48 protein-coding genes (2 of these 48 only partly in view) are annotated in these 57,671 nt (G+C 41.0%); 27 read left to right on the top strand and 21 right to left on the bottom strand.

Annotated elements, in window-relative coordinates; genetic code table 11:
• The 3 genes from tuf to NIES592_RS04895 form a co-directional block, all read left to right on the top strand.
• Positions 1–46, top strand: the final stretch of a protein-coding gene (tuf, locus tag NIES592_RS04885; RefSeq protein ID WP_009456046.1) for an elongation factor Tu. Its footprint begins 1,184 nt before the window's first position; the window shows 46 of its 1,230 coding nt (coding positions 1,185–1,230); its start codon lies off the left edge, out of view; the stop codon is at positions 44–46.
• Between the two features lie 223 nt (positions 47–269).
• Entirely contained in the window at positions 270–587 is a 318-nt protein-coding gene (gene rpsJ / locus NIES592_RS04890) for a 30S ribosomal protein S10 (protein WP_008232935.1), read from the top strand.
• 356 nt (positions 588–943) lie between these two features.
• Entirely contained in the window at positions 944–1,594 is a 651-nt protein-coding gene (locus NIES592_RS04895) for an LON peptidase substrate-binding domain-containing protein (protein ID WP_009456047.1), read from the top strand.
• Positions 1,595–1,660: 66 nt separating this feature from the next.
• Here the strand turns inward: NIES592_RS04895 and pheA are convergent, their stop codons facing one another.
• Positions 1,661–2,527: a prephenate dehydratase gene (pheA, locus tag NIES592_RS04900; RefSeq protein ID WP_062243021.1), complete on the bottom strand. Its 867-nt coding sequence runs from the start codon at positions 2,525–2,527 to the stop codon at positions 1,661–1,663.
• Positions 2,528–3,157: 630 nt separating this feature from the next.
• On the opposite strand from pheA, the gene NIES592_RS04905 reads away from it, so the two are divergent.
• Positions 3,158–3,751 carry a DUF1997 domain-containing protein gene (locus NIES592_RS04905; protein ID WP_062243024.1) on the top strand — a complete coding sequence of 198 codons (594 nt, stop codon included), beginning with the start codon at positions 3,158–3,160 and terminating at the stop codon, positions 3,749–3,751.
• A gap of 103 nt (positions 3,752–3,854) precedes the next feature.
• Here NIES592_RS04905 and NIES592_RS04910 read toward each other — a convergent pair whose 3' ends face one another.
• The 4 genes from NIES592_RS04910 to NIES592_RS04925 form a co-directional block, all read right to left on the bottom strand.
• A complete protein-coding gene (locus NIES592_RS04910; RefSeq protein WP_062243027.1) occupies positions 3,855–4,517 on the bottom strand; it encodes a ribonuclease HII in 663 nt (220 codons plus the stop codon).
• A 24-nt stretch (positions 4,518–4,541) separates the two neighbouring features.
• Positions 4,542–6,581 carry an Rne/Rng family ribonuclease gene (locus tag NIES592_RS04915; RefSeq protein ID WP_073555089.1) on the bottom strand — a complete coding sequence of 680 codons (2,040 nt, stop codon included), beginning with the start codon at positions 6,579–6,581 and terminating at the stop codon, positions 4,542–4,544.
• Positions 6,582–7,143: 562 nt separating this feature from the next.
• Entirely contained in the window at positions 7,144–9,846 is a 2,703-nt protein-coding gene (locus NIES592_RS04920) for a TIGR03960 family B12-binding radical SAM protein (protein WP_073555090.1), read from the bottom strand.
• Between the two features lie 438 nt (positions 9,847–10,284).
• Complete coding sequence (locus NIES592_RS04925) at positions 10,285–10,587, bottom strand: STAS domain-containing protein (RefSeq protein WP_062243037.1); 303 nt, start codon at positions 10,585–10,587, stop codon at positions 10,285–10,287.
• Between the two features lie 443 nt (positions 10,588–11,030).
• On the opposite strand from NIES592_RS04925, the gene NIES592_RS04930 reads away from it, so the two are divergent.
• Positions 11,031–11,225 (top strand): hypothetical protein, encoded by a 195-nt coding sequence (locus tag NIES592_RS04930; protein ID WP_062243040.1) that lies wholly within the window; start codon positions 11,031–11,033, stop codon positions 11,223–11,225.
• A 461-nt stretch (positions 11,226–11,686) separates the two neighbouring features.
• Here NIES592_RS04930 and NIES592_RS04935 read toward each other — a convergent pair whose 3' ends face one another.
• Positions 11,687–12,043, bottom strand: coding sequence for a hypothetical protein (locus NIES592_RS04935; protein WP_073555091.1), 357 nt, complete (start codon positions 12,041–12,043; stop codon positions 11,687–11,689).
• Positions 12,044–12,307: 264 nt separating this feature from the next.
• Between NIES592_RS04935 and clpS the strand changes: the two genes are divergently transcribed.
• Together clpS and NIES592_RS04945 are read left to right on the top strand one after the other, a co-directional pair.
• The gene (gene clpS / locus NIES592_RS04940) at positions 12,308–12,589 is read left to right on the top strand and encodes an ATP-dependent Clp protease adapter ClpS (RefSeq protein ID WP_009456056.1); all 282 of its coding nucleotides are present in this window, start codon (positions 12,308–12,310) and stop codon (positions 12,587–12,589) included.
• Positions 12,590–12,707: 118 nt separating this feature from the next.
• On the top strand, positions 12,708–13,556 hold the full coding sequence (locus NIES592_RS04945; RefSeq protein WP_073555092.1) for a CPBP family intramembrane glutamic endopeptidase: 849 nt from the start codon (positions 12,708–12,710) through the stop codon (positions 13,554–13,556).
• An 80-nt stretch (positions 13,557–13,636) separates the two neighbouring features.
• Here the strand turns inward: NIES592_RS04945 and NIES592_RS04950 are convergent, their stop codons facing one another.
• The 4 genes from NIES592_RS04950 to NIES592_RS04965 all read right to left on the bottom strand — a co-directional run bounded on the left by NIES592_RS04950 (position 13,637) and on the right by NIES592_RS04965 (position 21,579).
• Entirely contained in the window at positions 13,637–15,661 is a 2,025-nt protein-coding gene (locus NIES592_RS04950; RefSeq protein WP_073555093.1) for a WG repeat-containing protein, read from the bottom strand.
• 100 nt (positions 15,662–15,761) lie between these two features.
• A complete protein-coding gene (locus tag NIES592_RS04955) occupies positions 15,762–16,400 on the bottom strand; it encodes a pentapeptide repeat-containing protein (RefSeq protein ID WP_062243053.1) in 639 nt (212 codons plus the stop codon).
• Between the two features lie 122 nt (positions 16,401–16,522).
• Complete coding sequence (locus tag NIES592_RS04960) at positions 16,523–17,926, bottom strand: DICT sensory domain-containing protein (protein WP_073555094.1); 1,404 nt, start codon at positions 17,924–17,926, stop codon at positions 16,523–16,525.
• Between the two features lie 131 nt (positions 17,927–18,057).
• Complete coding sequence (locus NIES592_RS04965) at positions 18,058–21,579, bottom strand: eIF2A-related protein (RefSeq protein WP_073555311.1); 3,522 nt, start codon at positions 21,577–21,579, stop codon at positions 18,058–18,060.
• A 546-nt stretch (positions 21,580–22,125) separates the two neighbouring features.
• On the opposite strand from NIES592_RS04965, the gene NIES592_RS04970 reads away from it, so the two are divergent.
• Positions 22,126–22,449, top strand: coding sequence for a hypothetical protein (locus tag NIES592_RS04970; RefSeq protein WP_073555095.1), 324 nt, complete (start codon positions 22,126–22,128; stop codon positions 22,447–22,449).
• 33 nt (positions 22,450–22,482) lie between these two features.
• Positions 22,483–23,277 (top strand): hypothetical protein, encoded by a 795-nt coding sequence (locus NIES592_RS04975; RefSeq protein WP_073555096.1) that lies wholly within the window; start codon positions 22,483–22,485, stop codon positions 23,275–23,277.
• 152 nt (positions 23,278–23,429) lie between these two features.
• Here the strand turns inward: NIES592_RS04975 and NIES592_RS04980 are convergent, their stop codons facing one another.
• Positions 23,430–25,010: a photosystem II high light acclimation radical SAM protein gene (locus NIES592_RS04980; protein WP_073555312.1), complete on the bottom strand. Its 1,581-nt coding sequence runs from the start codon at positions 25,008–25,010 to the stop codon at positions 23,430–23,432.
• Positions 25,011–25,637: 627 nt separating this feature from the next.
• Here NIES592_RS04980 and NIES592_RS04985 point away from each other — a divergent pair.
• The 4 genes from NIES592_RS04985 (at position 25,638) to NIES592_RS05000 (ending at position 28,934) form a co-directional block, all read left to right on the top strand.
• Positions 25,638–26,030, top strand: coding sequence for a DUF1830 domain-containing protein (locus tag NIES592_RS04985; RefSeq protein WP_009456061.1), 393 nt, complete (start codon positions 25,638–25,640; stop codon positions 26,028–26,030).
• A gap of 224 nt (positions 26,031–26,254) precedes the next feature.
• On the top strand, positions 26,255–26,692 hold the full coding sequence (locus NIES592_RS04990; RefSeq protein WP_073555097.1) for a DUF4079 domain-containing protein: 438 nt from the start codon (positions 26,255–26,257) through the stop codon (positions 26,690–26,692).
• A 695-nt stretch (positions 26,693–27,387) separates the two neighbouring features.
• On the top strand, positions 27,388–27,954 hold the full coding sequence (locus tag NIES592_RS04995; protein WP_073555098.1) for a hypothetical protein: 567 nt from the start codon (positions 27,388–27,390) through the stop codon (positions 27,952–27,954).
• Positions 27,955–28,166: 212 nt separating this feature from the next.
• A complete protein-coding gene (locus tag NIES592_RS05000; protein ID WP_062250379.1) occupies positions 28,167–28,934 on the top strand; it encodes an ABC transporter ATP-binding protein in 768 nt (255 codons plus the stop codon).
• Positions 28,935–29,010: 76 nt separating this feature from the next.
• Here the strand turns inward: NIES592_RS05000 and NIES592_RS05005 are convergent, their stop codons facing one another.
• Complete coding sequence (locus NIES592_RS05005; protein WP_009456070.1) at positions 29,011–29,778, bottom strand: response regulator transcription factor; 768 nt, start codon at positions 29,776–29,778, stop codon at positions 29,011–29,013.
• A 559-nt stretch (positions 29,779–30,337) separates the two neighbouring features.
• Between NIES592_RS05005 and NIES592_RS05010 the strand changes: the two genes are divergently transcribed.
• Entirely contained in the window at positions 30,338–30,589 is a 252-nt protein-coding gene (locus NIES592_RS05010; RefSeq protein WP_009456072.1) for a DUF6761 family protein, read from the top strand.
• Between the two features lie 212 nt (positions 30,590–30,801).
• Here NIES592_RS05010 and grxD read toward each other — a convergent pair whose 3' ends face one another.
• The 3 genes from grxD to NIES592_RS05025 form a co-directional block, all read right to left on the bottom strand.
• Entirely contained in the window at positions 30,802–31,125 is a 324-nt protein-coding gene (gene grxD, locus NIES592_RS05015; RefSeq protein ID WP_009456074.1) for a Grx4 family monothiol glutaredoxin, read from the bottom strand.
• Between the two features lie 171 nt (positions 31,126–31,296).
• Positions 31,297–31,548: a BolA family protein gene (locus tag NIES592_RS05020; RefSeq protein WP_062243069.1), complete on the bottom strand. Its 252-nt coding sequence runs from the start codon at positions 31,546–31,548 to the stop codon at positions 31,297–31,299.
• 195 nt (positions 31,549–31,743) lie between these two features.
• Positions 31,744–32,355, bottom strand: a complete 612-nt coding sequence (locus NIES592_RS05025; RefSeq protein WP_062243071.1) for a hypothetical protein — start codon at positions 32,353–32,355, stop codon at positions 31,744–31,746.
• 298 nt (positions 32,356–32,653) lie between these two features.
• Here NIES592_RS05025 and NIES592_RS05035 point away from each other — a divergent pair, with 298 nt between their 5' ends.
• Positions 32,654–34,756, top strand: a complete 2,103-nt coding sequence (locus NIES592_RS05035) for a S8 family serine peptidase (protein WP_073555099.1) — start codon at positions 32,654–32,656, stop codon at positions 34,754–34,756.
• 65 nt (positions 34,757–34,821) lie between these two features.
• Here the strand turns inward: NIES592_RS05035 and NIES592_RS05040 are convergent, their stop codons facing one another.
• From NIES592_RS05040 to grxC, 3 genes are all read right to left on the bottom strand, one after another.
• The gene (locus NIES592_RS05040) at positions 34,822–35,595 is read right to left on the bottom strand and encodes a lysophospholipid acyltransferase family protein (RefSeq protein WP_073555313.1); all 774 of its coding nucleotides are present in this window, start codon (positions 35,593–35,595) and stop codon (positions 34,822–34,824) included.
• Between the two features lie 117 nt (positions 35,596–35,712).
• Positions 35,713–36,198, bottom strand: coding sequence for a tRNA adenosine(34) deaminase TadA (tadA, locus tag NIES592_RS05045; protein WP_082720467.1), 486 nt, complete (start codon positions 36,196–36,198; stop codon positions 35,713–35,715).
• Between the two features lie 180 nt (positions 36,199–36,378).
• Positions 36,379–36,693: a glutaredoxin 3 gene (gene grxC / locus NIES592_RS05050; RefSeq protein ID WP_062243082.1), complete on the bottom strand. Its 315-nt coding sequence runs from the start codon at positions 36,691–36,693 to the stop codon at positions 36,379–36,381.
• A 530-nt stretch (positions 36,694–37,223) separates the two neighbouring features.
• Between grxC and glpX the strand changes: the two genes are divergently transcribed.
• From glpX to NIES592_RS05085, 7 genes are all read left to right on the top strand, one after another.
• Positions 37,224–38,261 carry a class II fructose-bisphosphatase gene (glpX, locus tag NIES592_RS05055; protein ID WP_009456466.1) on the top strand — a complete coding sequence of 346 codons (1,038 nt, stop codon included), beginning with the start codon at positions 37,224–37,226 and terminating at the stop codon, positions 38,259–38,261.
• Positions 38,262–38,360: 99 nt separating this feature from the next.
• Positions 38,361–39,647 (top strand): glutamyl-tRNA reductase, encoded by a 1,287-nt coding sequence (locus NIES592_RS05060; protein ID WP_073555100.1) that lies wholly within the window; start codon positions 38,361–38,363, stop codon positions 39,645–39,647.
• 118 nt (positions 39,648–39,765) lie between these two features.
• A complete protein-coding gene (locus NIES592_RS05065) occupies positions 39,766–42,714 on the top strand; it encodes a UPF0182 family protein (RefSeq protein WP_073555101.1) in 2,949 nt (982 codons plus the stop codon).
• Between the two features lie 399 nt (positions 42,715–43,113).
• Positions 43,114–43,335 (top strand): hypothetical protein, encoded by a 222-nt coding sequence (locus tag NIES592_RS05070; RefSeq protein WP_062243092.1) that lies wholly within the window; start codon positions 43,114–43,116, stop codon positions 43,333–43,335.
• Positions 43,336–43,899: 564 nt separating this feature from the next.
• Entirely contained in the window at positions 43,900–45,027 is a 1,128-nt protein-coding gene (locus NIES592_RS05075; protein ID WP_073555102.1) for an ABC transporter ATP-binding protein, read from the top strand.
• 15 nt (positions 45,028–45,042) lie between these two features.
• A complete protein-coding gene (locus tag NIES592_RS05080; RefSeq protein ID WP_073555103.1) occupies positions 45,043–46,128 on the top strand; it encodes a polyamine ABC transporter substrate-binding protein in 1,086 nt (361 codons plus the stop codon).
• Positions 46,129–46,292: 164 nt separating this feature from the next.
• Complete coding sequence (locus NIES592_RS05085; RefSeq protein WP_073555314.1) at positions 46,293–47,207, top strand: ABC transporter permease; 915 nt, start codon at positions 46,293–46,295, stop codon at positions 47,205–47,207.
• 93 nt (positions 47,208–47,300) lie between these two features.
• Here the strand turns inward: NIES592_RS05085 and NIES592_RS05090 are convergent, their stop codons facing one another.
• Positions 47,301–47,735, bottom strand: coding sequence for a hypothetical protein (locus NIES592_RS05090; RefSeq protein ID WP_073555104.1), 435 nt, complete (start codon positions 47,733–47,735; stop codon positions 47,301–47,303).
• A 372-nt stretch (positions 47,736–48,107) separates the two neighbouring features.
• Here NIES592_RS05090 and NIES592_RS05095 point away from each other — a divergent pair, with 372 nt between their 5' ends.
• The 4 genes from NIES592_RS05095 (at position 48,108) to NIES592_RS05110 (ending at position 52,591) form a co-directional block, all read left to right on the top strand.
• A complete protein-coding gene (locus tag NIES592_RS05095) occupies positions 48,108–48,452 on the top strand; it encodes a hypothetical protein (protein WP_062243104.1) in 345 nt (114 codons plus the stop codon).
• 56 nt (positions 48,453–48,508) lie between these two features.
• Complete coding sequence (locus tag NIES592_RS05100; RefSeq protein ID WP_073555105.1) at positions 48,509–50,668, top strand: pentapeptide repeat-containing protein; 2,160 nt, start codon at positions 48,509–48,511, stop codon at positions 50,666–50,668.
• Between the two features lie 128 nt (positions 50,669–50,796).
• Entirely contained in the window at positions 50,797–51,288 is a 492-nt protein-coding gene (locus NIES592_RS05105) for a hypothetical protein (protein WP_062243110.1), read from the top strand.
• Between the two features lie 256 nt (positions 51,289–51,544).
• The gene (locus NIES592_RS05110; protein ID WP_062243113.1) at positions 51,545–52,591 is read left to right on the top strand and encodes a S1C family serine protease; all 1,047 of its coding nucleotides are present in this window, start codon (positions 51,545–51,547) and stop codon (positions 52,589–52,591) included.
• Positions 52,592–52,802: 211 nt separating this feature from the next.
• Here the strand turns inward: NIES592_RS05110 and NIES592_RS05115 are convergent, their stop codons facing one another.
• Positions 52,803–53,507 carry a 5'-methylthioadenosine/S-adenosylhomocysteine nucleosidase family protein gene (locus NIES592_RS05115; protein WP_073555106.1) on the bottom strand — a complete coding sequence of 235 codons (705 nt, stop codon included), beginning with the start codon at positions 53,505–53,507 and terminating at the stop codon, positions 52,803–52,805.
• A gap of 284 nt (positions 53,508–53,791) precedes the next feature.
• Here NIES592_RS05115 and NIES592_RS05125 point away from each other — a divergent pair, with 284 nt between their 5' ends.
• Complete coding sequence (locus tag NIES592_RS05125; RefSeq protein WP_073555315.1) at positions 53,792–56,482, top strand: efflux RND transporter permease subunit; 2,691 nt, start codon at positions 53,792–53,794, stop codon at positions 56,480–56,482.
• A gap of 572 nt (positions 56,483–57,054) precedes the next feature.
• On the opposite strand, the gene NIES592_RS05135 is transcribed toward NIES592_RS05125, so the two are convergent.
• Positions 57,055–57,671, bottom strand: partial view of a bifunctional lysylphosphatidylglycerol flippase/synthetase MprF gene (locus NIES592_RS05135; protein WP_073555109.1) — the 3' portion only. Its footprint extends 1,051 nt past the window's final position; only the last 617 of its 1,668 coding nucleotides appear in the window; its start codon lies off the right edge, out of view — the gene reads right to left on this strand; its stop codon occupies positions 57,055–57,057.

The raw sequence follows: 57,671 nt of genomic DNA on the forward strand, positions 1-57,671 counted from the left end.
TGGTCGTACCATCGGTGCTGGCGTCGTTTCCAAGATTATCAAATAGCATCTGTTGATCTTGATTAAACAAGGAGCAGAGCTGGTATAATACCTCTCTGCTCCTTTATATTCCCCCAATAAAATTTTGGATTTTGGATTTTAGATTCAATCCAAAATCTGTATTGAAAAGCTTTGAAGTTCTCTCCGCGACGCTGCGCGAACGCCGGAAGCCCTAGCTCAAACTTTTCGCAAAATCTAAAATCTCTAGAACAGAACCAGGACAACCGAAAATGGCTACTTTGCAGCAGCAAAAGATTAGAATTCGCTTACAGGCATTTGACCGTCGCTTACTAGACACATCTTGCGAGAAGATAGTAGATACTGCAAACCGTACCAATGCCACAGCGATAGGACCTATTCCCTTACCCACAAAACGCCGGATCTACTGTGTGCTGCGATCGCCACACGTGGATAAAGATTCACGAGAACACTTTGAAACCCGCACCCATCGCCGCATTATTGATATTTATCAGCCTTCTTCTAAAACTATTGATGCTTTGATGAAACTGGATTTGCCTTCAGGTGTGGATATTGAAGTAAAACTCTAAATTGGTTGGTAGTTGATAGTTGTTTGTTGGTTGGATGTCCCAAATCGAATTAACCCCCTTAATCCCCCCGAAACGGGGAAATCTTACTCGCTCCCCATCGGGGAAGGTTGAGGAGGGGTGATTTTTATTTTTGCAAGAAGTCTATTGTTTTCATCCAAACAACAACCAACAAGCAACAATGAACAAATAAATGTGTGAATATTTACCTTGCCCTGAAAGATATATCTTCAGGGCTTTTTATTAGCCGGGAAACAGATGATAGAATGTAGACATAGTACGGCAAAAGCAAAAAATAAAAGAATATTTTAAAGAGAATCATCAGATAAAACTTATACCAAAGTCGTAACAAGGTAAAAATGACATCCTCTTCTAAAATTGCCGTTCGTGAGCTACCTCTGTTCCCTTTGTCAGAAGTAGTTTTGTTTCCCACAAAGCAGTTGCCCCTGCACATCTTTGAATTTCGCTACAGAATTATGATGAACACAATTCTGGAAAGCGATCGCAGGTTTGGTGTACTAATGGTCGATCCGGTTAAAGGCATGATCGCAAATGTCGGTTGTTGTGCTGAAATTATTCATTTTCAGCGACTACAAGATGACCGAATGAAAATGATCACTTTGGGACAACAAAGGTTTCGCGTTTTAGAGTATGTGCGCGAAAAGCCTTACCCCGTAGGTTTAGTGGAATGGATTGAAGATCACCCACCTACAAAAGATTTGCGTCCTTTGGCTAACGAACTGAGTCAGTTATTACGAGATGTTGTACGTCTGTCAGCCAAGTTAACTGAACAACAGATCGAACTACCAGAAGATTTACCTGATTTACCTTTAGAATTATCTTACTGGGTAGCAAGTAATCTCTTGGGTGTACCTTTAGAACAGCAAGCGTTACTAGAAATGCAAGACACTGTTGCTCGTTTAGAACGGGAAACAGAAATTTTGACTTCTACTCGTAATCACTTAGCAGCTCGTACTGTTCTCAAAGACACTTTTAATCAGAAGTTGTAAAAGTTGGTAGTTGATTGTTGGTTGTTGTTTGGAACATCCAATCAACAAACAACCAACAACAAACAACTAACCCATAGGCAAAACACCATAACTGCCAAAAATTTTTAGTATTTCTGTGTATTGAGTTAATTCTTGTAAGGCAGATTGCATTTGTAGTTGAGATGTGTCTGCTTCTGCGTCGATAAAAAATAAGTATTCGCCTAGCGATCGCTTTGTCGGACGAGACTCAATTCGACTCAGGTTAATACCTAATTCGGCAAATACTTGTAGTGGCTTCACTAAGGCTCCCGGTACATTAGCACCAACGCTAAAAGCTAGGGAAGTGTGGCTAATCTTGAGAGAAGATTTTTGATAGCTATTAGGCATATCAGCCTGACTTACTACCCAAAAGCGAGTACAGTTTTCTGGGTAATCATTGATGCCATTGACTAGTACGGGTAAATTGTAAAGTTGTGCTGCTCGCTCAGAGGAGATAGCCGCTGCTGTCAAATCTTGCTGGAGTGTTTGCAATGCTTCGGTTGTAGAATTAGCAGGAATTATCTGTACACTTGGAAGAAATTCCTCCAACCATTTTTGGCATTGTGCTAAAGCTTGCGGGTGAGAATAAACTGTTTTGATGCTCTCTAGGCCATGAGCGCAGGAAATTAAGGTATGAATAATTGGTATCACCAAAGCCAACTGAATTTGTAAATTGTCCAGTTGCCATAGGGTGTCCATAGTCATAGTCACACTACCTTCAATCGAATTTTCTACAGGTACGACAGCCTGGTGTACCTGAGATTGGGCAACAGCTCGCAGCGTTTGGGCAATGCTAGGATAAGGACATAAGATAGCCTTCAGTCCTTGATTTTTACTTAACCAATTGACATACAAAAGTGCTGCTTGCTCTGCGTAAGTGCCAGGGGGACCTAAATGTGCGATCGATAAAGTCATGAGGTTTTGTTTAAAATGTAAGTCTTTTTAGAGTCGAAGAAGGTAGGGATACTAGAGAAAGTTAGTTAGGGAATAAAGACTTCTATCCCAAATCCAAACTGCTAAAGTTACTCTGCATGAAGTCTGCACTTCAGATTTGGTAGATACTTTTTCAATTTCTGTTGAGAATAAAAACTTGAATGGTAAAAATTACACCTAATACTTGATAGAATACACTTTATAACATATAATCACTTAGCAGCAAATAGAATAACAAAGTAATTAAAATATAAATTTATAATTGTAGACGTCCGCAGATCGACTTCAAGGTAGAGTAGCCGGAGGGAACTACCCGAAGGGCTTTTGGCAGGGTACAAAGATAAACACAGATCACACTGATAATCTGCACTGATAATCTATCTGCGTGAATAGTATTGTATTGTGCTTGTTAAGCAAATCAAATTCTGGAAAATTACCAAAAAACTTATATTGCTTCTTCAGTTCATATTAGGTGTGATTTATAATTTATAGTATATAACTCTTCAGTCAATACAGATGAAAAAAAATTTAGTCTGCTCGCCCTGATTTTTTATCAAAAACTCCAAGAATTAAAAAATAATAGAATTATAAAACAATTATTTTCATGAACGCATGTCTACCAAATTTACCGCTTCCCAGTCGGTAGAAATTGCTGTTCCACAACAGCCCATTCCCATTCAGCACTACTTGCGTCAGCCTCAACGTCTGGTCTATGCATTAGTAGACACCAATCGAATTCAGCCGTTAGCTGATGATATATTTCGTTTAAAAATGCGTCCCCTTGCTTTTATGTCACTCAGTATTCAGCCCACCGTAGACATGAAAGTTTGGGCAGAATCTAATGGTAAAATTCATTTGCGATCGCAAGGTTGTGAAATCCTTGGTATTGAGTATATTAACCAGCGCTTCAATCTAAGTTTGAAAGGGCATTTATCACCATATCAATTCAGCACTGGCACTCATTTACGAGGCAGAGCGGATTTAGAAGTCGAGGTAGAGTTACCACCACCGTTTTCCTATACTCCTAAGCCAATTTTAGAAACCACTGGCAACGGTTTATTGAAAAGTGTACTTTTAACGATTAAGCAAAGACTATTACATCAATTAATAGCTGATTATCGTCGCTGGGTAATGCTACAAACCCAAGAAGGAAAGCTGATTAGCGATGATCAAACTCCAGAGTTACCGATTTTTAATCTTGAGTAATCATCGTCGAGACTGGTAGGAGGAAGGAAGACAAGGAAGACACGGAGGAGAAATTGCTTCCTTGTCTCCGTGTCACCACGTCTTTTTCCCTCTCCCTTGTCCATTAAATTCGGCAAGGACGAAAAGACTTGCGGTGTAAAGGTGAAGGCCCATGTTCTTGCAGTGCTAGTAAATGCTTTGGACTTCCATAACCCTTATTTTGCTCTAAGTCATACATGGGATATTTAGAGGCAAGCCGCACGATTAACTCGTCTCGCCACACCTTAGCAATAATACTAGCAGCAGCAATAGCCAGCGATCGCTCGTCTCCCTTGACAATCGTTTGTTGCAGGAGTGGCAAATCGTTAATTGATTGCTTACCATCAATCAAGCAGAGTGTAGGCTGCACCTTTAGCTTCAGCACTGCTCGCTTCATCGCTAAAAGTGTAGCCTGCAAAATATTTATTTGGTCAATTTCAACAACTGAAGCAAAGCCTATTTTATAGTCAATAGCAACCGACCGGATATGCTGAGCTAGCTGACTTCTGCGAGAGCTAGACAGCTTTTTACTATCCTTGATTTTTGCTGCCATCAGTGCAGACAAAGCATCATTTGGTAATATCACTGCTGCTGCGACCACAGGCCCAAACAAACAGCCCCGCCCTACTTCATCCACACCTGCAACTGGCCCACAGATGTCTGAAAACGCGGAGAATTCTAGCCAACTTGCTTGCTTTTGAAGTGTTGGCGAATCAACAGAAGCTTTATCTGGCTTGAGCTTGGCCATATTTAAGGTTTTGAACTTTTAGCTTTAGCTTTGCCCTGTTGATGAATCTGTCTCCAAAGCAGAAGAACGACGGCGACGACGACGGATAGCAGTACTGGTAGTAGCTTCTGTTTCATCTGCCATCATAGGCAAGTCAGGTGTCTCTGTCGTTACTGGTGGTGATGATTCTGTTTGTACCGGAGCCTCTATGGTACTAGTTGCCGTTTGAGCAATTACTTCCGGGGTTGTTTCTGGGGGCATAGTAGCAGCTTGACCAGGCAGAGTGACGTTAATAATCACAGACTTGGGATTTCTCACTTCCCGGTTCAACTTCACTAATGGTGAAACTCCCATCAAAGCATACACATCTTGTTCCGGTGGTGTCATTTCCACGGTGACAATCTCCGGTGGTTCTACCACTGGTTTGACTATCTCTGGTCTTGAGACTTTAGCTCGTTCTCCTCTTTCCACCCAACCTGATTTATTAATATTAGGTATTGGTAAATCAGAAGTCTCTACTAAGTCTCTGTCTGCATCAATGTCCATATCTGGCTCATTTACCAGTGATAACGGGTTGCCATTGATGCGTGGTTCTTCTTTACCGTTGCCACCATTTAGACCAATGCGACGACGACGACGCCTTTTGCTATCACTAATTTCTTGATAGCTGGGATGGTTGCTAAGATTCAATCCACCTAAATCGCTATCGTGTTCGTATGCTTCCCCGAATCCTTCGTAAATTTCTCGTGGTTCACTCAAGCGAGGAGATGGTAAACGGGGTTCTCTTTGAGGCAAAGATACAAAGCGTTCTGGTAATTCAGATGGTGATGCGATGGAACGGGTTTCTGTTTCTCCGGGTAAATGCACAATATGCCCTAAACCACCACAGGTTTGACAAGGTTCGCTAAACAATTCGTAAATGTTTTGACCTTGACGTTTGCGGGTGAGTTCTACTAGACCAAGTTCCGTTAATTGAGCAATCTGAGGACGGGCTTTGTCTGCTTTCAGGGCTTTGTTAAAGTGTTCCAGGACGTGCTGTTGGTCACGTCGTGTTTCCATATCAATGAAATCAACGACGATCACACCAGCAATATTCCGTAAACGTAGCTGGCGGGCTATTTCTGTAGCAGCTTCGCAGTTTGTCCACAACACTGTTTCCCTAGCTGTTGCCGATCGCGTAAATGAACCAGAGTTGACATCGATCACTGTTAATGCTTCGGTGGGCTGGATGATAATGTAGCCACCAGAAGGCAGGTCTACTCTGGGTTTCAGGGCTTCTTTGATCGCTGCGTTGATCCGGAAGTATTCTAAAATTGCTGTGCGATCGCGGTGGTGGTCGATTAACAATCCTTGTGGTACTTGTCCACCACTCCAGTTTTGCAAATACTGCTTCACCCGTTTTAAGCCAGTACTGGAGTCTACGACTATGCGGTTGACATCCGCACCGTACATATCTCGCAATACACGCTGGATAAAGTCATCATCCCGGTTGAGCAGTGCAGGGGCGCGGGTAGAAACTGCTTCTTGCTGAATAGCTTCCCATTGTTTTTGTAGGTTTTCTAAATCCTCAATGATTGCTTCTTCTGGTTTGCCTTCTGCTTCGGTGCGAACCAACAAACCCATCCCCGCAGGTTTAATTAAAATTGCTAATGCCCGTAAGCGGTTACGCTCATTTTCATTTTTGATTCGGCGGGATAAATTTACACCCCGTCCGTAGGGCATGAGTACGACGTAACGTCCGGGTAAGGTAATGTTACCTGTAAGCCTTGGCCCCTTTGTTCCTGTTGGTTCCTTCATTACTTGCACCAATACTTTTTGTTGTGGTGCTAGTAATTCCGTGATGGCTGCTGCTGTACGCTTCAGCCGTAATGGGCCTAAGTCTGTAACGTGAATAAACCCGTTGCGTTCTGGGTCGCCGATGTTTACGAAAGCGGCATCTATCCCAGGTAATACATTTTCCACTACTCCTAAGTAGATATCACCAATCTGGTGATGACCTGTAGCAACAACTAATTCTTGTATTTGATCTTCAGAAAATACGGCAGCTATTTGATGCTGCTCCGCGATAATAATTTGTTTTGGCATTCAATTTCCTCAAAAATTGGCAGCAAAAATAGACTTGGGGGTATGTTGTCCCTGTTGCCCCTACAAGCCCAAACAGGCGCTGCTGTTGTAAAAACTGCGAACTAAAGCCCACACTTAAAGAGCTATCGACTGGGAAAATGCGTTTACACGCCCGGTTCTTCCAGAACGGCTGCATATTATTTAAGCAATTTAATCACCCGTCCGTGGTTAATTTTTAATGCAATGCACTCATTCTCTAAGAATTAGGCATTCAGCATGTGTGTTAAAAATCATAAAGTTGAGAGAAGCCGACGAAGCCTTTTATGTAGTCACTGATTCACAAGGTAGCCATCAAGAGAGAGTGTTCTTGAATCTGCCTGGTGGTGGTCTGGGATAAAATCCTAGATGTTGCTCTCTAAATCTTTGCTTTCAAACCCTGAGTACCAGGATTGTGAACCAAATAACTCAATGCAGCGCCAGAAAATTCTCTTCATATCATTCTAACGCAACCTTGTTAAAAATCAATTCCCTATATCCAAAATTGAGGGGCAACTAAGTAGCAAGTTACCCCTTAAAGTGTTAATTAGTCGCGCAAAAGCAAACGCTGGCGATGGATTTGCAGTAGTTGTAATTCTTGACCTGATACTTGTTCCAGCATAAACAGAACTTGTTCAGGACGCAACAGCGTGCCATCTGGACAACAACTACCCAGATAACGCAAACTCAATGCTGATTGTGTAACAACATCAGTAGTTTCCACCAATTCCATCTCAAATAAGCGATCGCGCAGATTTACTAACTGAGTTTTGCCTGACTTGGTTGTTTGCTCGTACCAAAGCTCGCTTTTGTGTTTAATTGTATCCAGCCAATCTTGCCATTGTGTTGCTGTTGATGATTCTGGGACAGCGATTGTAAGTACATACTCCGCAGTTTCTAGCCCTTGGGTAGCAGCAGGAGCTTTTAAATCCAACTCCACCACATCATATATAGGTATGTCACTGGGTAGTACCTCTACCAATCTCTGGCGAAAAGTAGCCACATCCAGTCGCTGGGTTAACTCAAAATCCGCAATTTCACCACTACTGGTAGCTCCCAAAGGCAAAGCTGAAGCCACAGAAATCCGTGGTGATGGATGATACCCACCAGTAAAGGCAATTGGCAATCCGGCTCGCCGCATGGCTCGATCAAACAAGCGCATGATATCGAGGTGGCTAACAAGAGCCATATCGCCCTGTTTACCAAACCATACCCGTAGTCTTTGAACTCTTGTAGTATTAGGTACAAACTGTCCCGCAAATTCTGGAATTGGTAGTGGGGGAATGACAATGTTATGACCAAAGTCTGGGCCGCAGACACCACAGTGAGAACAACCATCAAAAGAGCAATCAGGAACGATCACAGCTTCTAAGGCACGTTTTAAGTCTTCTTGTAGCCACTTTTTGTCGATACCCGTATCTATGTGATCCCAAGGTAGGGGTTTGTCGAGGGAGGCTTCTGTGATAGGGTGGTGGGGTTTCTGTGATGGAGCGGTGGGGTGGTGGGGAGATGGGGAGAAAGATTTCACCCCATCTCCGAATCCCCCCATCTCCATGACATTCCACTCGCCATTCTCAACTTGGCGGTATTTCCAACTGAGACCAGCTTCAGCGATCGCAACTCCCCAAGCATTATATGCACGCTCGATGCTGTCGTACCAGGAATCCATACCTGCACCTAATTCCCAGGCTCGACGTAAAACTTTACCAAGAGAGCGATCGCCTCTACCGATAAAGTCTTCCATTGCCGACAGCCGCACATCTGTAAAGTTTACCTTCACGCCTTTCATGCGGCGGAATTCTTGTTGCAGCAATTTTTGCTTACGTTCAAACTCAGCAGTAGCAACTGAGTGCCACTGAAATGGCGTATGGGGCTTGGGTGTAAAGTTAGAAATTGTTAAATTGAACGCCAGTGGTTTTCTACCTTTGGCTCGACATTCCCGTTGTAACCAACTGACTGTCTCCGCAATACCCAATACATCTGCATCGGTCTCCCCAGGTAAACCGATCATGAAATATAACTTAATTTTATCCCAGCCTTTTTCCCAAGCTGTTTTTACACCTCGTAATAACTCTTCATTCGTCAAACCTTTGTTGATAATATCTCGCATTCTTTGCGTACCAGCCTCTGGGGCAAAGGTTAGACCACTTTGTCGCATTCCACCCAGGATATTAGCGATATTTTCATCAAATCTGTCTACCCTCTGGCTGGGTAAAGAAAGAGAAATATTATCATTTTTGAGGCGATTTTTGATTTCCATGCCCACTGCTGGGAGGGACAAATAATCAGAACAACTCAAAGAGAGCAAAGAAAACTCATTATACCCAGTTTCCCGCATTCCCTTCTCAATTGCTGCCACCACCTTTTCTGGTTCCACATCCCGTGCTGGACGGGTGAGCATTCCTGGTTGACAGAAGCGACAACCACGAGTACAACCACGTCGAATTTCAATCGTCAAGCGGTCATGGACTGTTTCAACGTAAGGAACCAACCCAATTGAATAAGCAGGGATTGGCGTAGCAACTCGTCGCAAAATCCGTTTGGGTACATCTGGGCGGTTGGGATGTACAGAACCATCCGCAGCCATATCGTAAAACTGGGGAACGTATACACCCGGTATCTGTGCCAAGTCTAGCAAAAGTTCTTGCCGACTTAACCCTGCTTGTTTACCTTCTTCTAAAACTAAACCAATTTCTGGCAGAAGTTCTTCACCGTCTCCTAAGGCGAAAAAGTCAAAGAAATCGGCGTAGGGTTCGGGGTTGGATGTCGCCGTCTGTCCACCAGCAAAAATCAAAGGATAACAAGAGGGTTGGGGAATATTGCCATGTCCCCTTGTCTCTTCATTTCTTTCTTTCCAGGTCAAGGGAATCTCAGCCAAATCCAACATTTCTAAAATGTTGGTGGCTCCGAGTTCATAACTGAGGCTAAAACCCAAAATATCAAATTCTGTGAGCGATCGCTTTGACTCAACGGCAAATAATGGCGTTTTAGTTGCCCGCAATTTGGCAGCTAAGTCTGAATTTGGTAGGTAAGCGCGATCGCATAATTGACGTGGTTGGGCATTCAAGATGTTATAGAGAATGATATGCCCTAAATTAGAGGCTCCTACTTCGTATACTTCAGGATAAGTCAATACCCAACGTATCACTGCCGTTTCCCACGGCTTGCGTATTGCCAGACGCTCATTACCCAGGTAACGACCTGGTTTGATGATATCTGAGGTGATTAGTTTTTCAACTGCAATAGCCACTGTGCTATTCTTTTAGCTATTTTTAATAAATTTCTTTGACACAACTTGGATATAGATTAAATCATTTAAGATTTGCTGAACAGCATTCTGCTAAAGAATTTTAATCCGTCTTAAAAAGCTTTGAGATTTCCTCCGGGACGCTGCCCGCAGATGCAAAGCATCTACAAACTTTTCGCAAAATCCGTCTTGAAAAGCTTTCAGCCTCGCTATCGCTTTCGGACTTACGCTAACGCTGGAAGCCACTACCCTTACGGGAAGACCCTGTGCGTCTACGTGTCTACAAACTTTTCGCAAAATCTAAAATCCAAAATTGGTATTACTCACCTCCAACCATAGCATTGATTAGGTAGTTTCAGAATGTTAATTAGTGTTTACAAAATTTTTCATGGCAATAAACTCAAAAGACAGTGAGAATAAACCTAAAATACTACTTTAGCTTCAAAATATGTCAAAAACTTTATCGAGTTGGGTAAGTTCAAATACAATTCTGATAGATGGGGAAACCGAGCAAAGGCTAAATTGTCTACCTAAGTCTTGAGCAAACTTGAGTGCAGATACTAACGCCATTAAGCCAGCACTATCTAATGCTTCTACTTGCTCCAAATCTACCAGCAATCTATTGCTTGTATTTTGTGCCAGTGCTTTTATTAAATCTTGTTGAAATTCCAGAGCATTAGCAGCATTTAAACTACCCTCAGGACGAATGACCGTAATTGTTGGATTCTTAAGCACCGCTTGCATAGTGTCATCCTAAATGTAATGTAAAGTTTTTGAATAGTGGAAGATAGATGTATTTGACCATATACTCTTTCTGCTTACATCGACCATTCGTATTACTTCTCTTTGCGGAATCTTTATTGGTCTAATATTTCTGTTTAAAGATTGTCAAATCCCGGATAAAATGTATTTAAGTATACTTTTGTTAAAATAAAGATTAAATATTATTGCTTGCCATGTCTCTCAGTTTTCAATCAATTATTACTAAAGTTGGTGGATGCCAACATTAAAGCAATGTTAAAAGTTATGCCTGTACCTCAACCATGTGATAGACGCAGGAAGTGATCGCTAATCAAATCACTTCTAAGGTGTGATTCAGATCACTGCTAACCTACGTACCAGATCACATTTTATACAAAATTGTAGCTGAGATAATAACTACTATAAAGTTGGTTGGTTAATTACGTATGAAAACCAGATATGTTATTCGTCAACTAGTAGAAAGAGCGCTTCTGATTAAAAAATTAACTCCTGAAATAGAAAATGAAATTAACTCAGAACTAACAGAAATGGGTTACATCTCTGACATTGATTATGAAGCATTGGAATTGTTAATGGCAGAAATGGATGCTGGTCGTATCCAATTAGTGCCAAATATCTAAAGAATACTTGCTACTACAGTACTTTATGTTACTAATATACCTAAAAATTAACTGCAAATAATTAAACTTAGGAATTTGGTGACACAAGTCTTAGTAACAGCAACGTTTGCTGATATTTTGTTTCAAAAATTTTTCAATATTGAAAATTAATTACAGGGCACGCTTTGTTTGCAGAAAAAGGAAAAAGGGCTTTGGATTTCCTTTTGTGGTGTAAGCAGTTTAAAAGCGTGTACATAAACTTAACAACTATTTATTTTTTAGCGTCGCTAAAACTTTTCTCAAAGGAGATTATAAACTCTTCATCAAAGCTTTGATTATTTAGAAATCATGTCCAATGTGAATTAATATACCTAAGACATTATATTTTCATAGAGACATGGGAAATTTTGCGTATTTATTTAGAATTTAGATATAACCTGAAAAGCTTTGAGTAAGTATCATTTTTATCCCACACAACGCTACTAGCCTGTACATCCTTTCTTATGGGCTTGCCAAACTTTATGAATAAACTGATGAAGTAGCTGTTTAGCAGGTGAGTCTAGTTCAGGTTTTGGTTCTTTTGCGAATACCTGACTCAATATATCAATGACTTCTGTATCTAAAGCTGGTCTAAATAAAGTTATAGGCCAAAGTAGGTCAGACGCTTCACGTAAATCATTAATGATTGGTGGTTCCGAAGATTTGACCAATAACAGCAAAGGACGTACCCAGCACAACTGACGGGAAATCACAACTTGAATCACTTCCGCATATAGTTTGCTATCATCATGCTCTAAAGATACTATTTGCCCTAGTTGAAAATTAGGTGTAATCTCCATATTCACATAGCTTCAGCAGTGGCAATCATTGTGCTGCTGCTCTTTTAATTTTAAAAGCTATCATAGGCAATAGCAATTTGCGGACAAGGGAAAGGGGAAAATACCAACGACTAACAACTAACCATTAACCATCAACAACCAGCTAATTACTACCAACAACCTTTTTAGTGCTATACAATAGTTTAAGTAACTGTAAAGCTAATTCTAGTAAACAACCTTTAAACAAAAATTTGTTGTAGTAAATTACCAAAAGAGCAAACTACCGTGTCAGTCGAAACCCAACAGAAGCGTTCAACATCCAGAAAACTAGCGCCTCAGTATCGCGTTTTGCTCCATAACGACGACTACAACACTATGGAGTATGTGGTACAGGTTCTATTAACCACGGTGCCCAGCCTGACTCAACCTCAGGCTGTTAGCATTATGATGGAAGCCCATAGTAACGGTCTTGCTTTAGTGATTACCTGCGCTCAGGAACCTGCTGAGTTTTATTGTGAGACATTAAAAAATCATGGTTTGACCAGCACAATTGAACCAGAAGAATGAATCAGTTAATAGTTAATAGTTATTAGTGGTCAGTTTGATCACTAAGAAATTTTAAAACCAAGTTGGTTTCTCAGTGAGATAAACTAACTTAAATTCCTAAAACTATATCCAACTTGGTATGAAAATAAACCTTGCTTCTATAGCCCAGCGTTCTGTATTCATCAGGCTGGGTTATTTTGTTTTCGCTTTATTAGTACTGTGGTCGCCTTTTGCCATACCAATATATTTACTAGTTCATGACAAAAATTTGGTAAATATTATTACCATGGCACTACTGTATATAGAATTTATTGTTCTACTAAGAATATGGAGTAAGCAAGTTTACAAACAACCTCACATTTTTCAGCACTACGGTTTACAATTTACGCGATTAAACGGCGTAGATTTACTGAAGGGTTTGGCTATTGGATTTATTAGCATTTTGATTTTATTTGGTTTAGAAGGTTTGCTAGGTTTATTGGTATGGCAACAACCCAAAGTTTTTTTACTAAAAGTAGTATTAGAAGGTTCCCTCACAGGTTTAAGTGTTGGGTTTGCTGAAGAATTGTTATTTCGAGGCTGGTTGCTGGATGAGTTGCAGCGAGATTATTCTCCTCGTGTAGCACTTTGGGCAAATGCAATGATTTTTGGGGTATCGCATTTTATTAAGCCAGTCCAAGCAATTATTCACACATTGCCACAACTCCCTGCTTTGGTGCTGCTGGGGTTGACTCAGGTATGGGGAAAGCGCTGGCGTAGGGGACGTTTGGGTTTACCTATTGGTTTGCATGGTGGTTTAGTTTGGGGTTATTACATCATTAATGTTGGGGGATTGATTGAATACACCAATCGGGTTCCTGATTGGGTGACTGGGGTAGATAAGAATCCTTTGATGGGGGTGATGGGGTTAGTGTTGATGGGCGTTTTGGCGTTTTGGATGAGGGGACAAGCATCCAGAGTAGCTATAGATGGATCTAAGAATGCATAATTGCGAATAGATCGATGATTTATTGATGATACAAGCCGACAAATTTGCCAGTGGGGTGAATCTAAAATTTTCTGACGTAATTACTGAACTGTTAAGGGATTGCGAATATAGCCATCTTTTTCACTATCAATCCATGCCAACCCTTCAGAAAAGGTTCCAGCACTGTTAAATTGTGGTTGAATTACGAAGTTACCATTTTTGTTAATATAGCCCCACTTATTGTCAAATTTAACCGGAGCTAGTTCTTCAAAAAAGTTGTAAGCTTCAGTAAATAGTGGTTGGATCACGACTGTGCCACGCTTGTCAATGTAGCCCCATTTACCATTCGTCTTTATCCCTGCTAAGCCTTCAGAAAAATTATAAGCATGATCAAATTGCGGTTGAATTATGATTTTACCTGTCTTGTCGATGTAACCCCATTTGTCACCAATCTTGACTCTCGCCAGTCCTTCGGCAAAGCGATAACCATCATCAAATTGTGGCTGAATTACGATTTTACCTGTCTTGTCGATGTAACCCCATTTGTCACCAATCTTGACCTCCGCATGTCCTTCAGAAAAGTTCCCAACACCATCAAACTGTATCTGGGTAATGAGGTTACCGCTTTTGTCAATAAAACCCCATTTACCACGATTCTTGACGGGTGCTAGCCCTTCTTTAAAATCGCCAGCACCAGTGAATTTTCTCTCAATGACAAAATTCCCTGTTTTATCAATAAAACCACAAGTACTGACAACACATGCCCTTGCTAGCCCCTCAGAAAAATTATTTGCATTGTCTTTAGTAAATTGCTGAGGGATGACAAAGTTTCCGGTCTTATCGATATAGCCCCAGTTTTGTCCCGCAATCCATGCTTTTGCTAGTCCTTCAGAGAATTTACTCACGTCGTCAAACTGCGGTTGAATTACTATTTTGCCACTCTTGTCAATATAGCCCCACTTACCGTCTACCTTTACCTCTGCAAGCCCTTCAGAAAAACTACCAACACTATCAAATTGTGCTTGAATGGCAAAATTGACATTTTCTGAAGAGGTAGGGGAAGTTGATGCTGTGGTTGATGTATCTGCTGGTGTAGGAGAACTAGCTATTAGTGACGGAGTTGAAGTTGTTACCGGTGGTGGAGATGGAGAACGACTTAGTAGAGCGACAATAGAAATAACTCCTATTCCCAATCCACCTAGTCCAATTAAACTTCCCCATAGTAATGGTTTGGGAATTTGTGAAACTATAGCAGTTAGTGTAGAAGATACAAAAGGTTGTGAATGTGGTTGTGAATGTGGTGTTATTGCATTTAGCGCTTGTAATGCCTCAGATGCAGACTGGTAGCGTTGGCTAAAGTGATAGCGTACCATTGTGGTTAAAATATTGGCTAGCTTATCGCTCACCTGTACATAATTGCGCCAAATCAATTCACCTGTTGTATTATCCATCAGTAACTGTTGCGGCATCAAGCCTGTGAGAGCTTGGATACCAATCATACCCACCGCATAGATATCGCTGCATAATTTGGGGTCACGATTAGCTTGTTCACTTGGCATATAGCCAGCAGTACCGATCGCAATGGTAGATCTGACCTGACCTTGAGTATTCAATGCTAAACTGCCAATCTCTTTAACTGCCCCAAAATCAATCAGAACAATCTTTCCATCACTTCGACGCCGCATTAAATTTTGGGGTTTAATATCTCGGTGGATGATATTGCGCTGATGGACGATCGCCAATACTTCTAAGATTTCCTGCAACAGTCTGACAACTTCATTTTCACTAAAACGCCTACCAGGAGTCAGTTCTTTGCTCAAATCATGCCCATCAACAAATTCCTGAACTAAATAAAATTCGCCATTTTCTTCAAAGTGAGCAAACAGCCTTGGTATTCGATCATTTTGCCCTAATTGGTACAAAACTTGTGCTTCTGTTTCAAACAATCTTCTGGCAATAGGTAAAACAGATGGATCGGGACTGGTTGGTTTTAGGTGTTTGACCACACATTGGGCATAAGTGGGTAAATCCATATCTTTTGCTAAATATGTGTCAGCAAATCCACCACTCCCCAGTTGTTGGACTATCTGGTAGTGATTACGCAGGATTGTTCCATTGACCAGCATAAGGTTGAACCAGTAGGGCTAAAGCTAATGTGATTGTATTAATCAACATCAATGCTCAACCGTTTGATTACTGAAAAAATAATATTTTAGTTACTTTTGTTTAAGAAGTAACCTCAGCCATTGTCCCCACTAAGCAAGCCCGATCTAAATTCACTCCACTTAAATTTGCCCCTTCTAACTCTGCACACAGTAAATTTGCACCCGTCAAATTTGCCCCTGCTAGATTTGCCTCTCTCAAGTCTGCTTCTTCTAAATTTGCTTCACTCAATAACGCCCCTTGTAAATCTGTACGACTTAAGTCTGCACCTTTGAGATTAGCTCCTGTAAGGTTGGCACCTCGCAAGTCAGCACCCCGCAAGTCAACCCCTTGTAAGTTGACATTCATCAAATTTGCACCACTGAGAAAAGCACCAGCAAAAGATACTTCACTCAGTCTCGCCCCCATTAAATTAGCACCACGTAAATTGCTACCCCGTAAGTCAGCGCCTGTCAAATCTGCTTGCATTAAATTCGCACCCATTAAATTAGCGCGCAAATCAGTTGCTTGTAGGTTTGCTCCCATTAAATTTGCACCTTCCAAATGGGCGCCTTCAAGTTTAGAAGCAGTAAAATTTGTACCTACAAGAGTAGCACCAGCAAAATTGATGCGGTTTAAATCCAAGTTTGATAAATCTTCGTCTTCTAAGTTGGCTCCTGCTAAGTGCTTGGTTTTTCCTGATTTAATAGCTTCGATGTTCATGTGGTTGTTAAAAAATTTATTTAACAGTTAATTGGAGGTTTGGGTGAAGTCGTAATTTTGGAAACGCAGAGGGACGCTGAGGAAAGCGCAGAGGTACGCTGAGTTTTTATGGGTATAATTTGCTAGGAATTAATATGTGAATTTTGGTTTGTTTCTACACTATTTTTGGTTTCACTCTCTAGTCGAGAATCCAATAACCACATACCTGTACTGACTTTGGGTGTAATTATGGGTAACTCTAGTCCTTGTTGTAAGCCCATAACTAATAGTGTCAAGGCATCTATCAGTTTTGGATCGAACCGTCGCGATTGTTGTCTGCATTCTTCTAAAGCTTGATTGATGATTTCTTCACGGCTTAACTGAGATGATTGTTTTTGATGCACTCGCCATTGAAATTCAACTATGAGCGCCAAAATTCTCGATTCTAGAGGAATTTGATCGCCAGCTAGTCCCGCAGGTTCACCAGTTCCATCCCACCACTCGCTTTGGTGAGTGATAATTTGTGCTACTGCTCGTAGCCTGGGCATGGTTCGCAGTACCTGCACGCCTGGTACAAGAGGACAAGTTAAGGGACAACTGGGTGCATCTTCTTGGTAAGAGGTAGTGATACCAGAAGTGAGTACACTTTCTACTCTTTGCAGTGGCTCTATACGGTGTAGTAATCCGGCTAAGCGCAATCTTTTGATTTGCCATGCAGGTAAATCTAAAAGTTGCCCCATTGTTTCTGCTAACGCTACAACTTCTGCTGCTGCCATGGGATTGGTTATATCAGCAGCATCTATAATTTGTGCCATCCGCAAAAATGCCTGGATTTCATTAGAAACTAGGTTATTATCTAGGGCTTGGTGGCGGATGGTGGTGGGAACGGATATGTTTACTTGCTCGGTTTGGAGGTAATCAACTACGCGGGAAACTACTGCACTTAATTCTTCTGGTGTAGCTAAGCTAGGTTGAATAGCTTTTTGATCAGCAGTGAGTTTTGCTGCTAATTGTGGATTGTAGCGTTGGATGTGAGCGATCGCTAATGTGGCTGTTTCTTTGACTAACTCTGGTTCAAATGTCCACAAGCCGTAAAATTTTCTTTCTAAATCTGACCCAGGCAATCCAGAACTACCATAATCAGCAGCAGATAATTCTTGACAAATTACCATTGCTGTGTATTTAGGTGATAAAATAATCAAGTGCCATTCTTGGGCTACCGGATCAGCCGGATCTAAAGCAACTAAGTTGACATTAGGTAACTGACTCGTGGAATGTTCTGCCCAGCCAGTATCTGGGGCTGCCATGATGGCTATTTGACACGATTTTTTGGCGATGTCTGCGTATCGTTCTGCCTCTTGGAGATACCATTTTCCTCGTTCAAAGGCGGTAATTACCAAGGGTGAGGTGACATCATTCAGTATATGGTCTTCTAGAGCATGGCAGAGGGCGACTAGGGTATTTTTATAGTACACCCCGAATCTAATCGGTCTTTTGCTATGGCGATGAGCTATTTCCAGCTGTTGGAGTATGGAGCCTTCTAACATGAGGTTTGATTAAACGAACCGCGAGTGATGCCTCTGGGCAATGAGGGAAAATAAGGGCTTATGACACTTTAGTTTACAGTTTGATACTGAATTATGCTATCTAATTAGAGTCCTAATATTCTGTAAAAAACTTAAGCTAAAGCACCCAAAGCTATCAGGGTAGATTTTTGTGCTGTAGTTAAACCATAAGCTCCTGTAATATTCATGCCTTCATATAATCTAGGAGTTTTTAAAGTTTTTAGGCACTCACCTGTTTTGATATCCCAGACTTTTATTGTCTCATCTTGGGAGCCAGTGGCGAGTATCTTGCCTTGAGGACTGAAGGCAACTGATTGCACGGGTTGAGCGTGTCCATAATAAATGCCTACACATTCACCTGTATTAATATCCCATAATCTTACTGACTGGTCTGCACTACCACTGGCTAAGATTTTTCCACAAGGGCTGAAGGCAAGGGAATTTACCCAGCTAGTATGCCCTTCACAAATGTAGAGACATTCACCTGTGTTGATATCCCATAGTCTCACGGTCTGATCGGCACTACCACTAGCCAGAATACAACCAGTCGGACTCTGGACGACACAGAAGACATAATTGCTATGCCCTTTTAATGTCCTCATTTCTATGTCATTGCTAATATGCCAAAGTTTGACTGAGGCGTCTATACTCCCACTGGCTAATGTTTTACCGTCCCTACTAAATGCGACTGTAAATACTCCTTCGCTATGTCCTTGGAAAGTTCTCACCTCTACATTACTACTCACATCCCAAAGCTTTATAGAGTTATCAAAACTGCCACTTGCTATGTTTTTGCTGTCAGGACTAAATGTGACTGAATGTACCCAGTCAGTATGACCTTGATAAGTTTTTAAATATTCTCCTGTGCTAGCGTCCCAAAGTTTAACAGTGGAGTCAAAACTGCCACTTGCCAGGGTTTTTCCGTCATAACTAAATGCTACGGAAAAGACTTGAGAAGTATGACCAGACAAAGTACTTAGGCATTTACCAGTTATGATATCCCACAATCTTACTGTTTTATCGGCATTGCCACTGGCTAATTTTTCACCATCTGGACTAAAAGACACAGAGTATATATTGTTACTATAACCTTTACAAGTTCTGAGGCAAATTCCAGTGTTGGTATCCCATAACTTTACTGTTTGGTCTGTACTCCCACTGGCTACGATATTCCCTTCTGCATGAAATGCTACTGAGGGAACAGTATTAGTGTGTCCAGTATAAGTTTTCAGACAGATACCAGTACTGACATCCCATAGCTTCACTGTTTTGTCGGCACTACCACTAACTAAAGTACTACCATTGGGACTAAATGCAACTGAAAATATTCCGCGAGTATGTCCGGTGAAAGTTTTAATTTCTTGAGCAGTACGAATATTCCAAAGTTTAATGGAACAGTCTAAACTACCACTAGCTAATGTTTTACCATCACAGCTAAAGGCTAATGACAATATGCTGTGATTGTGTACAAGAAAAGTTTTAATTTCTGTGCCACCGTGAACATCCCAAAGTTTAATGGAACAGTCTAAACTACCACTGGCTAATATTTTCCCTTCAGGACTAAAAGCAACAGAAAGTACTTGATTACTATGTCCATAAAAAGTATCGATGCAAGCCGTTGTACTCACATCCCAGAGTTTGACTAGACCATCTAGTCCTGCACTGGCGACAACTTTACCATCTGGACTAAAAGTAACAGAAGATATTCCATGATTATGTCCCGTGTAAGTTCTAATTTCTTTGCCGCTGCTAACATCCCAAATTTTTAATAAAGAGTCAAAACTGCCACTGGCAAGAATATTTCCTTGAGGACTAAAAGCAACGGAAAAGACTTGGTTGGTATGTCCTCTTAAGGTCAGAAGATGCTTTCCTGTTTGCACTTGCCACAAGTAAACATTACCATTGGCATCACCTGTCGCTAACAATTTACCATCTGGACTTAAGGCTAAAGATAACACAGCAACCAAAATCTCAGAAAAAACAGATTTTGTTAAATCTGAATTAGTAAAATTGACATTATGCAATTTTATTCCTTGAAGATTAGCTTGCCAAACCCGAAGCTGAGAAAAGTTGTAACCACTTAAATCTATGTCTAACTGACGTAGCAAATTGATGAGATTGCCACTAATATATCCGGTTTCTCTTAAAGATTCACTCCTTAATGTCGCGAGAATTTTTTGACAGTGATTTTCTATATTTTTGGCAGAGCCAAAACTGGCAAGCAATTTCTCAATTACTGGTAGTAGTATCAAGCAAATTTGACTATCTTTAATATAATCTTTAGCAGTAGCTAAAACCAAAGCATGAGTAGTAAATAATTCCAGTTGCCCGGAAAGTATTTCTGTATAAACTTTCTCGATCAATTGAGCGGTTACGTACTCCATGACAACAGGTTGCTGGGTGAAATAAGCAGCATTTTTTTCAATTAATGACCGCCTTTGCAAACAAGCGATCGCCTGCATAATTTCACTCTGGGGAATGTTGGCAATAAAATTATCTTGTAGTTCTAACAATATAATTGGCTCTCTATTGATAGCAAGCCAGTACATAATATCTTGTTCTAATTTACTCAAACGCTGAAATTGTCTATCTAATAAATCGCGAATATCGTCAAAGACGAATGTACCTTGATTTAAAAATTTTAAAAATTCGGAAATATTACTATCAAAACAATCCCGAATCGCGGAAGCTACAATCTTTAATGCTAAGGGATTTCCTGCATAATGGGAAATCAAAACTTGCCATTCTGTTTCTAAACCAGTAAAAGACCCTTTAGTAGAGAAAATTTCGCGAACAGCACTCAAAGGTAAACCAGTTAGTTGTAAGCTGTGGACAGGTAAATTTTCGCCTTCGGATGTCGCAAATCCTCGCGGTTTTTCACGAGAGGTCAGGATTAAGCAACTGTTGTGGCTTGTATCTGCAATACATTGCAGCATCTGACCATAGCCGGAGTACCCTTGACGATAACCTCCAGTGCGATCGCCACTTTGGAGTACCGCCTCAATATTATCTAAAACAAGCAAACAGCGCCTAGTACGTAGGTAATTCATCAACCGCAAGATTTTTCCATCCAAGCTGCTTGGTAATTGTGTTTCTTGTTGGTTGGAGAAAAAATGAATTACTTCTGCTAAAATCTCTTCTACCAAAGGAGCGTTACGAAGACTTCGCCAAATAATAAAATCAAATTCATTTTGAAGTTGCTGTACTAATTTGGCAGCAAGAGCAGTTTTACCGATTCCACCCATGCCTAACAATAACAGCAAACGGCAGTTATCTTGAACAATCCATTGTTTGAGGGTATGCAATTCCTCTGTACGACCAAAGAAAATCGATACATCGGGTGCTTCTCCCCAATCCTGCTGTCCGTTGCGTTCAACAATTTCGTTCCAGTTCAATCCTAAAACTTGACAGTAAGCTTTAAAAGCTCCAGCATTAATAGGCACTTTTCCTGCTAAAAAACGCTTCCAAGTTCCTTCAGAAATTCCCTCAGCAAGAAAACCCTCTGCTTCCGAATCTGTTCCTAAAACTTTACTTGCTTGCTGAAGCCATCTAGGGTTGTCGATTGTCCAGCCTTTTTCAATTCTTGCTTGTTTAATTTTCGCTCTTCCATACACAGATGCTTTGAGAGTAGACATAATTATTGCAAAAGAATACTTTTGCGATCGCATATCTATTTAGAAATCAAGTTTTTATTTGCTATTTACGTAAAATTTCAATTGTCAAGATCAGTTCTTATAACTGCTGCTGATCCGAAACCGATCTTGTGACATTTAGGTAAAGTAAGCCACCTTAAAAATGTAGAAAGTCAAGTTGGTGTAGCCAAAGCCGATTAGCTACAGGAGCTTTCTCACCTTTACTAACAAATGCATTTACAGCAGATTTCAACTCTTTGTGAGGTACAGAATATCCCACCCGCAAGCCGTGTATACACAAGTTGGATTTACCCCCCTTAATCCCCCCGATATTCGGGGGGAAACAAAAGATCCAGTTCCCTCTCCTTTACAAGGGGAGGGTTAGGGTGGGGTAAAACCAGGATTCATAAGCTATTTCAGACTTGTGTGTACACCGTAGCCCCGCAAGCGGGAAGGGTTAGAGAGGAGTGCAAACACGGGTGAGACAGAACCTTGTAAAGCAAATCTTTCTGATTCAAAACCCAATGATTCTATTCAGTCAGTTAAACCATGAAATTTCCAAAACAGTCCATTCCTTTTGTCGTAGCTACTGTTTTAGCTGTCTCCGCTTCCGCAGCCTACTCTCAAACTCAGGTGATTCAAACGCCTAATACTGGAAATACAGTCCCAGTAAACCCTATTGGATCTAATGATTTGTCTTCCCAGCCAAGTCAATCATATCCAAGAGAACTTTGCGACTTTCCTTATTTTTGTCTTCCATATCCTTCTAAAGAACCCTATGCAGTATGCAAACCTTATGCTGTCCAAGGTTCAAATGGACCTCTGTTATTCTATCGCTGCTACTATGCTGTACCCAAACTCCACACTCAGTAAACTTTGAATCGCTTAAGAACACGGATTCAGACCATGAAGCGAAGAATTAGAATCTTGGCAATTTTTATTGTCACTGTTGCTATTTTTGTAGTCACAAATTTAGCAGTAAGTAATGTGTATGTTCCCATAGCACAAGCACGGGATGCTGTAGAGGATGTTCCAGAGACTCAAAATCCTACACCTGAACCCGGTGTTTTGCGTAACCTTCCCAGTGATGCTGTAGAACAAAAAATAGATACAAACCAAACTATTACTCAACCACCATCAACTCAGGCACAAAGTGGAGATTTGGCTTGTAATAACGATAACTTTACTTCTTCAATAGCAGGTGGATTTTTATCAAATAATCCATTTATCAGGACAGACAAAACACCTAATAATTATTCTGCTTTCAAAACAGACTGTCTTAATCCTGCTGCTAGTGGACAGTGTTGGGGACAACCCCGTTATCGTTACTACGCTAGATGGAACAATATTAAAGAATGGCGGGGGAAAATTTGTGCTAAGTCAGTACAAAATACTTACAACAATCATGTAGTCTCTTATCAAAGTTCATCTGATTCATCTTGCCCAATTGGAGGACAAAATTATTGTCAGATATACTACGGTCCTATTATTAGTTTCCAAGTAAAGGGACATAATGAATCGGAAAATCAGTGGAGATCGATAGAGAAAGATGGAAAATTAGCCTCCTATGAAATTCCCGCAAACGAAAGGAGGTGGTATCACTGGGCATGGAAGACATCCCAACCTAGCGACTTCCGTCTAGCAGTTAGATATGCTAAACCTTACGATGAATTTGATTTTATGATGGATAAGAAGATGTAGAGTAGAGACAGGCAAAAGATTTTTTCAAAGGGAACCCACGTTTTTAAACATGGGAGCGAATTAGGTTAATTACGAACACAGATGCACACAGATGAACACCGATTTTATCGGTGTTCATCTGTGTTAGTTTTATTAAAAATAGACTTTTGCTATCAAACACCCACCAATTGTTTTGGTTTTGTTTCGATGGGTGCAGAAAGTGCTTCTTCTAGTTCAGCACACCCTAGTCTTTCCTCTAATATTTTCATAACTTCGCGTCCAAAGTCGTTGGGGTTTTGTTGCCAAGCTTGTAAGCAGACTTCGCCAAAGAAGGAACCAAGGGGTTCGGGGTTCCACAGCATCTTTTGGACAGTCCAAGGTGTGATGTTCATCGGATCGTACCCTGGTTTGAGAATATTTTCTTTGAAAGCATATTCTTCTAGGCGGGTGTGGGGTTGCAATCCGATAAAGAAGATGGCAGGTTCGACTTTATCTGCACCAAAAATCCGTTCTAGTTCGCGGTGGTAGGCAATAGTTTGACGAATTGTTTCTGGACGTTCGTCAATCACATTAAAAGAATAATTCACTGAAACTAAGTCGTTAAACCCAGCGGCTTTTAAATCCCGACAGTTTTGTAAAACAGTACGGAGATTGTAGCCCATCCGCATTTTCCGCACCAATTCTTGGGAACCGCTGGTGATACCGATTTCAAAGTAGTTCATTCCGGTTTTCACCATCAATTCACATAACTCGGGTGTGAGGTTATCAGCCCGAATATATGCTGCCCAGTGAATGTCTGTCATTCCCGAATCGACGATTTTTTGTAAGAGTTCAACCGCATCATCGATAAATTTGCGGGCGGGGATAAATTGGGCATCGGTAAACCAGAAATTGCGAACACCGCGGTCATATAATTGTCGCATTTCGGCAACGACTTCATCGGCGGGATTAATGCGTACTTGCTTACCTTCAACAACGGTGTAAACACAATAGCAACAGTTGTGAGGACAGCCGCGTTTGGTTTGGACACCAATGTAAAAGTCTCCGTCTTGCAGGTAATATTTAAACTCTGGCCAGATTGTTTCGATATATTCGTAGTTACAAGCGGTTTTCTCTAATGGTGTGGGTTGTTCATGAATGAGGCGATCGCGTGGTTTTTCTTCGCCAACAACATAACACCTTTCATCCCGAAATTCTTGTCCGCTCAGTAGTTTTGTCAGCAAAGTTTCGCCTTCACCCACAGAGACAATAGTCCCTTTTGGTAAGCTTTTGCCTAGTTGTTCGTAAAAGACGCTGACTGCACCACCACCGACAATTACACGAGCATTAGGGTGATAACGTTGAGCGCGTTTGATACCCCGCTTTAGTAAGCCTAGATTCCGCCACAGTTCGCCGTAGTATCCTGATGCAATCCGCAGCAAACCCATTGCTCCCTGTAGCTTGAGAAATGGATTGCGGGAGTAGAAAAACTCAAAGGTATACTGTAGTGGATTACCGCCACGTCCACCTACTGGTGCATAAATTTGAATATCCCGCCATGAGAATACTAGCAGTGTCGGCTGAAATTCATCGATACAGCGATCTAGGGCTTTAGCATAATCTAGAGGTGGCACTGTTCCTAAATCAAAGATCCGCTGTTCAATGTTAGGAAACTGTTTGTGGACATGATCGCTAAGATATACAACCCCAATAGGAAAGATGGGGTTACAAGGAAGGCGAACATAGAGAATCCTGTTGAATGTTTTAGCTTCCATCTTGCCGATTGTCTGGGGTAAAAGAGCAAATTTTGGTTCTGTAATCGGTTTGTTTTGATTTTTGTCTTCTATCACAATCGTACTTGACATTAATGACGATTATTGGTAGAGACATTTTTTAAATGATGAGCAAAATAGCTAATATTGTCCGGTATCACAAATGCATAGCATAAGTTAAGTTTTATGAAAGTAATATATCTATAGCTTTACAATAACATTGAGTTCATTCTGTAAGCGATAAGCTGCACTTGATACGTCTGAGCAGGAAAAATAAAAAATAAGTCTTAAGGTTAATGTAAAGTAACTAGACAGTTTTTAATGAATGGAATCACGCAATCAACAGGAGAAAAAAGTGTAAGTTATTTGCTTTGTCCTGATCCCAATGTCCATAAGAGTTACACCTGATTGATTTACCTCTAAATTATTGATGAATTGTTCACGCATAATGTATAATTGCGATAAAAGCATAGATTTTTACGAAAATTTCATAAGTAAAGTCTGTATTTCTTTAGGTAGAAATAATTTAGAAAACTTCAGTTGGTAGTCGGGGTTACAGCAACTGGGGATCACTCAGTGTTAGCGTTGCATATGTAAGATAAAAATGTGGCGTAAAGCTCCTCAGCAGTTATGGCTCAAATATTAGATCCTCTACCACCGGAGCAATCGGGAAAGATTCTCTGCTGTTACGTAAATGCCACGAGCAAAATCCAGGTGGCTCGCATCTCTAACATTCCTAACTGGTACTTTGAAAGGGTTGTTTTCCCTGGACAAAGGCTAGTGTTTGAAGCACCCGTTGAAGCTCAACTTGAAATTCATACGGGTATGATGGCAAGTGCAATTTTGTCGGATAGAATTCCGTGCGATCGCCTTGCACTCAACGAACCTAGCAGTTATGAGTTGGAAGGCTCAGAACAAGCAAGTGACTCTATCAATAAAAAAACGATGGCACAGCCAATTAATACAAGAACCGAAGATACAACAAAACCCTTAACAGTAGCTGGTTTCGTATCCGTTGATTAAGAAAATTCATTTAATTTCTGGCAGGGTTGCATCATTTAGCAGCCCTTTTTCATTTATAGTCATTTGTTATTGGTCATTGATTAGTGGTTAGTGGTTAGTGGTTAGTGGTTAGTGGTTAGTAGTTAGTACTATTTCTCCACCTCTGACACTTCTCACACTTCTCACACTTCTCACACTTCCCCCATCTCCCCACCTCCCCACCTCCTCATCTACAATCATTAATTATGGATCTACCTTCATTTTTGTGGTTGTGGAGAATAGCAGCGTGGTCAATGGGTTTGTCGCTAGTAGCCTATGTGCTATTAGCGCTCATCGGTATACGTATACTTTGTGCCAGAACGTTGTGGCAAAGAGAATCAAGCTGGTTGCGCTCTCTCCACTATAAAATTGGTATCTGCCTGGTCAGCTTGGTATTATTATTACTACTGATTGGAATTGTTGGTACTTACGGTCACTTTGGTTCTTTAGGACACTCACAGCACCTCTGGGCTGGATTAACGACTGTGATGTTAGTTTTATTATCAGCTGGGAGTGCTACACAAATTGGTGTTGGACATCCTTGGGCTAGACGTATTCACATCGGCGCTAATATTGCCATATTCTTTGCTTTTGCTTGGGTATCAATAACTGGTTGGAGTGTGGTGCAAAAGTATTTACCTTAATATCATTTTCCCTTGGTAATTGAGATATGACCTAATAGTTGCGATCGCTTTATTGAAACACTTTTCAACTAGATAAAATCAAACTAAATCTTGGCAATAAGCCAAACGAGTTACTCCTATTGGTGCTTAGGATATTCAAATTGTCGCTATTGCTTTAGCAAACGACTTGACCTTAGTAACTTATGATGTAGCTGAATTTAGTCGTGTCGATGAGTTAAAATTAGAGATTGGGAAGCAAAAAGTGATAGTTAATCTCCCTGAAGTGCGATCGCTCTGTTAACGAACGATCACATCTCCATGGCTGAATTTCATGAGTAAAAATAAATTCTTGAATCTCTTGTCTTTCTCAATAAAACTCCAACCCCAGAAGCCTCAATTAACAGCCTCATGGCACAGTTACACTCAAAACGCTGTTTGTTAGTTGTTGATAACATCGAATCAATCTTGTCAGGTCGAAAAAGATTATGGGGTAGCGGGAGGGATAATAATTAGTCGAACACAGATGAACACAGATGAACACGGATGTAGACGCACCCTAGGGCGGCTTCCCCTAGGGTACACAGATGGTTTTTGCCTGGACTGGCTGTCTTTTTTATCGGTGTGCATCGGTGTTCGCTTTTCACACCCTCGTTATGAGCTATTAACCCATAGAATTCTAGCTAGTATATAGTTAAAGTTAACAATTGTAATGAGCCGTGACAGCAAACTCAGATAATACCTCGCCTGCAATTTTTCGCCTATCTCCTCTAATTCGCATTACGCTTTTAAGTTTATATGTAGCCCTAACCCTACCTTTACCTTTTCTAGCTGAAGTCACAAATGCACCTATTCCACCAAAGTTACTTTGGTTAGGGATTACCATTGGTTTAGTTGGCTTGTATGCAGTGTTAACAGAACGTGTAATTTTAGATGACCAAGGAATTCAGGTAACTTATCCAAATTGGGTTCCACGTTTTTTTCGTAAAGGTTGGTCGTTACCTTGGTCGGAAGCCGAACAGTTAAAACCCCGCACAACCGGACAAGGAGGACTAGTTTACTATTTTCTCAGCAAAGACGGAAAAGCTTATTTATTGCCCATGCGTGTGGCAGGTTTTGCTCGGATGATAAAACTGGTACAACAAAAGACAGGTATTGATACCAGTGATGTCTATCCTTTAGCACAGCCATGGATGTATTTAATTTTACTATTATTTACAGTAATATTACTTTTGATAGATGCTTGGACTATTTTGATTAGTCTAAATCAGGGTAATTTAAGTTAAAAATAAATGTAAAAAAGAGTCTAAGAACTAGCGGTGATATAAATACTATAATAACCATCAATAAGCAACCACCACTTAGCCACAAACGGAAAGTTTATCTGTGTCTATCTGTGTGCATCTGTGTTCATCTGTGGTCGATTTCTAAAACCATAGATATTTGTCACAGTTTCAATTCACATCAGGCATAATTCATAATTGATTAAAGGTTGAATTTGGAAACTTTGCCGACAGCAAAACTAAGACTAGAAAAAGTTAGTCTTTATACAACTTTACAGGGTAAACAGCAGGGATACCCAATATTACAGGATATCTCCTTTGAGGTATTTGAGGGCGATCGCATTGCCATTGTCGGGCCATCCGGCGCGGGAAAAACTTATTTATTACGCCTCCTCAACCGTTTGAGTGAACCTACTAGCGGCAAAATTTATTTAGCTCATCAGGAATACCGTCAAATACCCGTTTTACAGTTACGTGCTTGTGTGACACTGCTTCTCCAAGAGTCAAAACTGCTAGGAATGACAGTCAAAGAAGCTTTGGAGTATCCTCTAGTTTTACGTGGTTTGCCGAAACAGACTATTCAGAAAAGACTCAGTAACTGGATAGAACAGCTGCACATACCCGATGACTGGTTAGGAAAAATGGAAGTGCAACTTTCTGCTGGACAGCGGCAATTAATTGCGATCGCCCGGGCATTAATCATTCAACCACAAATTTTATTATTAGATGAACCTACCTCTGCCTTGGATGTGGGTACTGCTTCTCGTGTGATGGCAATTCTTAATCAATTAGCCCAAAGTCGTCAAACTACAGTTTTAATGGTAAATCATCAGCTAGAAATGGCTGAACTATTTTGCGATCGACTGTTGCACTTACAACAGGGACAGCTAATGGCAAATCAAAGTGCTACTGATATAAACTGGGCTAAGTTACGAGAAAGCTTGATACAGGCAGAAACACAAATTGCTGAAGAATGGAGTTAGTTGATAGTTGATAGTTGTTAGTTGTTGATGCATTTTTCCAAACAACAAACAACAAACAACATCCAACAAACAACTATTACCTTTGACTACTCAATGTTGAAGGTTGATTGTTGAATCTTTCTGCTGTTAACTTTGTCAGTGATTGTGGCAAATTGGTATTCAAAATCTCCATGTTAAACCGATATCCTACATTACGGATGGTTTGAATTAAGCTAGGTTGTCGCGGATCAAGTTCTACTTTTTTCCGCAGCGATAAAACGTGAGTATCAATGGTACGAGGATTATCAATTGCATCAGGCCAGGCACGCCGCAGCAATTCCGACCTACTCAAGGGTACTCCTCCTGCTTGTGCTAAAACATATAACAAACTAAATTCCTGTGGTGTTAAATCTATAAATTCTCCTTGGAAACGGACACGGCGTTGCACTAAATCTATTTGCAATGTTCCATAATCGAGATAAGCTGGGGCAACAGGTGTACGGTTGCGGCGTATTAGCGCCTCTACCCGTGCTAAAAATTCCTGCATTCCAAATGGCTTGGTCAGGTAATCATCTGCCCCCGCCTTCAAGCCAGCAACAATATCAGCTTCATTACTACGGGCAGATAGCATTAAGATTAATGGCTGCTGCTGACGATGCAACCATCGGCAAAACTCAATGCCATCTCCATCTGGCAAGTCGGCATCTAAAATGACTAGTGTCGGATGGTGAGTTAGAAAAACTTCCCTGGCTTGATAAACACTTGCAGCTTGATGCACCCGATAGTCCAGTTGTTGCAAGTGCCAGCCAAGCAACGACCTCAGATGGGGATTTCCCTCTACGATTTCAATACAAACCGAACCCACGGTGGCAAGACCCCTTAGCGTGCATGACTTTCAAAGTAACAAAGCCTATGTCTTGGGTTTTGTAACCCTTGTTACTTCAATTGCCAATAATTTTTAATTTAATCATGCACAAGTTGCCAATGCATTAAACTAAAAGCCTTATCTCAAGGTCGGTTGGTAACATTCTTAAATTTTTGTTATAATCATTAAAAATTTTTTTAGTTAGCTATTCCATTGGGTATAAGGCTGTCACTTACCAAAAAAGTAACTGCGCTAGTTCGTTGATTACCAACAAAAAACTTCGTCTGTTTGAAAACAACAGACATTGCCAGGCACAAACAACAGCCAAGTACGTCAGCTAATGTAAAAGCGTTGTTTTGATAGCCAAATATAAAAATAACTTACCGACCCATTCAAATTCATGTTTTTCTGGAATAGGATCAGTTTAGGTTGTAGCTCAAGCAGGGGTATTACCTACAGCAGAAGATAGGGATTTTAAATAAGTGTCAAACTGAAACGTACTTCACATTTCAGCTTGAATAATTTACAATTCTCATTCCAAAGAGATTTTTACAGCAGTATGCTCCAAGACACACAAACCATCCGCTATTACCAAAGACTCACTGACGCCTTCGTCGAGTTATGGAATCGCGGTTATCGCACTGATGATATGCGGATGTATTTGGATGGTTATCTAGCCGCACTGCGACATGGTAACGCCATTGAGCCTTATTTGATCCATCGCCTAGAGGAGGAAGCTACCCGCTATTTATACGATGTATCGAACTTCACAATGACGCAACCAGAGCCAGAGCCAGACTACTACAAGTGACTTTCAGTCAGTCACAAGATGCTCACTCCTGATTGACGCAGACAATTATAGCACGTTGTCTGCCCTAGTCAATGATGCTGGCGGTGTGAAATTTGGAGATTTTTGAGCAATAATCCCCTCTGTGGCGTTTCGGCTTTTCGACAGGGGGGATTTTTAGTACTTGGGGATTGGGGATCGGGTGTGGTTAATAACCACCAACTACCAACAAATGACTAAGAAGCTAAAGCCACTTCTACCATTTGCTGCAATTCACCCTTTTGATAAAGTTCGATCATGATGTCTGACCCACCAACAAATTCCCCGTTAATATAAACTTGGGGAATTGTCGGCCAGTTGGAATATTCTTTGATTCCCTGGCGGAGTTCGTAGTCGTCCAAAATATTCACAGTCTCAAAGGGAACTCCTAATGTGTTTAAAATCTGTACCACATTGTTGGAAAAACCACACATGGGCATTAATTTGGTTCCCTTCATAAAAACCAAAATTTTGTTTTCTTTGAGTAAATTATCAATTCTTTCTTTTAGTTCTGGTGTCATAGTATTCGTGTTCCTACTCTCTATATTTGCTTGTGGTTGGTAGTTGGTTGTTGGTGCGTAGATAGTTGTTCGATTGACACGCCTTTACTTGGCTACTATAAAGAAGAGCTATGCCTTACAGTGCAGCGTAGAACAAACAACAATCAACAATTAACAATCAACAATCAACCATTAACTATTATTAGCAAATGCTTCTGGTGTATATGTTTTCAGTGCTAAAGCATGAATTGCTTCAGTGGACATAGCTTGTCGTAAAGCACCGTAAATTAACTGGTGTTGCTGCACTAATCTTTTACCTGCGAACTGCGATGAAACTACTGTCACTTGGTAGTGATCACCACCACCAGTCAAGTCTTGTACTTGAACTTGGGCATCTGGCAATTCCGCCTTGATCATTTCCTCAATCTGTTGCGGACTAATCATCGCGATTCCTAATCAAACTTCTTTTCTATTATTATCAATAATGACGCTAATACATTGCCAATCTGCGAGTTTCTAGAAGACTGAGTGTCAATACTGTTCACAAACAAAAATATCCTAGCATTTAGACGCCTAAAAATCCGCCCACCTGCTGGCGGCGGTCTATTAGAGGAATTAATGGTAGGTATTATTTTTTAATTATTTCTTTTGCTGAGACGAAGAAGAGGTGTTGCTTCCTCCTCTTGGGAAAGGTGCATCCACAAAACCCAACTCAAGTAATTGCTGATAAGCTTTCTTTCCTAAATCCCGTGTGGGGTTTTGACTTTTGATAATTTGAACCAACAAAGGCACTGCTAATTCTGGCTTATTTTGCGCCCGATGTACTAATGCTAGTTGATAAGTGGCTTCATCGCGCATTTGGGCTGTTTCTAGTGCCAGTTTGCGCTGGGAATCAGCTACTCTATTGTCAATTCCAGCAAAGCTGGAGTTTAATTCCTGATAGAAATTTGATAGCTGATTAAAAACTAATCTTGCCTCCTGAAGTTTCTTAGCGGCGACATCATAGTTTTGAGAATTGACAGCTTGAGAGGCTTCTGCCATCAAGCGCTTACCACCATCAACACTTAAAATGCTATTATTTTGGACTGTTGGACGTAGGGTATTGGGGTTGTTAGGGTCTATAGGTTGTGCTTGGTTGGGAATGTTTATAATCTGTGCTTGTTGAGCATGAACAGGTAACAGCAGACCAAAGGCTGTTATGACTGATAAAAAAGTGAAGCGAATCAAGGGAACATTAGCTAAAGACTTCATGGGATAAATTTATGCAACAACTTAACAAAAAAGGATAGAAACTTCGGGTATCTTAACTCTGTTTTGGACTTTAACAAAATAAAGCCACAAAATAGACTTTTTGCAGAAGCCGGAAAAGGGACAAGGGAAAAAGGCATTTAGAAACTTTTTTCCTTTAGTTTTTAAGCTTTTCCCATCTGTGGCAAAAGTTCCTTTTGCAACAGGTCTACTACAGTTTCTCCGATCTAAAACGAAAATCGGTGAAATCATGTTCCCATTATTTCCTGACAGTAGCTTAACAGTAGCTTGAATCACTACTATGAACGATCGCCTAAATTCCTCTGATTATCCTCCCACAGATATACCTACTAGTAGCCAAGGATTCATCTTACAACGTGGTGGCGAAGAATTAATCTTAGAAAAAGTGAGCGATCGCTTTACTGTCCGTCCTCAGGATAATTTGTCACCGCAAGATTTATCTCAGGCAAATTGGGGTAATTGGCGTCGCAATATTCCCAAAGCACAGCTAGCATTATTCGCTGTTCCACCTTCCCAGCTAGAAGGGGCTATGTCTGTGGCGCGGGCTTCTGACGATGTGGCGTTTGCTAGTCATGTTTATCAAATCAAAGATAGTCCTAGCACCAGAGTTTATCTGACTGACCAAATCACAATTCAATTCGCCACTTGGGTAGACAGTAGCACTATTAATGCGATCGCCACTAAATTTGGTTTAATCCAGCAAAAATCTGTTCCTAGTATTCCTAACACTTTTGTTTTCATTGTCGGTAAACAAGCACAGGCAAACCCTATTAAAATTTCTAATCAATTAATTGCATTACCAGAAGTTGTAGTTGCTGAGCCTAATATCATCACCCATCAGCAATCCCATTATCAACCCCGTGACCCCCTCTATCCCCAACAATGGTATCTCAACCACAACGGCGGAAATCAATTAGCTAATGGTTCTCATATATCTGTAGACAAAGCTTGGGATATCACTCGCGGTATTCGTTCGGTTGTCGTGGCGGTAGTAGATGATTCCTTTGATTTAAATCATCCAGATTTTCAAGGTAGCGGCAAAATTGTTGCCCCTAGAGACTTAAAAGAAAACGACTTTTTACCCTTACCCAATGAAAAAGAAGCCAGTCACGGTACAGCTTGTGCAGGCATCATCTTAGCAGAAGAAAATGGTACAGGTATTGCTGGGGTTGCACCCGGTTGTGCTTTCATGCCAATTCGCAGCACAGGGTTTTTAGATGATGAGTCAATAGAAGATATTTTCAATTGGGCGGTCGAAAAAGGAGCAAGTATAATTTCTTGCAGTTGGGGAGCATCAGCAATTTACTTTCCCCTTTCTTTACGCCAACGCGCTGCTATTACCCGCGCTGCTACCAAAGGACGTAATGGTAAAGGCTGTGTTATTTTCTTTTCCGCAGGCAATGCCAATCGCCCAGTCAGTGGAACTGTGAATGAACAAGGTTGGCAGAAAGATTTAGTCAAAGGAAATACTAAGTGGCTCAGTGGATTTGCTGTGCATCCTGATGTAATTACGGTATCTGCTTCCACAAGCTTGAATAAAAAAGCTGCTTATAGTAACTGGGGAAATAATATTTCTGTGTGTGCGCCTAGTAACAATGCTTTACCAGGGATGTGGTTTCAAGACCAGGGTTACGTATACACTCAACCAAGCATCAACACAGCACTATCTGGACGAGGAATATTGACAACCGATCAAATAGGGGCTGCTGGCTACGACCCAGGTAACTTTACTAGCAACTTTGGCGGTACTTCTAGTGCTACCCCTGTGGTTGCAGGAGTAGCAGCATTGGTTTTGTCAGTGAATCCTGACTTAACTGCTAAAGAAGTCAAACGTATTTTAGAAGAAACCGCCGATAAAATTGTTGACCTGGAACCAGACCCCCAATTAAAGATGCGTTATGGTACTTATGATGAGAATGGCCATTCGCAATGGTTCGGCTATGGAAAGGTGAATGCTTGGCGGGCGGTACAAGCAGCCCAAAAACTTCGTACAGCCACATTTAGCACAACTGGGATTTTGAGAGGAGAGAACACTAATAAAGTCGCGATTCCAGACAATGACAAACAGGGAATTAAAAGTGCGATCGCGATAACTGATTCTAGCCTAGTCAAAGATATTCAAGTCAGCGTCAATATTACCCATGATTTTTTAGGTGATTTAGAAATTTACTTAATAGCCCCTAATAATCACCTCGTGCTACTGCAAAATCGCACCTTGGGTCGTCGCATTCAATTGGAAGCAACTTACACCGTGCGATCGCATCCAGTCCTGCAACAGTTATTATCTTTACCAGCTAAAGGACGTTGGCAATTGTGGGTCATTGACTATGCATTAAAAGATACAGGGAAACTCAACAGTTGGGAATTAATTTTGGGAATTTAGTTATTGGTTAATGGATAGTGGTTAGTGGTAAACAACCAACTACTAACTACTAACTACTAACAAAATTACAAATTTGGCATTTCTGCAAACGTATGAGCAGTAATTATTGATTCATGATGGCTTAATTCTTTAAGTGCATTTGCTAAATCAGCTGTCAGACATTTAGCATCTTGTTTTACAGAACCATTGATATAATCCGCTACCTTAATCGCAGACCCAATGTGAATGCTAACATCGGTACCCCACTCGGGGTAAGGATGGCTGTAGTTGATACTAACAGGTAAAATTTTGACTCCTAAATCTGGGTGGCTAGATTCAGCAGTTAAAGCCAAACGAGCAATTCCAGACTTGAGGGGATGAAGTTCACCATCACGAAAAATATTGCCTTCAGGATAAATAACTAACATTTCTCCGCGCTGAAGTAATTCTACTGCATGGCGAAGAGTAGTGATCGATGGGCGTTGTGGATCTACAGGAAAACCTCCTAAGCGTCGCACAAACCAACCCTGCAAACCTTGACATTCATTAATAGTCACCATAAAGCGCAGGTCACGACCTGTAACACAACGACCAGTCGCGTAGGGTAACAGTAGTGAATCCCAGCGCGCGCGATGGGTAGGTGCAAGGATAACAGGACCTTTTGCAGGGATATTTTCTTGTCCGGTAATTCTAATCTGACCAAAAAATAAAGGTAGAAAATGATGGCCCAAGAAATAGGCCAAAGGCGTTAACCAGGGAGACAGCCATGAAGTACTAGTAGAAATCCCCGTCTCACCATTGGCTGGAGAATGGGCTAATGTTGGATGGTAGATCTGATCTTCGGAAGAGTGAAGTTCCATGATGAGGGTGGCAACTGACTGTAGGGTAGAAAATGTAATCAAAATAGGAATTAGATACACCGTAGATTTTCTTCCTAAAGTTGTGTTGTTGCAGCTGGACAGTTTTACCTCTGTCCGTTATTCGCTGCTGTGTCGCCTATTTACAAACCATGCTTGTAACTGTTGACGACAGGCAGTTTCCATGATGCCTCCAATTACACGCAGACGGTGATTAGAAGCCGCACTATCAGGGATATTAACGACAGTACGAATTGCACCAGTTTTGGGATCGTCCACGCCATAAACGATAAGTCCAATACGGGCTTGGACTATTGCACCTGCACACATTGGACAAGGTTCGAGAGTAACATAGAGAGTACATTGGTTCAAACGCCAAGTTTTTAACTTTCTAGCTGCTGCTTTCAAAGCAATAATTTCTGCATGGGCTGTTGGGTCTTGGTCACGTTGTTTGCGATTTTCACCTTCTGCTATCAAATAGCCTGATGAATCAATAATAACAGCACCTACAGGGACTTCACCCGCATCACCCGCCATTTGTGCCAATTTTAAAGCGTGATCCATCCACTGGTGATGTATAAGATATTCTGGATATTCAAGTGACATGTTCTTGTGTTTACAAATTAGTACTCAACCATATAATTTCTAAGTAGTTGCGAGGGATCTCGCAGCCTATGACATGTTTTTGACGACCAAAATTGAATACCCTTAGACTGGAAGTCTAGGGCTAGCCACAGTTATCAGGTTTATGGTGTAGTGTTTCGTTAGTAATGAAACTGATAACTATTAAACTGCTGGCTGAGCTAAAAGAGGGTCGAGTTGACCTTTTGTATCTAATTCGTAGAGGTCATCACAGCCGCCAACATGTTGATTATTGATAAAAATCTGTGGTACAGTGCGGCGTCCGTTGGCGCGTTCTGCCATTGCTGTTCTAGCTGTTTCGTTACCGTCAATTTTATATTCAGTGAAATTAACACCTTTCCACCACAACAACATCTTGGCACGGATACAGTAAGGGCAAGTTTGCCAAGTATAAATTTCAACGTTGGCTTTAACGTTTTCTGGATGGCGATTTAAAAGGGAATTGATGAAGTTGAGCATATTTTGAAGTTTAAATAGATTTGTAATTACTCTCTAGTTTAAATATTATTGCTCAACGCCGACCTATTGCTTTTCGATATTCAGAAGAAAGACTGTATATGTAACGTGGCAAATCATTTAGCGTTTTGACGATTTCTTCCTTTTCTAAAAACCCTAGTAACCAAAGTTGTTCTGGGCGATAGTATGTCTCTATTTTACTTCAATAATTCTCTTGTATGGTAAGAAAAAATAAATTTTATATTTTGTAGTGATTTAAAGGCAAATACATAATTACGTGTAAAGATTAAATTTGAATATAGAAAAATTATTTTTAGTTATATACTTCAACTTTTAGTTTTACTAAGGTACACACTAGCAATACATAAGTGTTACTTAGGGGTAAAAATACTACTTTTTATACAAAAAATACAAAACTTAACAAAGACTGCATCAGAGAGTATTTTCCACGGGTATCCGCCCTTTGGTAGACTGTAAAACTGAAATCACCAGATGAAAAGTCGCAAAATCAAGCTATCGAGAGGGCAGACTCTGTGGAAAATACTCTTGGGTTAGAGATTATTGAGGTAGTTGAGCAAGCTGCGATCGCTTCTGCTCGTTGGATGGGTAAGGGCGAAAAGAATACTGCTGACCAAGTGGCTGTAGAAGCCATGCGGGAACGGATGAACAAAATTTATATGCGCGGTCGCATTGTGATTGGGGAAGGCGAACGCGATGATGCTCCCATGCTTTACATTGGAGAAGAAGTTGGTATCTGTAGCCGCCCGGATGCTAAAGATTTTTGTAACCCAGATGAATTAATTGAAATTGACATCGCTGTTGACCCTTGTGAGGGTACTAACCTTGTGGCGTATGGTCAACCAGGCTCAATGGCTGTGTTGGCAATTTCTGAAAAAGGTGGTTTGTTCGCCGCCCCAGACTTTTACATGAAGAAGCTAGCTGCTCCCCCAGCTGCCAAGGGTAAAGTAGACATTAACAAATCTGCCACTGAAAACCTAAAAATTCTATCTGAATGTCTAGACAGAGCAATCGATGAACTGGTTGTAGTGGTGATGAAGCGTGAACGCCACAACGACCTGATCAAAGAAATCCGGGAAGCAGGAGCAAGAGTCCAACTCATTTCTGATGGTGATGTAGGTGCAGCCTTATCCTGTGGTTTTGCTGGAACCAATATTCATGCTTTGATGGGTATTGGTGCGGCTCCCGAAGGTGTGATTTCTGCTGCGGCTATGCGCGCGTTGGGTGGACACTTCCAAGGTCAGTTAATCTATGATCCAGAAGTAGTCAAGACTGGTTTGATTGGCGAAAGCAAACAAGCTAACATCGAACGCTTGAAGTCTATGGGTATCGAAGATCCTGATAAAGTCTACGATGCTCATGAACTAGCATCCGGTGAAACCGTCTTGTTTGCCGCTTGTGGTATTACCTCTGGTAATCTTATGCAAGGCGTCCGCTTCTTCAAAGGAGGTGCTAGAACTCAAAGCTTGGTGATTTCCAACCAGTCGAAAACAGCTCGCTTTGTGGACACCATCCACATGTTTGAAGAACCCAAGGTATTGCAGTTGCACTAAGTTTGGATAGTGGTTAGTAGTTAGTGGTTAATACTACTAACTGCTATCTACTCACTACTAACAACCGCTCGTTCCCCATTAGTAAAGACGATTTAGCAAATGAATATAGCAGTGGTGGGGTTAAGCCATAAAACAGCCCCAGTCGAAGTCCGGGAAAAGCTGAGCATTCCAGAACCACAGACCGAAAGCGCGATCGCACACCTGCTTAGCTACCCCCATATTGATGAAGTTGCCATCCTTAGCACTTGTAACCGTTTAGAAATTTACATTGTCACCGAAGAAAGTGAACAGGGTGTGCGAGAAGTGACACAATTCCTCTCGGAACACAGCAAAACACCTGTGACATCTCTAAGACAACACCTATTTGTTTTGCTCCATCAAGATGCTGTAATGCATTTGATGCGGGTTGCTGCTGGTCTAGATAGCTTGGTACTTGGTGAAGGTCAAATTCTTGCCCAGGTGAAAAACACCCATAAGCTGGGACAGCAATACAACGGTATAAAAACTATTTTGAATCGATTATTCAAACAAGCGATCACGGCTGGCAAGCGCGTACGTACTGAAACTAGCATTGGTACTGGTGCAGTTTCGATCAGTTCGGCGGCTGTGGAATTGGCCCAAATGAAGGTAGAAAATCTCGCAGCCTGCCGAGTGGCTATACTAGGTGCTGGCAAAATGTCGCGCTTGTTAGTGCAACACCTAGTTTCTAAAGGTGCTGTCAAAATTTGTATTTTAAATCGCTCTGTTGGTAGAGCAGAGCAATTAGCTAAGCTCTTCCCCGAACATAATATCCAAACTCATCCACTTTCGGAAATGATGAAAGTCATTTGCGAAAGTGATTTAGTATTTACAAGCACGTCTGCAACAGAACCAATTCTTGATCGTGCTAAATTAGAAATGATGTTAGAAGCCAGCCGGGCATTGATGTTAATTGATATTTCCGTGCCACGCAACGTTCATGGAGATGTTAACGAACTGGCAAATGTCAAAGCGTTTAATGTTGATGATTTGAAAGCTGTGGTGGCCCAAAACCACGAAAGCCGTCGCAAGATGGCCCAGGAAGCCGAAGGGCTTTTAGAGGAAGAAGTAGAAGCTTTTGACGTCTGGTGGCGATCGCTAGAAACAGTAACAACAATTAGTTGTCTACGCAATAAAATCGAAACTATCCGGGAACAAGAACTAGAAAAAGCTTTATCCCGTTTAGGTTCAGAATTTGGCGAAAAACACCAAGAAGTCATCGAAGCTTTAACAAGAGGTATCGTTAACAAAATTTTACATGACCCAATGGTACAACTGCGAGCGCAGCAAGATGTCGAAGCAAGACGTCGTTGTATGCAGTCGCTACAAATGTTGTTTAACCTGGATGTAGGAGAGCAGTTTAGTTAGGGATCGGGGACAAGGGAGACAAGACAGACAAGGAAGATAAGAGAGAATTATTTAACAAGTCTCTTCCCAATGCTCAATACCCGATCCCCGTTCTCGATCCCCGATCCCCAATCCCAGTATGAACCGAATTTTTCGCGTCATTACACTTGTGTTAGGTTTGTGGCTATTATTTGAATTAGCCTCACGCCTCGTAGCAGAAATTCTGTGGTTTGATGAAGTTGGATATTTACAAGAATTTCTGTTGCGCTTACAGACACAAATAGGATTATGGGCGATCGCTTTTTTGATCTCAATCAGTTTTTTGCTAGGTAATTTGGTTATAGCCAATCGCCTCAAGCACCCCTCTGGGAAGATGGGGAGGAGGTGGGGATGCGGAAATACGGAGAGTATGGATGAAAGATTCTCTGCTTCTTCCCCAGGTCTCCCTACCTCCGCGTCTTCTACTTTGAAGCTACGCTTACTCATCCCAGCAGTGGTGGGACTGAGTGCATTAGCAGGAGTGGTTCTGATTTACTACGTCCAGACAGCTTTTGACTTATGGTTTGTTAATATCAAACTCCCCACTTTATCTTGGCAATTACCACCCCTGTTGCAGTTTTTTTCACAAATTTTTCGTTCAGAAGAAATACGTTTATCTGCTGTCAATGCAGGTTTGTTAGTGTTTTTAACCATTGCAATTTTAATTACTCATCAGTTTTGGTTAAAAGCGATCGCCCTATTGATTAGCTTGTTATTAGCTTTCTTGCTATCTGCACGTTGGGTTACAGTTTTACAATTTTTCCAAGCTACCAGTTTTAACAGTACAGACCCTCTTTTTAACCGAGATATTAGTTTTTATGTATTCTCCCTACCAATTTGGGAACTATTGAAATTTTGGTTATTAGGAATTTTTGTATACAGTCTTGCTTCCGTATCATTAATTTATCTGCGTTCGTCTAATAGTTTGAGTGAGGGATGGTTTCCTGGGTTTTCTATACCACAGCGACTCCATTTAAATGCCTTAACAAGTTTGCTCATGCTGGCGGTAGGTTTGCACTATTGGTTGTTACGCTACGAACTTTTATACTCCAAAAGTGGATTTAACTTTGGTGCTAGCTACACAGAGGTCAACGTACAGTTACCAATTTATACAGGACTGAGTATCTTGGCTGTGGCGATCGCAGTTTACTTACTGTGGCGAATATATATTTTATCCAAACGCCAAAAAACCAGATTAAGACCGATTCCTTTTCCACGCCAATTAATCTACTTACTTGCATTGTATGTAGCACTCGCAGGGCTTTCTGGTGAAATTTTGCCCACAATTGTACAGCGCCTGGTTGTCCAACCTAACGAATTAGCCCAGGAAAGACCCTACATTGCCCGCACCATTGCCTTGACTCGCGAAGCATTTAACTTAAACGCTATTGATGCCGAAACTTTTGACCCGCAAGGTAAATTGACAGCAGCTGACTTAAAAGAAAATCAACAAACAATTCGTAATATCCGTTTGTGGGATAGCCGTCCCCTTCTACAAACCAACCGTCAGCTACAACAAATTCGACCATATTACAAATTCCCTGGTGCCGATATTGACCGCTATACGTTGTTGCGCGACATCGAAAAACAAACAACAGAATACCAACAAACTATTATTGCAGCGCGAGAACTAGATTACGGTGATGTTCCCCAGCAGGCACAGACTTGGATCAACAAACATCTTATTTATACTCACGGCTATGGATTTACACTTAGTCCAGTCAATGTTGTTGGCCCTGGTGGATTACCTTATTACTATGTCAAAGATATTGGTGTAGAAGACACAGGTAGCCAAGGTTCATTGCAAATCACTACAGAAGAAATTCGTGCCAGCATTCCCATTAACCAACCACGTATTTATTACGGAGAGATCACTGATACTTACGTGATGACAGGGACAAAAACCCAAGAATTAGATTATCCCAGTGGTAACGAGAATGTCTATAACGTCTACGATGGGCGGGGCGGGATTTCTATCGGTGCGATGTGGCGGCGTTTGCTGTTTGCTCAGTATCTCAAAGATTGGCAAATGCTACTAACGCGCAATTTCACTCCCCAAACCAAGTTATTATTTCGTCGCACTATTCGAGATCGGGTACAGGCGATCGCGCCTTTTTTACGTTTTGACAGTGATCCGTATTTAGTGGCTGCAAGTGGAGGAGGGACAACTCTTACAGGTCAGCCTACAGACCTTTACTGGATAATTGACGCATATACCACAAGCGATCATTATCCCTATTCTGACCCTGGTAAAAATTCATTTAACTATATTCGTAATTCCGTCAAAATTGTTGTTGACGCTTACAACGGTACGGTTGATTTTTATGTAGCTGATCCCACAGATCCAGTAATTACTACTTTGGGGAAAATTTTCCCACAAATGCTCAAACCTCTGCAAACGATGCCAGTCGCACTCCGCAGTCACATCCGCTATCCAGGAGACTTTTTTAGAATTCAATCAGAACGCCTACTGACCTATCACATGACTGACCCGCAGGTATTTTACAACCGAGAAGACTTGTGGGAGATACCAACAGAAATTTATGGTAACGAACAGCGAACGGTAGAGCCTTATTATTTAATCATGAAGTTACCAAAAACAGAGACAGAAGAATTTATTTTACTGTTACCTTTTAAGCCTAACCAGCGTGCAAATTTAATTGCTTGGTTAGCAGCACGTTCTGATGGCGAGAACTACGGTAGATTATTATTATATGAATTTCCCAAACAATTGTTAGTTTATGGAACTCAACAAATCGAGGCATTAATTAACCAAGATCCGGTAATTTCTCAACAGATTTCTCTATGGAATCGTGAAGGTTCAAAAGCAGTTCAAGGAAATCTTTTAGTAATTCCTATTGAACAATCTCTTTTGTATGTTGAACCCTTATATTTGGAAGCAGAACAAAATAGCCTACCAACTTTTGTCGCAGTAATTATTGCTTACGAGAATCGAATTGTGATGGCAGAAACTCTAGAACAAGCATTAGCAGGGATCTTCCAGCCAGAACAACCAGCTGCGCCGACAATTATTCGCCCAGTGGAGTAAAGGCAAAAAGCAGCCAGTTGCCTTTTTAAGAAAGTTAGGTGTGTCGAGTGTTGCATGCGATCGCCCAATTTTTACCTCTAAATAATTAGTTCATGAAGTCGTAGGCAAAAAAGTTTAAAAACAAAACCCCAAAGCATAAGTGCTTTGAGGCTGCATAATTATGTTCAGGGTCTTTATATGGGCTGACCCCGTTTTATTACAAAAAGTAAACTACTATTTAGATTTACATCAAATTAGTCAAAAATTGTAATATTTAATATTTTCTTAAGAATTTGAATTTAATATTTTCTTTAGATTGTTCACGATAACCGACACAAACATACCCCGGCTACAAACCGGGGCTTTTGTCCAAGTCAGCTATTGTAGTCTGCTGTAGGCTGTCGCAACGGGGTAAGTGCTGTGAACGCATCAACATTACGTCAACTTTGGTCTTTGATTGAAGATACTCAGACCAATATTCTTTTAGAAGTTAATGACGCGGAACTAATCCAGCAGTTGTTAAAGCAACTGGAAAACCAAAAACTACTCAGTAGTGAAGAAAGTAAAGTCATTCGTGCTTATATCAGTTCTAGGCTACCGTTAATTCGGGATCTTGCAATGTTACGCAGAGGCTGTACTTAAACTCAGTAAATAGTGAGAAAGTGATTCTGATTTAACATACTTACCTGGCTGTTCCTTCGGTAATTACCTTCCACAGTCGATCACGCAGCATAGCGATAGTGGAAGGTTTAATGTTTAAGGACGAACGCCAGTTTTTTGCATATTTATGGTCTATGAGGATATGCGCCTGAACGCTGAAATCACCATTTGCAGGTACAGAGAACATAACAGCCGCAACTGTACGTATGTTTTTTTAGCACCAATTCTAGATGATTGTATACAAAGACAAATAAGACAAAAATCAATTCCAAGTCTTTGATCATCTGTATAAAAAAATACCTTAATGCGAATGGAATTTAGTGGCAGATAATCTAAAAAGTGTATCTTTTATAAAACTTTTTTTGCCGGATACAATGAACCCAGATGTAATATTTAGTCTGTCGATTTATTATTTTGGGGACTAAGGACTAGGGAGATGGGGAGGTGTGGGGAGTGTGAGGAGAATAAATAGTGACCAGTGACAAATGACTTTTGACCACTAACTACTAACCACGAACCACTAATAAATGACAATAAATTAGGACTATGGGCCATAGTGTGATGCAAAATCAAGATGAAATAACGGCTTTTGAGTCCCTTGATGTTGAACTGCGTAACGTTTTTAAGTTTTTTGACCAAGAGCCAGCAGTGCATGGAATAGACTTGGATGTCAGACAGGGCGAATTCTTTAGTATTCTCGGTCCATCAGGTTGTGGTAAGACAACTACACTACGTTTAATAGCAGGGTTTGAAAAAGCTGATGCTGGTAAGATTTTGATCCAGGGTCAGTCTATGAGTAACGTTCCTCCCTATCGCCGACCAGTCAATACTGTATTTCAAAGTTACGCTTTGTTTAACCACTTGAATATATGGGATAACATCGCCTTTGGGTTACGGTTAAAAAGATTACCTAAAGCTGAAGTAGAAACAAGAGTGAAAGAAGCTTTAAAACTGGTGAAAATGGAAGGCTTGCGATCGCGCTTTCCCAGCCAACTTTCTGGCGGTCAACAACAACGTGTAGCATTGGCACGAGCATTAGTCAATCGTCCAGCAGTGTTGCTCTTAGATGAACCATTGGGGGCGTTAGACTTAAAGCTGCGTAAAGAAATGCAGGTGGAACTATCAAATTTACACAAAGAACTGGGCTTGACTTTTATTATGGTTACCCATGATCAAGAAGAAGCTCTATCTTTGAGCGATCGCATTGCCGTGATGAACCATGGCAAAATAGAGCAAATTGGTACACCCAGCGAAATTTACGAAAATCCCCGAACAGCATTTGTTGCTGATTTTATTGGTGATACAAATTTATTTACAGGCGAAATTACAGAAGTAAATACATCCACTGTAGAAGTGGTAACAAAAACAGGATTAAAAATCACAGTCTCTCGCTTTGTTGATACACCTGCTGAATTGTTACAAGCAGTAGTAGTAAGCGTGCGTCCAGAAAAAATTCAGCTTTCACTTTATAAACCTAGCGTCCAAGCTAATTGTTTTGAAGGGCGACTAGTGAACGTTATGTACTTAGGAACTCACGTTAACTATGTCGTTGAATTAAAAACAGATGTGTGTATCACCGTTATGCAACCTAATACTTTTGGTAGCTTACCAAACCGTGATATACCCATCTATGCTTGGTGGACAGAAAATGATTGTTTAGTAATTAGTCAATAGTTATTCTTTTAAAAAATGACTACCAGACGACTATTTTTAAAAAATATAGTATTACTTTCTAGTTTATCTTTAGCTAGTTGTGGTTGGAGATTAGCTGAGGTTCGCGCTAATTCTAATAATAAAGGTTCCCGTGACCAATTGGATATCTATACTTGGACACAGTATGTAGATCAAGAATTATTTAAAACTTTCAATGCGGAAACTGGCATCAAAGTACTTTCAGATGTGTATGATTCTAACGAAGTCATGCTTAATAAATTACAAGCTGGGGGTGGTGGAACTTATAGTGTAATTTACCCTTCTGATTACATGGTGCAAAAAATGGTAGAGAAGGGTTTATTAATCAAACTAAACCATCAACGTTTAACTGCTATAGATAATTTATTCCCGCACTTTCAAAATCCTAGTTATGATCCCAATAACCGTTATAGTCTTCCATTTAATTGGGGAACAACAGGCTTAATATATAATTCCGAAATCCTCAAAAATCCGCCTGAAGATTGGGAATATCTTTGGCAAAATCAACAGCAACTCAACAATAAAATCACTTTGTTAAATGATGTGAGAGAAGTGATGGGAGCAGTGTTGAAAATGCTGGGCTATTCCTATAATTCTAAGAACGAAACCGAAGTCAAACAAGCTTATGAAAAATTACAAGCTCTCAAAGGTGCGATCGCAGCTTTTGACACAGACGCTTGGCGAAATCAAATTGTAGCAGGAGATTTATTATTATCAATGTGTTATTCATCAGATGCGGTGAAAATCACTCAAGAAAATCCTAAATTTAAATATGTGGTTCCCAAAAGTGGTTCTTCACTCTGGACAGATACAGTAGTAATTCCAACAACAGCCCGAAATATTGATGGAGCTTATGCTTGGATAAATTTTATCTTTCAACCAGAAGTAGCAGCGCAAATTAGCCAACGTCTTTGGGTAACGACATCAAGCCGTGCGGCTTTTGAGTTATTACCGAATAAAATCAAAAACGATCCGAACGTATTTCCTCCGGATTCGATACTGGAAAAATGTGAACGCATCACACCTTTAGGACAAATTGAAGAAGTATATGATCGCTATTGGACTGAATTAACAAGTGGATAAAAGCGGAAGAAAGTCTCAATTAAAAAATTTCATCACTAAGCATGAAAAACCTCACCCCTTACCCCTCTCCTTAATAAGGAGAGGGGTGTCCGATAGGACTAGGTGAGGTGAGTTTTAAGTCAGAAAGCAAAAATACAAATATTAATGCTTTACCCTTCATAACCGTGTCTACTCAAATTCCTTCTTCTCAAATAAATCCTACAGGCGGAATCCCCACAGTTCCTAAATGGCGTCCAAAGTTAACCTGGTTAGAACCTTTTGCATTACTTGCACCCGCAGGAATTTGGTTGCTATTGCTGCTAGTTTTGCCAACTCTGCTAATTTTAGAACTAAGTTTAGTACCTGGAATTCGACCAGGGGATTTAGTCATTCCTAGTGGTTTCGATAACTATATTCGGCTTTTTGATCCACTGTATCTGCGAGTGATTAGGCGATCGCTATCTTTTGCAGTTGGCACTACAGTAATATGTTTAGTCTTGGGTTTTCCTGTCGCTTATTGGATCGCACAAATAGCACCAAAGCGCTGGCGAAATTTGCTCTTAATCGCTTTTGTTTTGCCATTGTGGACTTCCTCTTTACTGCGCACTTATGCTTGGATTACGATCTTACGTCCCACTGGTTTACTGAACACAGTCTTAAATAGTGTGGGCTTACCACCTTTAGATTTACTCAATCGCAGTCCTGCTGTATTAATTGGTATGAGTTATAGTTTGCTGCCCTACATGGTGTTGATTTTATACGCATCTCTAGAAAAATTAGACAAACGTTTCTTAGAAGCAGCTGCTGACTTGGGTGCAAATCCTGTACAAGCTTTTTGGCAAGTCACCGTACCTCAAACTCTCACTGGTATAGCAGCAGCTTCTTTTTTAGTATTCATTACAGCTTTAGGAGATTTTATCAACCCAGAATTACTTGGTGGTGCTTCCAGTAGCACAGCAGCAAGGTTAGTTTATAACCAGTTCCTCGGTGCTACCCAAAATTGGGGATTTGGTTCAGCGCTGAGTATGGTATTAATTTTGGCTGTAAGTATTGCGATCACACTGTTAATAAAATTTGGTGACATTACACCCAAGAGGTGATGGGGAGGTGGGGAGATGGGGAGCAAGTATTAATCAACCATTAACTACTAACTACTAACAAATGACCAATGGCAATTGACAATTGATCATTAACTAATTTTTCTGTTTAGAAATCGACAGAGTATATGTATGCTCCCCATCAACTAATTCCCCAACGTACAATAAGTATCTACCAGCTTGCCAGAAACCAGAAATTTCTGGTTTGTCTCCAGAGTAATTATCTGGTAATACACAAAAACGCCCTCCTGGCCCTTCAATCAATAAAGTTGGTTTGCCATTACTTGTGACTGCTAATTTCAAATAAGGTAATGGCTTTGTAACTTGAATAATTTGATTTGGTGTAGCAGAAAGTTTACCACAATCACTAGATTTTGGTCCGCCAGACTTACCATTTAGAACCATTGGATCTGGTTGAAAATCAGGATTTATGGTGACGGTTTCTGCCATAACAGATTTAGCATTTGTGAGTAGCAAGCTTGCTGTCAAAGCTAAAACCGATGCAATATTAAATAATCTACATGTCTTCATATTGATGATGTTATTTGCTCTTGATTAATTCAACAGGGATAGTTATACGTAATATTCTGAATTTCTAGACGACCGCAAATTCACTTTTGTTCCACAAATTAGCTTGTATAAAATTTAAATTATTTCTTAAATACAAGTAGTGGAAAAAGACACACTATGACTGACGGTGGCAATAATTAGATGATTAAGAATTAAGTAAAAAGCTTAAATAATATTAGCTTCGTAACTTTTGACTGATAAGTAGTCTTTCCCTTTCTGCCATCTGCCCTCGGATCAAGGCAATAACATTCGCTAAAATCACTAAGACAACAGCTAACTATCGGATATATTTGGACTGTTGTTGAATAAGTTTGCTAGCTGAGGTAAAACAATATGAATCCTCAACCTGATGAAGACTTACAGCAACGTCTCCGCAAACTGGAGGCAGAAATTGATTCGTCTTCTGGGAAAAAAACCAAATCACAACAAGTTGAGCAGTCGTCTGTGCCTAATTTTTCCAGTGTAAATTCACAATTACAGCAATTGTCGAATTGGTTTAATAGCCTATCTGGGACGGGAAAGGTAGTTGTTGGGAGTGTCGGCGTTTTATTAGGCTTGGCGGTTGTGCAAGCAGTGTTTAAATTTGTTGCTTCTGCAATTAGTTTGGCACTCTTGGCAGGACTAGTTTACTTTGGATACAAATTTATTGTGTCTAGTAGTTCGCGACGCAATCGGTAGTATATTTTGACACGCCTGGAGTGGCATATATATAAAAGTTCAAGGGAAATATTGCGATGGCAACCCCAATTGTGAGGAGAAGTAATGATCAATCTAGTTCCAGTCAATCTAATCAACCAGGAAAACCCAAAGCATTGCCTCTATCTACTAGGCGTGTAGCTGCTTGGGCTACGGAAATGACGCTACTAGTAATTAGTGGCTTAATTCCTTTCAGCCTTGGTGCATATCTTAACACTAGAACTGATCTCAACCGAGTGCCACTAAATCCTGTATTGATTGTAACAGAAAGAGAAATCGCTCGTCCCCTAGCTCTGCCTGTGAGCTACGGCACTCGTAACGTTGCATGGCCAACAAATTTTTTGTGGGCAGTAGCTATACTAGCGCCTCTGACACTTTCTGGTTGGCAATTGCTTTTACTAGCGAAAACAGGCAGCACCCTGCCAAAACGCTGGTTTGGTGTTCGGGTTGTCAACTGTCAAGGCAAACCCCCTGGTTTAGGGGCTGTTTTACTGCGAGAAGGTGTTGGGCGTTGGACATTGAGTTTGTCTGTAGCTTACATGCTCTGGCGTAACAGCCCAACTTTTCCTAACTTAGGTGTTTTCACTTTCCTGTCTGGTTTAATAATGCTCTTAGAAGCGAGGGGCTTACCATTACGACAAAGGCGCGCAATCCACGACATTATTGCAGGTACTTACACCATAGACGCGAATCAACCGTTTACACCTTCCCAGCTAAAAAACCAAAAACAGACGCAGTGGACAGAAGCAGCAGACGAAGACGCAGCCATTGCCTCAGTTGTCATAACACCATCAGAAACCACTCAACCACCTGCCCATCCGTGGGAATGGTTGCGACGTAATCCAAGTATAACCCTGCTAGCGATCGCACTGTTGAGTATGGCTGGTGTCTTGGCAACTCTAGTCGGTACTCAAATATACATCCAAACTCAGCAAAATCGCCGAGTTTTAGAGCAGCGCAACAGCCAACAGTTCCTAGCTCTTGTCAAACAATTGAGTCCTAACTCTGGCATCAGCAATGAAGAGCGCCGTAGTGCGATTCTGGCAATGGGTACTCTCAATGACCCACAAGCTAGCAAATATCTTGTAGAACTTTTAGCTAAAGAAACTGACCCCAGTCAACTCGAAACAATACAGCAGGCTCTGACAAACATTGGTCTGTCAGCCATCCCTGATTTAAAACGCATGAATCAGTCCTTAGCTGAGGATTTGGAATCAACAAGCAACCCATCTCCAGAGCGGGCATTGCGACAGAAGCGCTTGCAGAGCAATCAGCAGACGATCAATAAGATTATTGCAGTTAATAGCGCTAAAGTTAATGACCTTGACCTCAGCCGCACTCAATTATTCCAAAACGGTACAGCAGATAGCCCCATATTCAACTTGGCGCTAGATAAAGTTGATTTATCAGGAATCAATTTCAAAGGAGCGAATCTATCCTTTGCTAGTTTGAGGGGTAGTAGCTTCCGGGGAGTAGGTGAGGATGGACGCTGGGATACTTTCGATGATTGGATTGCAGATTTGAGCGCCGCTCAGTTCAAACAAGCCGATTTGCGCGAGACAAATCTCAGTCGTGTCTTGATGGTGCGTACAGACTTCAGCCGCGCTAACCTCAAGGGAGCAAACTTAACTAACGCACGTTTAGTTAGTGCCAACTTGAGCAGCGTCCAGTTAATGGGAGCCGATGTACGTGGTGCTGTTTTAGAAAATGCTAGCCTTACCGGGGCAGATTTGAGTGAAGCTATATTTAACGACGCTGACTTATATGCTGCTCGCTTGGGTCGTGTCATTGCGATCGGTACACAATTACCCTTTGCCAACTTAAGTAAAACCGATTGGCAAGCAGCAGATTTATCAGGAGCAAATTTGCAGCGTGCGGATCTAAGCAATGCTAATCTCAGCGCAACTCGCTTGACAAATACTAATTTGCGCTCTGCTAACCTGACGGGTGTCAACTTCCGCAACGCCGATTTGAGTCTTGCAGATTTACGCGGAGCAAATCTCACAGAAGCTGATTTTCAAGGTGCTATTCTCTTCCCTGCTAAACAAGATCCAGCCGATCAATTTGTGCAAACTCCATCAACAGGTCCACAATCTGCTGTAGTCAAAGGAGTGGATTTTAGCCAAGCAAAAAATTTAGATACCAAGCAATTGGCTTACATTTGTACTCAAGGTGGTATTCATCCGCGTTGTCCGTAAGGTGGGGAGTGTGAGGAGTGTAAGGGGTGGAGGAAGAGCCACTAACCAATGTAGAGACGTGCCATGGCACGTCTCTACAGCTACGAACCACCAACAACCAACAAAATCAGTGTGAGGAGAGTCGGCAAATGAAGCGTCTTAAATATTTAATATCCGTACTTTTGGCTAATTCACTTTTGAGTTTGAGCCAATTTAGTCAGCCAGCCCATGCTCAAGCAGCTTATGGTAGTTACGTCGGTGTTGGACCCGCTGTTGGTTTTGCGGATGGGACTCAAATTGGTGGGGTTGTAGCCTTTCGTTACAAACTTTTAGAAACACCCGTTTCTTTCCGCGCTCAAGCTTTTTTGGCTAATAACATAGCGATTGTACCAACTGTTTCTTATGATTTTCCCCTTAACTGGCAAACTGATGCTTATATAGGAGCTGGGCTAATTTTTGCTGGTGGTGATACGCCTTCACCAGTGGGTAATAAAATTAGCTTTGCTTTGCAACCGGGTATTGATTATGTTGTACCTAATAGCAATACTGTGCTGTTTGGTAATGCCATTATTGGCTTTGACGCTTTGCGTGATGGCGGTACAACTTTCTCCTTACAAGGTGGTGTTGGTTTGAGATTTTGATTTGCTTGGTGTCTTTGTGACTTGGTGGTGAATACAATGATTTTTGAACCACAAAGACACTAAGACACTTAAGATTTATTTAGCGATCGCAAATCATTTCCAGAAGCATCCCCTTTGTCAAAACTACAAAATTTTTGTCAGAATCGGGAAATAAGGACATAGTCGATGGTTCCAAATCAGTTAACAGTAACTAATAAAATTTGATAACTGATAACTGTTAACTGATAACTGATAACTGATATAGGATTGACAAATTATGTTCAGAAATTTGGGATGGGTATCAAACGATAATTTTGCTCCCGATAATTCGCGATCGCCACAAAACAACCCAAAAGCTGATGAACAACTTCTTGATGCTTATTCCCAGGCTGTCATCAATGTAGTGGAAAAAGTTAGTCCTACGGTTGTTAATATTGATGTAAAAAAATGGCTGACGGGACGTAGCCGCAGTTATCAACCGTTTACACAAGAGGTACGTGGTAATGGTTCTGGATTTATTTTCACTCAAGATGGCTACATTCTCACTAACAGTCATGTCATACACGGTGCATCAAAAATTCAGGTAACACTGTCTGACGGTCGCAGTTACGATGCTGAAATGATTGGGGATGATCCTGATACGGATTTGGCTGTGATTAGAATTTATGCGCCCAATTTAGTAGCTGCGCGTTTTGGTGATTCTCAAGCATTGAAAGTCGGTCAGTTGGCGATCGCGATCGGTCATCCCTACGGTTTCCAGACTACTGTCACAACTGGAGTGATTAGCGCGCTAGGACGTTCTTTCCAATCCCGATCTGGTAAGCTGATTGAAAATATTATCCAAACTGACGCTGCTTTAAATCCTGGTAATTCAGGCGGGCCGTTAGTTACATCCCACGCTGAAGTGATTGGTATAAATACTGCTATTGTGATGGCAGCACAAGGGATTTGTTTTGCCGTACCTATCAACACAGCCAAAATAGTCATCCCGACTTTAATGAGGTATGGTCAAGTTCGACGTGGTTACATTGGTATTGGTGGACAAAATGTGCAAATTTCCCGCCGCATCATGTTATTCAACGAATTGGCTGTGGATACAGGCATTTTTGTTATGCACGTTGAACCAAACAGTCCGGCTAAAAAAGCTGGTTTACTGCAAGGGGATGTGATCGTTGGTTTTAATAATTTACCGCTGGGTGGAATTGAAGACTTGCAGAAGTTTTTAACACCAGAAAGTGTCGGAGTGCGATCGCAACTGACTATTTTGCGTAACAATCGCAAGCTAGTAATAGATATCATCCCAGAAGAATCAACTAGAGGCTAATAGTTAAAACTATTGGTCTATCGCAAAAGCTTTGAGAGGTTTGTAGTCAGCAGGAAGCGTGCTTCAATATTAGAGAACTAAAGTCCTCACTACAAACGCAATTAAATCTCATAATTAATGCGATAGACCACTATTAACTTCTACATCGGTGTTTATCGGTGCGTATCGGTGGTCGATTGATCAAAAATATTGGTCATAGCTTTAATTTTCATCAGGTTTGAAACAAACCAGTTGTCACCTCCTCTAATACTTTCAGTCCCTGCAAAGCACCTCGAATAAGTCTGGTTGCAGCAATGGGTTGTTTTAGCATAGCTATAGCCAAAGATAAAGGCTGAAGGGAACCATCAGAATTCAGTGTGGAATTGAGGTTTGGTAAATTGCGATCGCATCCATCACTTACAACCCGTACCATTCCCACTGTTACCCCAGTTGAGTGGAAAAATTTCACCACGGCATATCCTTCCATGTCCACAACATCAGCTGCTAAGCTTTGACCAAGCTTGCGTTTTTCTATACTCGACCAAATCATGCGATCGCTTGTTAATGCTTTGACAACAGCAGCCTGAGGGAGACACTGCTGCAAACATCCTGTCAAAGTTGCATCACACTCATACACTAAAGTATTACCAGTATTTTCCTGATAAATGCAATCTGCGTACACCACAACGTCCCCTACTTTATACTGGGGTTGGAGACTGCCACACAAACCCATTACCAATACTCTTGGTTGGGGATGATTCAGGATATTTTTTAACTCTTGACTTTTTTGCAAATATGTGATTACAGCCTCTCCTCCCATAGGTATGGGTATTACAGACGGTGTAGAGCCAGTGATGCGGCTTAAGCCTCGGCACGCAGCTTGGTACTCCGCACCTTGACAGACTAAAATTGCTTGGATAGTTGTTGAATGGAACACTTTTATAAAAATAGGAAACTAGGGGCAACAAAAGAGGAATTTTGCTTTTTTAGTATGGCTGCGTAAAATCGTAGCGTTTTTATTTTTAAACGCAAAGGAGCGCGGAGTCAGCGCAAAGGGACGCAGAGTGAGTCCAAAAACTCTGCGTTCTTCCGCGTTTACCTTTGCGTTCCTCCGCGTTAAAAAATATATTATTTTCGATGCCAACAGATTTGATATAACGTCTAATTGTATGCCTGTGTGATTAAACTTAAGATCAGCAGTCAGCAAAAATCTCATTCATGATGATAAAGCCTCATCACTCTAAGTCTCTCCGTGAGCGCTTCAATATTTCTAAATTAGCGATTCAGCATCCCCAACTGACGGTGAGTTTTTGGTTAGCTGTGATGATAGTGGGAATACTTGCTTTTAGTTCCCTCAAGTATGCTTTGTTTCCAGATATTACTTTTCCTGTAGTAGTGGTAAATGCTACAGCTCCACTTTCGACAGCTTTAGATACGGAAGCAAAGCTCACTCAACCCATAGAACAGCGCCTCAATTCTTTAGAAGGGCTTGATAAAATCCGCTCTTCTACATATCCTGGACAAGCAGTTGTGAGTTTGTCTTTTTTTGTTGGTACTAACCTAGAAAAGTCCACGGCAAAGGTAGAAACAGAACTCAAACAAGCATCTCTACCTGAGGGTTCCTCTTTTAAGATTATTCCGATTAGATTGAATGAGTCTGCTGCTGTTAGTTACGCCATTGAGAGTCAGTCGCGAAATTTAACAGAACTGACAAAGTTAACTAACGAGCAAATTATACCTACGATCGCCAAACAGCCAGGAGTGTTAAGAGTAGATTTATTGGGCGCTGCTGCTACCCAACAAGGAGCAACATTAGTCAGATTCAATGGTAAAGATGCGCTGGCTGTTCAGGTAATTAAACGTGGTGATGCGAACACTTTAGAAGTGGTTTCTCGGGTAGAGAACCAGGTGCAACAACTACGTTCTACGTTGGGTGATGTTCAACTCACCCTAGCTGCTACGCAAGCAGAGTATATCCGTAAAGCCACTGATGCTACTATTGATGCTTTAATTGAAGCCATAATTTTGGCGGTAATCGTGATTTTTCCGTTTTTGTGGGATTGGCGAGCGACTGCAATTTCTGCACTGGCGATTCCGATATCTTTGTTAGCAACTTTTATTGTCATGGCCTGGTTTGGCTTTAACCTCGAGACAATTACACTATTGGCTCTCGCTTTAGTAATTGGCAGTATTGTTGATGATGCGATCGTTGATGTCGAAAATATTATGCGGCACATCGAGGATGGAGAACACCCCCGACAAGCTGCCTTTTTAGCTACTGATGAGATTGGGCTGACAGTCACAGCAGCAACTTTTACAGCAGTCGCCGTGTTTCTACCTATAGGCTTGATGGGTGGAGTCATTGGTCAATTTTTTAAACCTTTTGGCATTACTGTGTCGGCTGCAATGCTAGCTTCTTTGCTAGTCGCCCGGACTTTATCGCCAGTTTTAGCTATTTACTGGCTCAAACCCAAGCCTCCAGGTTATGGACGTCGCCAAGGAAGCAGATGGTCAAATTTTACCCAATATTACCAGAATTTGCTGGGTTGGTCTCTGAATCATCGTGCCATAGTCACCGGTTTAGCTGTGCTGAGCTTTGTAGCGGGTATAGCTTTGATTCCACTAGTTCCCAAAGGGTTTATACCGAAGTTAGACCGAGGGGAATTTAATATAGTTTATACGACTGCTTTACCGAATTTTTCGGAGTTAGGACAGGGAGCAGAGGACACTATAAATTTTGTTCCGGAATTTTCTCCATCCCCAAGTCTACCTGTTTCTGATTCTGTCTCATCTGTTTTCCCTGCTGAATCTCCAATCACAACTATCTTGAATAACTCTGCTGAGGTAGGTAAGAAACTGGAAGAGGTAGTGAGAAAATCACCGACAGTCGAAACAGTATTTACTGTTGCAGGTACGCGTGAGGGAGAACCGAATAAAGGCAAACTTTACGTCAAACTTAAAAGCGATCGCAACATCAAAACTTCAGAGTTACAAGATCAGTTTCGTGCCTCTTTGCCTAAACTTGAGGGTGTAAGTATTAGTGTTGAAGACATCCAGTTTGTTGATTCTGGCGCGCAAAAACCTTTAGAAGTAGCATTACAGGGTAATGACCTCAACACCCTCAGTCAAACCGCCGAGACAATCAAAGAACGTCTGCAAAAATTGCCGGGGTTTGCTGATGTTACAGTCAAAGGTACAACAAATGCCCAAGATCAAGTCTCGCAAATCGAACGTTTGAATAATCAACGGGTTGCCTATATTAGCGCCAATCTCGGTCAGAATTTACCTCTAGGTGATGCTACTGATAAATTAGTATCTGAAGCTCAGGCTGTGATACCTACTGGTGTGACTTTGAATTTAGGAGGTGACTCTGAACGCAGTGGTGAAGTTTTCGCCAGTTTCGGCATTACTCTGGCGTTATCGGTATTGTGTATTATTGTTGTACTCATTGCCCTGTTCCGCAGTTGGGTAGATCCGGTGGTGATTTGTATTTCTTTGCCTTTAGCACTAGTAGGGGCAATGTTGGCGCTGGTAGTTACTAAAAGTGACTTTGGCATGATTTCGCTGATTGGCTTTGTGTTTTTGCTAGGGCTGGCTAACAAAAATGCGATTCTGATTGTAGATTGTATTAATCAGTTACGAGATGGCGGCTTAAGCCAGAAAGAGGCTATTCTCCAAGCCGGGCCGATACGTCTGCGCCCGATTATGATGACAACTGTCTCAACAATTTTAGGTATGCTTCCGATCGCCTTGGGTTTGGGAGCAGGTTCGGAATTGCGATCGCCTATGGCTGTTGCTATTGCTGGTGGGTTGGTAAGTTCCACCATCTTGAGTTTAATTGTTGTCCCAGTCGTATACGCCGTTCTTGATGATTGGTTTCCCAGACGTAGGGACACCAAATCCACAAGATAGACTGATATGATTCCGCTTAAACAGTTATATTATCCCTTGGGGTCGGTAATTGGTAATTGGTGATCATTGGTTATTTTTTCACTATGCCCAATAACGCCAGGTGACGTCATGTGCTATAATTGTTGGAACCCCCAAGCAGTGACTGCTTTATGCCGGGAAAGGAGTCCACCTCACTAGCTCCTCAATGCCCAAGCTTGATATCGTAAGCAATTAATCGGGCATGATAATCCCATATTCCGCACTTCAATAAGTAGCATGAATAAACTACATAAAAAAATGGGCTGATGAGAATTTGAACAATCAAGTAACCAGAAAATAAATAAATTATCCACATACAAATTCCAGCGTTTTACACCATAAAAAAGCTGGTCATTCAAAAGTCCAACTACACCAATCGTGGCAATTAAAGGAGCTAAACGAGGATATATATGGCGTAACCAAAAGGTAGAAATTTTTCGTATCATTGAGTTATATCTAAATCTGTTATGGACTTATAGCTTACAAAATAATAGTTAAGAACTTGAAAAGGCATTTTGAATCAAAAATTGAGTTATTTTGCTCAAACTAGGCTCCTAAGCACCTGGTTTAAAGTAATCTAGTAATCTATCCCCTGAATCTGCCCTTACCAGAGCTACCACTATATCGGGTAGTGCAACTAAATTGGGATATACTAGGTAACGAGGTTCCCAACGAGGACTAAACTTATCCTTAAATGTATGCAAACCTTTAAAGTTATAAAACTTATTTAAGTGTTCGTAGAGATATTTTAATGCTTTCTCCAAAGCGGGAGAATCTTGTGTTCCTCCAACTCCAGAAAGTGCAGATAATCCTAAATTGAAACCGTCATATTTGAGTTTCTGGAAATGCTGAAACATTGAGACAAATAAAAATTCCATTGTCCCTTTCTCAATTTCTGTACGTCGTCGCATCAAGTCGATAGTAATTTCATTTTTCTGATACTCCGATACCACATTTGCAAAGGCACTAATTGTTCCTTCTGGAGTATATACAACCACAATTTCGCATTCACGCAAGTAGTCATAATCAAACCAACCAACAGAAAACTTTTTCTCTGCTCCCTGCATCATTTTAAGCCATTCGTCACTTACTGACCTCAATTCTTTTAATAATTCATCTGCAATGGGTGGTTGATAAAATTTAACTTGATGACCCGATTTAGTCAGCCGAT

Origin of the sequence: Fischerella major NIES-592, assembly GCF_001904645.1 — a bacterium.
GTDB classification, from domain to species: domain Bacteria; phylum Cyanobacteriota; class Cyanobacteriia; order Cyanobacteriales; family Nostocaceae; genus Fischerella; species Fischerella thermalis.

Bases quoted from the DNA above. Each gene is read 5' to 3' on its own strand.
- rpsJ (WP_008232935.1), top strand. From the start codon at position 270: ATGGCTACTTTGCAGCAGCAAAAGATTAGAATTCGCTTACAGGCATTT.
- NIES592_RS04895 (WP_009456047.1), top strand. From the start codon at position 944: ATGACATCCTCTTCTAAAATTGCCGTTCGTGAGCTACCTCTGTTCCCT.
- pheA (WP_062243021.1), bottom strand. From the start codon at position 2,527: ATGACTTTATCGATCGCACATTTAGGTCCCCCTGGCACTTACGCAGAG.
- NIES592_RS04905 (WP_062243024.1), top strand. From the start codon at position 3,158: ATGTCTACCAAATTTACCGCTTCCCAGTCGGTAGAAATTGCTGTTCCA.
- NIES592_RS04910 (WP_062243027.1), bottom strand. From the start codon at position 4,517: ATGGCCAAGCTCAAGCCAGATAAAGCTTCTGTTGATTCGCCAACACTT.
- NIES592_RS04915 (WP_073555089.1), bottom strand. From the start codon at position 6,581: ATGCCAAAACAAATTATTATCGCGGAGCAGCATCAAATAGCTGCCGTA.
- NIES592_RS04925 (WP_062243037.1), bottom strand. From the start codon at position 10,587: ATGCAAGCGGTGCTTAAGAATCCAACAATTACGGTCATTCGTCCTGAG.
- NIES592_RS04930 (WP_062243040.1), top strand. From the start codon at position 11,031: ATGAAAACCAGATATGTTATTCGTCAACTAGTAGAAAGAGCGCTTCTG.
- NIES592_RS04935 (WP_073555091.1), bottom strand. From the start codon at position 12,043: ATGGAGATTACACCTAATTTTCAACTAGGGCAAATAGTATCTTTAGAG.
- NIES592_RS04945 (WP_073555092.1), top strand. From the start codon at position 12,708: ATGAAAATAAACCTTGCTTCTATAGCCCAGCGTTCTGTATTCATCAGG.
- NIES592_RS04950 (WP_073555093.1), bottom strand. From the start codon at position 15,661: ATGCTGGTCAATGGAACAATCCTGCGTAATCACTACCAGATAGTCCAA.
- NIES592_RS04955 (WP_062243053.1), bottom strand. From the start codon at position 16,400: ATGAACATCGAAGCTATTAAATCAGGAAAAACCAAGCACTTAGCAGGA.
- NIES592_RS04960 (WP_073555094.1), bottom strand. From the start codon at position 17,926: ATGTTAGAAGGCTCCATACTCCAACAGCTGGAAATAGCTCATCGCCAT.
- NIES592_RS04965 (WP_073555311.1), bottom strand. From the start codon at position 21,579: ATGTCTACTCTCAAAGCATCTGTGTATGGAAGAGCGAAAATTAAACAA.
- NIES592_RS04970 (WP_073555095.1), top strand. From the start codon at position 22,126: ATGAAATTTCCAAAACAGTCCATTCCTTTTGTCGTAGCTACTGTTTTA.
- NIES592_RS04975 (WP_073555096.1), top strand. From the start codon at position 22,483: ATGAAGCGAAGAATTAGAATCTTGGCAATTTTTATTGTCACTGTTGCT.
- NIES592_RS04980 (WP_073555312.1), bottom strand. From the start codon at position 25,010: ATGGAAGCTAAAACATTCAACAGGATTCTCTATGTTCGCCTTCCTTGT.
- NIES592_RS04985 (WP_009456061.1), top strand. From the start codon at position 25,638: ATGGCTCAAATATTAGATCCTCTACCACCGGAGCAATCGGGAAAGATT.
- NIES592_RS04990 (WP_073555097.1), top strand. From the start codon at position 26,255: ATGGATCTACCTTCATTTTTGTGGTTGTGGAGAATAGCAGCGTGGTCA.
- NIES592_RS05010 (WP_009456072.1), top strand. From the start codon at position 30,338: ATGCTCCAAGACACACAAACCATCCGCTATTACCAAAGACTCACTGAC.
- grxD (WP_009456074.1), bottom strand. From the start codon at position 31,125: ATGACACCAGAACTAAAAGAAAGAATTGATAATTTACTCAAAGAAAAC.
- NIES592_RS05020 (WP_062243069.1), bottom strand. From the start codon at position 31,548: ATGATTAGTCCGCAACAGATTGAGGAAATGATCAAGGCGGAATTGCCA.
- NIES592_RS05025 (WP_062243071.1), bottom strand. From the start codon at position 32,355: ATGAAGTCTTTAGCTAATGTTCCCTTGATTCGCTTCACTTTTTTATCA.
- NIES592_RS05035 (WP_073555099.1), top strand. From the start codon at position 32,654: ATGAACGATCGCCTAAATTCCTCTGATTATCCTCCCACAGATATACCT.
- NIES592_RS05040 (WP_073555313.1), bottom strand. From the start codon at position 35,595: ATGGAACTTCACTCTTCCGAAGATCAGATCTACCATCCAACATTAGCC.
- tadA (WP_082720467.1), bottom strand. From the start codon at position 36,198: ATGTCACTTGAATATCCAGAATATCTTATACATCACCAGTGGATGGAT.
- grxC (WP_062243082.1), bottom strand. From the start codon at position 36,693: ATGCTCAACTTCATCAATTCCCTTTTAAATCGCCATCCAGAAAACGTT.
- NIES592_RS05060 (WP_073555100.1), top strand. From the start codon at position 38,361: ATGAATATAGCAGTGGTGGGGTTAAGCCATAAAACAGCCCCAGTCGAA.
- NIES592_RS05065 (WP_073555101.1), top strand. From the start codon at position 39,766: ATGAACCGAATTTTTCGCGTCATTACACTTGTGTTAGGTTTGTGGCTA.
- NIES592_RS05075 (WP_073555102.1), top strand. From the start codon at position 43,900: ATGGGCCATAGTGTGATGCAAAATCAAGATGAAATAACGGCTTTTGAG.
- NIES592_RS05080 (WP_073555103.1), top strand. From the start codon at position 45,043: ATGACTACCAGACGACTATTTTTAAAAAATATAGTATTACTTTCTAGT.
- NIES592_RS05090 (WP_073555104.1), bottom strand. From the start codon at position 47,735: ATGAAGACATGTAGATTATTTAATATTGCATCGGTTTTAGCTTTGACA.
- NIES592_RS05095 (WP_062243104.1), top strand. From the start codon at position 48,108: ATGAATCCTCAACCTGATGAAGACTTACAGCAACGTCTCCGCAAACTG.
- NIES592_RS05100 (WP_073555105.1), top strand. From the start codon at position 48,509: ATGGCAACCCCAATTGTGAGGAGAAGTAATGATCAATCTAGTTCCAGT.
- NIES592_RS05105 (WP_062243110.1), top strand. From the start codon at position 50,797: ATGAAGCGTCTTAAATATTTAATATCCGTACTTTTGGCTAATTCACTT.
- NIES592_RS05110 (WP_062243113.1), top strand. From the start codon at position 51,545: ATGTTCAGAAATTTGGGATGGGTATCAAACGATAATTTTGCTCCCGAT.
- NIES592_RS05125 (WP_073555315.1), top strand. From the start codon at position 53,792: ATGATAAAGCCTCATCACTCTAAGTCTCTCCGTGAGCGCTTCAATATT.